This window comes from Pseudomonas sp. (assembly GCF_002796985.1).
GTDB lineage: Bacteria > Pseudomonadota > Gammaproteobacteria > Pseudomonadales > Pseudomonadaceae > Pseudomonas.
The window spans coordinates 340,222-397,892 of sequence record NZ_PEKX01000002.1 but is presented as its reverse complement, the minus strand read 5'-3'; the positions used below and the strand labels follow the sequence as shown (position 1 = coordinate 397,892).

Genomic DNA, 57,671 nt, shown 5'->3' with positions numbered 1-57,671 from the left:
CCTGCCGCGCAAGCTGGCGCTGCGCTATGCGGTACTGCCGGTGGCCATCGAGGGCAACACCCTGGTCCTGGCCAGCGAGCAGCAGATCAGCCAGGTCTCCCTCGGCGCCATCAGCCGCCACCTCAAGCGCCCGGTGCGCGGCCGCCTGGCGCCCCAGGGACGGGTGACCATCGGCCTGCGCCACTGGTATGGCGGCCGGCACCCGAATGAGGAGACCCGAACCATTCTCGATGTGCTGCAACAGCATCAGGGCGATGAGGCCCTGATGGAGCGAATCTGCAGCCACCTGGTGCTGTTCGGCACCCTGCTGCAGGTCCGCGGGATGGTCCCGCCGAGCCTGTTCAACCAGGCCCTGATCGACTTCGACCCGGAGCAGGACTCCCTCGGCGAGCACCTGATCAAGCGCGGCATCATCACCCGGCAGATACTCGAGGAAGCCCTCAAGGAACAGGCCAGCGAACAGCACGAGGCCTATCGCATTGCCCGGGAGGCCGTGTGAAACCGCAACAACCCCTGCTTTACGGCCTGATCCTGGCGAGCATCGCCGCCCCATTGGCGCAGGCCGCCGATGACCAGCTCACGGAGTTCCAGCGCTTCCGCAGCTTCCCCTACCTCGACAAGGGCTACAAGGAAGCGAAGAAGAACAACTGGGCGGAAGTCGAACGCCTGATGCGCCACCTGCTTACCCGCGTGCCGAACAACACCGAAGCTCGTGCCCTGTTGATCCAGTCACTGGCCAAGCAGAAACGCTTCGCCGACGCCGAGCAGGAAGCCCAGGCCCTGACCGGCACCGAAGCGGGCGCCAAGGCGCTCACCAACCTGCGTCTGGACATGATCGAGAGCGGCCCACCGCCGGAAGCACAGGTCAACCTGTGGCTGGCCCATACCAGCAATGCCAACGAGCGCGTACGACTGTGGCGGGCTTACAGCCTCAAGCTCGGTCAGACCCAGGGCGCCGCCAAGGCGCTGGACTGGCTCGGCACCCTGCCGCCGCGCAACGACGACCGCGTGCTGCGCGAAGCCCGCGCCAACTGGGCCGAACAATTGCGCGACTGGGACACCACCATCGCCCAACTCGCCCCGCTGGCCGCCGCCCACCAGCTCTCCGCCGCCGACTGGCGGCGCCTGGCCAATGCTTACGCCCAGCGCCTGGAGGAGAAACCACTGGAGCAGTTGATCCAGCAGGCGCCGGACGCCAACGCGGCACGCCAGGCCCGGCTGGCGATCATCGATCGCGCTATCGCCGTCGAGCAGACCGAAGTCGCCAAGCGCTGGCTGCTCACCCTGCCGGAGCAGGACCGCCGCGATCCAACGCGCCAGGCGCAATTACTCGAAGTCGCCCGCGCTAGCGCCGACGCGCCGCTGGTGACAAAACTCAGCAACGAGCAGAACCGCCCCTGCCTGGAAACCGCCGAATGGCTGTCACGCCACGACCAGGCGGCGGCACTGGCGAAGCTGCAGCAGTGCAAGCCCGGAGACGACCCGAAGACCTGGCTGGTGCTGGCCCAGCGCCTGGGGGCCACCGACCTGCTGGAAAACACTCGCCTGCCCGAACCCTGGGACAGCGCCCGGCGCGACCAATTGGTAGACGCCTGGCGACGCCAGGGGCGCACCGACCTGGCGCTGGCCTGGCTGTCGCGCCAACCGCAAACGCCCGACACCGTGCGCCAACGCGCGGAGCTGCTGCAGGCCCATGGCCGCACCGGCGAAGCGGCGGCGCTGTGGGAGCAGCGCTACCGCCAGACCGGCGACCTCAAGGCGCTGGACCAGGCCAGCTACCTCGCCCTCAACGCCGGACGCACAGAGCGCGCCAAGCAACTGCTGGAGAGCGCTTACGACCGGCGCGGCGGCAACCTGCCGCCCGCTCTGCTGCAACGCCTCGCCGGCATCCATGCGCGCAGCGACACGCCGCTGGACGTCGCCCGTATCGAAGCCCTGCTGCCCAAGGCCGACCCGCTCTCGCGCGGTTATCTGCTCGGCCGCCTGGCCGAAGCCGGGCGCTGCGACGCCCTGCAACGCTACCTGAGCCCGGACTCCAACACCCCCGGCGAACTACGCGCCCTCGGCCGCTGCGCCATGCCCGCGCGCCCCGGCGAAGCGGTGGTCTACTACCAGGCCGCCATCGCCCACGGCGACAAGCAGAGCCAACTGCCGCTGGCCTATGCACTGGAGGCCGCCGGCGACCCGGCCGGCGCACTGCGAATCTTCAACAACCTGCCGGCCAGCGAACTCAATGACAACGCCCGCCTCACCGCCAGCCGCGCCGCGCTGCTCACCAATGACAACGCCACCGCCGAGCGCTACTGGCAGCCGGTGCAAAAAGACAGCGCGGACGACTGGGCGCTGGGCGCCAACATCGCCGATGCCCGAGGCGATTATCCCGAAGCGCTTTCCCGGCAGCGCCAGGCGCTACAACACCAACCCAACGGCCAGCACTTCTACAACGCCGCCGGCAGCGCGCAGAAGGCCGGTGATAAACAGCAGAGCAAACTCTGGCTGGCCGAAGCGGTTCGCCGCGAACCGGACAACCCACGCTTGCGCGCCGAATACGGCATGCATCTGGCCGGCACGGATACGCCGGAAGAGCGCCGCACCGCCATCCCGTATCTGGAGCGCGCCACCCGCGATTACCCCGAGGACATCCACCTGGGCGAAACCCTGGCCTGGCGTTATGACGAAACCCAGGACAGCTTTGCTGCCCGCCGCGAGCTGCGCCGGGTGATCGACCTTGAGCAAGACCCGGTCGCCGCCGACGACGAGTACGGCAGCCTCGAAGCCCGCCGCTTCCGCCAGCGCCGCGCGCATCAGGTGCTGTCCCAGCGCGACAACCTGACCCTCGCCAGCACCTGGTCGCCGGCCGGCGTCACCACGGTGCCGATCCTCAATGGCGACAGGCAGACCGGCAACCGCCGCCGCGCCCAGTCTCAGAACCTGCAGACCTTCATCTGGGACCACGCGCTGGGCGAGGAGCCGACCCGCAACGGCAGCACCCTCTCGGTGTATGGCCGGGCGATCGCCGGCAACGAAGGCCGCAAGGAGTACACCCAAACCCTCGCCGCCGGCTTCGGCCTGCGCTACAAGCCCTTCGGTGACTACAACCTCAACCTCTACAGCGAGCTGTACAAGCAGAATCAGGTGAAGGACGACGGCGACCCCGACGACGCCTTCGAAGGCCTGCGCTGGCACGAGATCGGCACGCCAGAAAAGTTCGAGCGCTACATCCGCCAGCGCGACAAATACGGCCAGACCTCCACCGACTTCCTGCTGCGCGCCACCGCTTCGTTCCTCGACCAGGGCGAGTACCGCAACGACTGGCGCGTGGACGAGAGTGACTGGGACGAGCGCTCCCTCTACACCGACTTCGCCTGGTGGACCCACGCCGGCGATCACCAGTGGGTCTCGCGCTACCAGCAGGGCCACACCTGGAAACTGCCGGTGGACTCGCCGCAGACGATCATGCCGTACGGCTTTGCCGAGTTCTCCGCGCAGGACCCGAGCAACGACTGGCGCCAGGACCTGCGCAGCGGCGTCGGCCTGCGCTGGCAGTACTGGTACGGCGAGGACCGCTACAACGCCTACCGCGCCCACGTCACCGTGCGCACCGAGTACCAACTGGGCATGGCGGGCAATCTCTATGAACAGGCCAACGGCTGGCTGGTGGGACTCGAGGTGAACTTCTGATGCGCCGCCTGATGTTCGTCCTCGCCCTGCTCCTCTGCGCGACTGCGGCGCACGCCGATGACCGCCTGTTCTACCAACCGTTGAACGTCGACGCTTCGCTGAGCGATGCGCAATGGCAACAGATCTGGCGCGCCAGCGCGACCCAGGGCGCGAAGACCCTGATCGTGCAATGGACCGCCTACGGCGACTCCGACTTCGGTGGCGCCAACGGCTGGCTCGCGCGTTCGCTGAAAAGCGCCCATGACAACGGCCTGCAACTGGTGCTCGGCCTGTACATGGACCCGGCCTACTACCAGCGCCAGAGCGAGCTGGACACTCCCGGCCTGGAGGCTTACTGGCGCCACCAGCTCGGCCGCTCGCTGGTGCAGCGGCGGCAAGTCAGCGATCAGTGGAAGCTGCCGGTCGCCGCCTGGTACCTGCCGCTGGAGCTGGATGACTGGCACTTCCAGGCGGTCGAGCGTCGCCAGGCCCTGCAACGCCAGCTCAAGGACTTCGCCGGCCAGTTGAAAGCGCCACTGCAACTGAGCGCCTTCTCCGGCGGCAAGCTGGCGCCGCAGGTGTACGGCGACTGGCTGGGCCAGATCGCCGGGCTGGGCGTGCAGGTCTGGTGGCAGGATGGCGCCGGCACCGACGCGCTGCCCGAGCGGGTGCGTGACGCCTACGCTGCCGCGCTGCCCTGTTCGGTCGGCATCGTCCGCGAAGCCTTCCGCCAGACCAGTGCCGCCGGCCAGCCCTTCCATGCAGAACCTTCCGCGCCTTCCAGCACGTCCGTCGGCTGCCACGCCAGTGCCGTGTTCGAAGTGCGCTACCGGCCCTGGGGCAAGGTATTGCTGGATAACCAGCGCGCGCATTCCAGCGCCTCTACAACGCCCTAAACATCCCCTTCTTGAAGCGCCACGCCCGCTTGCACCGGGAGCTTCAGGTTCGGATCTTCGCGCGCGATCCCACCGTCGCACAGGTCGGTTCATGTTCAAGACCATTGAGTCCGAAGTACTCCAGCAAAGCGTTCCGGCCGGGATCAGGGCCGAATTCCTCCAGCACGATTTCGAACGACTCCACCGATTCTGTCTGCTGGTCTACGCCGTCAGCATTGCCATGTGGCTGCTCTTCGACCTTATCGTCAGCTTCCAGGCCGGCCAGGGCTTCACCTATGTCTCGGTGATCTTCCTCGGCGTGTTCTTCCTCATTACTGCGGCCACGGTCTTCGTGCGCAAGGCGGTGCTGTTCTACTGGCTCAACCTGGCCTTCGTCATCACCTTCAGCCTCGGCGCGCGCCTGGTGATCGATGGCATTCCCGAAGCCGTGCGCCAGACCTGGCTGGTGATCGCCGCCGCAACGGTGCTCTACAGCGCCACCGCGATGCCACTGAACAACGCGGGCTTCTATTCGGTGCTGGTGGTGACGTGGATCTTCCTCAACCCACTGCTGGGCGACGTGCCGGCCTTCGACGCGCGGCGCAGCATGTTGGTCTGCTACCCGCTGTTCATCAGCGCCCTGTCGATCTACATCTTCAATCACCTGAGCAAGGCCAAGCTGTACAACTACGCCATGGCCCGCCTGCTGCTAGACCAGGCCTACCTCGACGTGCTCACCGGCATCCCCAACCGCCGCTCCTTCATGACTCGCGTCGGCCAGCGCCTGGGGGGTGATGGCGAGCAACGCTACCTGGCGATGATCGACATCGACCATTTCAAGCGGGTCAACGACACCTATGGGCATGACGTCGGCGATGAAGTGCTGACCCGCGTCGCGCGCGCCATCAAGGAGCAGATGCAGGACTTCGAATTCGCCCGCCTGGGCGGCGAGGAGTTCGGCCTGTACCTGTGGGGCATCAGCGTGGAGGACGCACAGTCGCGCGTCGAACAATTGCGCCGCGTCACTGCCGCGCTGCCCGGAACCCCAAGCGTTACCATCAGCCTGGGCCTCGCCCATCTCACCGCCGACGGCACCCTGAGCCAGGCCCTGATCAAGGCCGACCAGGCGCTCTACGACGCCAAGCACAACGGCCGCAACCGCATGAGCTATTCACCTTGACGCCAGCCAGAAACGAAAAAGGCCCGCAAATGCGGGCCTTGGCGTGCTGGTGTCCCGGAGTGGGCTCGAACCACCAACCTTCCCCTTAGGAGGGGGACGCTCTATCCAATTGAGCTACCGGGACAATCGGGTCGGCATGTTAACCACCGATGGGCGATTTGTCATGCCGCTGCCACCCGCCCGGTCCATAATTTTGCCGCCAACCGGAGAAAGACCATGACCTTGGACGACACTGCCCTGCCTGACTCCCCTTTCGCCACCTTCGACGTGCGCATCGCCACGCCCGAGGATGCGGCGGCCCTCGCCCCACTGCTGCAACAATTGGGAGCCCGAGATCCGCTGCCGGATACCGCCTTGCTTGCCCTGGCGCTGGGCAACCAGCAGCCATCACGGGTAACCCTGATCGCCGAGCGCAACAGCGATCTGCTGGGCACCTGCACCCTGCACCTGATTGAGCACATCGCCCACGGCTTCGCTCGCTCGGCGATCCTCGAGGACATGGTGGTCGACAGCCGAGCTCGTGGCCAAGGCATCGGCCAGGCACTGATCGGCCGGGCGGTGGAATGGGCCAGAGACTGGAAATGCTACAAGCTGGCGCTCTCCAGTCACCAGGACCGGGAAATGGCGCACCGCTTCTATGCGGCCATGGGCTTCGCACCCCACGGTGTCAGCCTGTCGCTGACACTGGACTGACCTCAGCTGGCCTGCGCGTCCGGCGGGGCGAGCAGCTCCAGTAGATGGCCGACCGTGACATCCAGCGCCACCGAGTTGTCCAGCTCCACCAGTGGCCCGGGCAGGCCGTCGGCAAAGTGCGCGTTGCGCGCCAGGCGCTCCTCGATCTCCGTCAGCGTCTCGCGTCCGCGCTTGAGCAAGCGCTGGCGCAGCACTTCGGGCCGGACCTTCAGCAAGACTGCAATCAACTGTGGATAACGACGACGAGCCTCGGGCAGGTACTTGCGCGAGCCGTTGACCAGCACATCGTGGCCTGCAGCGAGCCAATCATCGATTTCGCGGGGAATCCCGTAGTGCAGGCCATTGGCGCGCCAGCTCATGGCAAAGGCACCGGAAAGTTCCAGGCGGCTGAACTCTTCGACGCTCACCGAATGCGCCGCCTCCCCTCGCGCCTCGGCGGAACGGGTGATGACGCGCCGGACGATCCGGCAATCCAGCGCCGCCAGGGGGGCGCTGGCAGCCTGCAATACGCTGTCCTTGCCGGAGCCCGACGGGCCCATCAGGAAAATCAGTCTGCCTGGGGTCATAAGACTCTCGGTGCGCCGGCGGCTCGGCGCTACTTCAATTCTGATCCGCGGGGCGGATAATACTCCGCACCTTGTGTGATATCAGTGAAACCTAAGGTCGAGACTCTTTATACCCCGCCTCCCCTGCCTCGCTGCCAGATACCGTGCCATCATGGACATCCGCGACGAAGTGCCCTTATCAGGGAGCTCAACGGCAGGCAGGCGCCCAGCACATATCGACTACGCTGACGGGAACGGGCACATCGCCAGCTTTTCTTTCCGAAGCAACTTTCTCCATTTCGAGAACGTCCCATCCCAAGAAGGTCTGCCTAGACGGTCTCATTTCGGACGATTGGTGCTGGCATTTAGCCTTCACCCAAGACACAATATGCCGAAGGTTTGACGTCAAGTTATTGGATGAATTTTCAAAAGCTTTGACGACGCGCTGAACGGCCATTGGAAATCGCTGTCAAAGGGCCTGAACGAACGCTGACCCATGGCATCGGCCTCCCTGACTTACAGGTTTAAAGTATGCGCCCATTGAAACAGGCAACCCCCTCCTACTCCAGCCGCACTGCTGACAAATTCGTCGTACGTCTGCCCGAAGGCATGCGTGAGCGGATCGCCGAAGTCGCCCGCAGCCACCACCGCAGCATGAACTCCGAGATCATTGCGCGTCTCGAGCAGAGCCTGCTTCAGGAAGGCGCTCTGCAGGACAACCTGGGCATTCGCCTGGACAGCCCGGAGCTCAGCCTGCACGAACGCGAACTGCTGCAGCGCTTCCGCCAGCTGACCCACCGCCAGCAGAACGCCCTGATCGCGCTGATCGCGCACGATGCCGAGATGGCACAGAACGACGCCTGACTCGTTCGCGACATCCGAAACAGCCGGCCTTGAGCCGGCTTTTTCATGCCTGCGTTTTCCTGCCTTCCTGATCAGCAGTTCGAACCAATAAAAAAGCCAGGCAATTGCCTGGCTTTCTCAGTGGAGCTGGATTTACATCAGGAACAACGTGGCCAGCCCGAGGAAGATGAAGAAGCCACCACTGTCGGTCATGGCGGTGATCATCACGCTGGAGCCCATGGCCGGGTCACGCCCCAGGCGCAGCAACGTCATGGGGATCAAGACCCCCATCATCGCGGCGAGCAGCAGGTTCAGCGTCATCGCGCCGGTCATCACCGCACCCAGTTCCCAGTTGCCGTACAGGTAGAAGGCCACCAGGCCGATCACCCCACCCCACACCAGGCCATTCACCAACGCCACGCCCAGCTCCTTGCGCAGCAGGCGGTTGGCGCTGCTGGACTGGATCTGGTCCAGGGCCATGGCGCGGACGATCATGGTGATGGTCTGATTGCCGGAATTGCCGCCGATGCCGGCCACGATAGGCATCAGCGCAGCCAGCGCCACCAGCTTCTCGATGGAGCCCTCGAACAGGCCGATCACCCGCGAGGCAATAAAGGCCGTGACCAGGTTGGTCGCCAGCCAAGCCCAGCGGTTGCGCACCGACCGCCATACCGAGGCGAAGATATCTTCCTCCTCGCGCAGACCGGCCATGTTCAGCACTTCGCTTTCGCTTTCCTCACGGATCAGGTCGACCATCTCGTCGATGGTCAGACGGCCGATCAGCTTGCCGTTCTTGTCCACCACAGGGGCGGAAATCAGGTCGTAACGCTCGAACGCCTGGGCGGCGTCGTAGCCGTCCTCGTCGGGGCTGAAGGTCACCGGATCGGTGGCCATGACTTCCGCCACGTCCTTGTCCGGGTCGTTCACCAGCAGGCGCTTGATCGGCAGCACGCCCTTGAGCACACCGTCGTAGTCGACCACGAAGAGCTTGTCGGTATGGCCCGGCAGATCCTTCAGGCGACGCAGGTAGCGCAGCACTACTTCCAGGCTGACGTCATCGCGGATGGTGACCATCTCGAAGTCCATCAGGGCGCCGACCTGGTCTTCCTCGTAGGACAGAGCCGAGCGCACACGCTCGCGCTGTTGTCCGTCGAGGGTTTCCATCAGTTCGTGGACGACGTCGCGCGGCAGTTCCGGGGCGAGATCCGCGAGTTCGTCGGCATCCATCTCGCGAGCTGCCGCGAGGATCTCATGATCGTCCATGTCGGCGATCAGGGTTTCCCGCACGGAGTCCGAGACTTCGAGGAGGATGTCGCCGTCGCGCTCGGCCTTGACCAATTGCCAGACCGTCAGGCGGTCATCCAGCGGCAGCGATTCGAGGATGTGGGCAATGTCGGCCGGGTGCAGTTCATCCAGCTTGCGTTGGAGTTCCGCAAGGTTCTGGCGATGGACCAGGTTCTCGACGCGATCATGATGCTGGCCTTCCTGACGGTGCGTCAGGTCTTCCACCAGCTTGTGCTTGTGCAGCAGGTCGACCACCTGGTTGAGGCGGTCCTGCAGGCTTTCCTGCGGCTTCTTGGCTTCTACTTCGGTCATAGCACGCTCCACCCCCAGTGGCAGAACGGGCCAGAGGGGATCAATACATCAGGTCGTGTGTACGCAATCGGGGTTCTGAGTAACTACTGGGTAAGTCCATGGTGGTGTCCCATGCGCCCATCGAGGGCAGATGCGGGAAATGATAACACTCCGGGGTGTATTAGGCGTTACAAAATGGCGGCCAGAACAATCGCTTGCGGGCGAAAGTTCACTGCTGAATCACCGCTTGGTTCGACGCCCGAAAGCTCCCACAGGACACCCGGCCCCGACTGACAAACTCCACTCCTACGCTGCAGGCAGGCCCACCATCACGGAGCGAACCATGCGCCTTCCTGCCCTGCTCTATTCACTCCTGACGTTATGGGTACCCACCAGCGAAGCGGCCACGGTGTTCCGCTGCACCGCAGCCGATGGCAGCGTGCTGTTCAGTCAGTATGGCTGCCCCACGGAGCGGCAGCAGGAAATACAGGAGGCGAGCAACTCAACACCGGGCAGCGGAGTGCCGGTGCCACTGGCCACCGTGAAGGAATCAGCATCGCCGAAGCCACTCGGAGCACGAGGAAAGCGCAATGAAGAGAGCGCTGAGGGCCAGGCCTTCGTCGTCGTTGGCGAGCAGCAGAACGGCTGTGGCAATCGCGTTACCGGTAGCGCACGACGCAAGGCGATCATTGAAGGCAGAGTGCGTACCGGAATGACCCGCAACGATGTGGAGAGCGCACTAGGAAGACCGGACAGAATCAGCCAGAACAACGAGACGTTGCGCTATCACTATGAAGCAGACAAGAAGCACGGCGCGCGCACGGTGAACTTCGACGAGGACGGTTGTGTGATAGGCAAGGCAAAACGCTGATTGTGTTTATCCCTGTACAACTTTTTTCAAGCGCAAAGAAAAAGGGCCTGCATTGCTGCAGGCCCTTTCGGTATATGGCGCACTCAGGAGGATTCGAACCTCCGACCGCTCGGTTCGTAGCCGAGTACTCTATCCAGCTGAGCTATGAGTGCGTCGTTGGCAAAGTTTAACCAGATTTACCAACTGGTTGCAGCTTAAGGCTTTTTAGCCTTTCGCCACTGAAGCCCCGCTCTCGCGTTGCCTCATGTATGGCGCACTCAGGAGGATTCGAACCTCCGACCGCTCGGTTCGTAGCCGAGTACTCTATCCAGCTGAGCTATGAGTGCGCTGATGAGGGCGCAAATTCTAGTGCGATTCTTCTGACCTGTCAACAAGATTTTTCAATCTTTTCAGTCACTTACGTAACCGGACAACCCATCACACCAGGAGATGCAATGGCGGAGAGGGGGGGATTCGAACCCCCGACACCCTTTTGAGATGTACTCCCTTAGCAGGGGAGCGCCTTCGGCCACTCGGCCACCTCTCCGCAACACGGGGCGCATGATATCCAGGTTTTCCCCGTTTGCAAAGAAAAATTTTAGAAAAATTAATGGTTTGGTTCTTGGTCTTTCTCTTTCTGGATGCGCTGGTAGATTTCCTCACGGTGCACGGCAACTTCCTTCGGAGCATTCACACCGATACGCACCTGATTACCTTTTACGCCCAGCACAGTCACGGTGACGTCGTCACCGACCATCAGGGTCTCTCCGACCCGGCGAGTCAGAATCAGCATTCCTTTCTCCTTACGTGTTACGGGATAAGCAGTCTGCAAATAAAGAAATGGTGGCAGATTCGCATAGTTCAAGGGCACGAATCCTTCACCTAAGTATTGACCAGTCCTGCCGGAATGAAAGTTCCTGTCAGACGGTCAAAAACGACAAAAGGCGCGGGGTCGCCGCGCCTTTCGGTATAACTCGCCTTACTCGCCCTGTCGGGCGGGGGCATCGAGTTCAAAAGCGGTGTGCAGAGCACGGACCGCCAACTCGAGGTACTTCTCTTCGATGACCACCGACACCTTGATTTCCGAAGTGGAGATCATCTGAATGTTGATGGTTTCCTTGGCCAGGGCTTCGAACATACGGCTGGCGACACCGGCGTGGGAACGCATGCCGACACCGACGATGGAAACCTTGGCAATGTTGGTGTCGCCAGTGGCTTCGCGCGCGCCGATGGCGACAGCGGTCTGCTTGAGGATTTCCAGGGCGGCCTGGTAGTCGTTGCGGTGCACGGTGAAGGTGAAGTCGGTGGTGTTATCGTGCGCGACGTTCTGCACGATCATGTCAACTTCTACATTGGCGGCACTGATCGGGCCGAGAATCTTGAAAGCAACGCCGGGGGTATCCGGTACGCCACGGATGGTCAGCTTGGCTTCGTCGCGGTTGAAGGCGATGCCGGAGATGATCGGCTGTTCCATGGATTCCTCTTCATCAAGGGTAATGAGGGTGCCCGGACCCTCCTGGAAGCTGTGCAGCACGCGCAGCGGGACGTTGTACTTGCCGGCGAATTCCACCGAACGGATCTGCAGCACCTTGGAGCCGAGGCTGGCCATTTCCAGCATCTCTTCGAAGGTGATCTTGTCCAGGCGGCGCGCCTGCGGCACGACGCGCGGATCGGTGGTGTAGACGCCATCGACGTCGGTGTAGATCTGGCACTCGTCGGCCTTCAGTGCCGCCGCCAGGGCCACGCCGGTGGTATCGGAGCCACCACGGCCCAGGGTGGTGATGTTGCCGTGCTCATCGACGCCCTGGAAGCCTGCGACCACAACGACGCGACCGGCTTTCAGATCTGCGCGGATGTTAACGTCGTCGATGCTCAGGATACGCGCCTTGTTGTGCGAGCTGTCAGTCAGGATACGAACCTGGTTGCCGGTATAGGATACCGCTGGCACGCCACGCTTCATCAGCGCCATGCTCAGCAGGGCAATGGTCACCTGCTCGCCGGTGGAGACCATCACATCCAGCTCGCGCGGAACCGGCTGATCCATGATCTGTTTCGCCAGACCAATCAGGCGGTTGGTCTCGCCGCTCATGGCGGACACCACCACGACGATGTCATCGCCCGCTTCACGGAATTTCTTCACCTTCTCGGCTACCTGCTCGATTCTCTCGACGGTGCCGACGGAGGTCCCTCCAAACTTCTGTACGATCAAAGCCATTTCAAAAGCCGCCTGATTCCTGAAGGGCGCCCATTAAACATGCATCACCGCATGCTGCCAAGGCCCGCCGGACGCGCTGCGGGCCCCGTATTTCAGGGCCTTTAGAGGCCCTGCTCGACAAACTTGACTGCCAGCGCCAGAGCTTCGTCCAGCTTGCCGGCATCGACGCCACCGCCCTGGGCCATGTCCGGGCGACCACCGCCCTTCCCGCCCACGGCCGCAGCAGCCTGCTTCATCAGATCGCCCGCTTTCAGCTTGGCGCTCAGGTCCTGGGTCACGCCGGCAACCAGCACGACCTTCTCTTCGAACACGCCGCCCAGCAGGATCACGCCGCTGCCCAGCTTGTTCTTCAGTTGGTCGACCAGCGCCAGCAGCGCCTTGCCGTCCAGACCGTCGAGGCGGGAAGACAGCACTTTCACCCCGCCGACTTCCACGGCGGAGCCCGCCATGTCATCGCCGGCTGCGCTGGCAGCCTTGGCCTTGAGCTGTTCCAGCTCCTTTTCCAACTGACGGTTGCGTTCGATCAGGCCGGAGAGCTTGTCCAGCAGGTTGTCACGGCTGCCCTTGACCAGGCCGGCCGCTTCCTTGAGCTGCTCTTCGGCGCCATTGAGGTAGGCCAGCGCAGCGCTACCGGTGACCGCTTCGATACGGCGCACGCCGGAAGCCACACCGCCTTCGCTGGTGATCTTGAACAGACCGATGTCGCCGGTACGGGACACGTGAGTACCGCCGCACAGCTCGACGGAGAACTTGCCGCCCATGCTCAGCACGCGCACCTGATCACCGTACTTCTCGCCGAACAGCGCCATGGCGCCCTTGTTCTTGGCGGATTCAATATCAGTCTCTTCGGTCTCGACCTCGGAGTTCTTGCGGATTTCGCTGTTGACGATGTCTTCCAGCTGCTTCAGCTGTTCGGGCTTGATCGCCTCGAAGTGGCTGAAGTCGAAGCGCAGGCGCTGGCTATCGACCAGCGAGCCCTTCTGCTGGACGTGATCGCCCAGTACCTGACGCAGTGCAGCATGCAGCAGGTGGGTAGCGGAGTGGTTCAGTGCGGTGGCCTGGCGCACGCCAGGCGCGACCTCGGCCTTCACGGCGGCGCCGACTCTCAGGCTGCCCTGGGCAACCACACCGTGGTGCAGGTGAGCGCCGCCAGCCTTGGTGGTGTCGCGCACGTCGAAGCGCACACCGGCACCGGCAAGGTAGCCGCTGTCGCCAACCTGGCCGCCGGACTCGGCGTAGAACGGAGTCTGGTCGAGGACGACCACGCCCTCCTCGCCTTCGCCCAACTGCTCGACGGCCTTGCCGTCCTTGAACAGGGCGATGATCTGGCCGGCGCCGGAGACACCCTGGTAACCGAGGAAGCGGGTGTCGCCATCCACTTTCACCAGGCTGTTGTAGTCCATGCCGAAGGCGCTGGCGGAGCGGGCACGCTCACGCTGGGCTTCCATCTCGCGCTCGAAGCCTTCCTCGTCGAGGGTCAGGCTGCGCTCGCGGGCGATATCGTTGGTCAGGTCGACCGGGAAGCCGTAGGTGTCGTACAGCTTGAACACCACGTTGCCGGGGATGACGCTGCCCTTGAGCTCTGACAGGTCCTGCTCGAGGATCTTCAGGCCCTGCTCCAGGGTCTTGGCGAACTGCTCTTCCTCGGTCTTCAGCACGCGCTCGATGTGCGCCTGCTGCTGCTTGAGCTCGACGAAGGCTTCGCCCATCTCGCCCACCAGGGCGGAGACGATCTTGTGGAAGAAGGTGCCCTTGGCGCCCAGCTTGTTTCCGTGGCGGCAGGCACGACGGATGATGCGGCGCAGCACGTAGCCGCGGCCTTCGTTGGACGGCAGCACGCCGTCGGCAATCAGGAAGCCGCAGGAACGGATGTGGTCGGCGACCACTTTCAGCGACGGTGCGTCGTCGTTGGCGCACCCGATGGCGTCGGCCGAAGCCTTCAGCAGGCTCTGGAACAGGTCGATCTCGTAGTTCGAGTGGACGTGCTGCAGCACGGCGCTGATGCGCTCAAGACCCATGCCGGTGTCCACGCTCGGCGCCGGCAGCGGGTGCATCACGCCGTCCGCAGTGCGGTTGAACTGCATGAAGACGTTGTTCCAGATCTCGATGTAGCGGTCGCCGTCTTCTTCCGGCGAGCCGGGCGGGCCGCCCCAGATGTCGGCGCCGTGGTCGAAGAAGATCTCGGTGCACGGGCCGCACGGGCCGGTATCGCCCATCGCCCAGAAGTTGTCCGAAGCGTAGGGAGCGCCCTTGTTGTCGCCGATGCGGACCATGCGCTCGGCCGGAATGCCGACTTCCTGGGTCCAGATGTCGTAGGCCTCGTCATCGCTGGCGTAGACGGTGACCCAGAGCTTTTCCTTGGGCAGGTTCAGCCACTTGTCCGAGGTGAGGAATTCCCAGGCGTAGGTGATGGCGTCGCGCTTGAAGTAGTCGCCGAAGCTGAAGTTGCCCAGCATTTCGAAGAAGGTGTGGTGGCGCGCGGTGTAGCCGACGTTTTCCAGGTCGTTGTGCTTGCCGCCGGCACGCACGCACTTCTGGCTGGTGGTGGCGCGGGTGTAGGCGCGCTTTTCCAGACCGAGGAAGCAGTCCTTGAACTGGTTCATGCCTGCGTTGGTGAACAGCAGGGTCGGATCGTTCGCGGGGATCAGCGAACTGGACGCTACGCGGGTGTGCCCCTTCTCTTCGAAGAAGCGGAGGAAGGCTTCACGGATTTCAGCGCTTTTCATAGGTTCTTCCACGGAAAAATGCGGCCACGAATCGCCGGCAAAGGGCCGCATTATATCGGCCCCGCATCAAGGTTGTAGTGTCTTTGCGCGATAGTTAACCCCTATCGCGCAATAATTTCTGTCAGGAACGACGAAAGGCGGCAAAAGCTTCGACGATGTGCGGAATATCAGCGCTTTTCACATCAAGGTGGGTGACCAGGCGCAAACGCGCCGCCGGGCTGACGCGAATGCCGCGCTTGGCCAGATGCTCGCCCAGGGCGCCGGCCTGCTCGCCAATGCCGACATACACCATGTTGGTCTGCACCGGTTCGATGCTGTAGCCCAACTCGGCAAGGCTACGGCCCAGCGCTTCGGCATTGGCATGGTCCTGGGCCAGGCGCTCGACCTGATGGTCCAGTGCATACAGCGCAGCTGCCGCGAGGCCGCCGGCCTGGCGCATGCCGCCGCCGACCATCTTGCGCAGACGGCGCGCGCGGCCGATCAGCTCGGCATCGCCGCAGAGCACCGAACCCACCGGCGCGCCGAGCCCCTTGGACAGGCACACCGAAACGGAGTCGAAGTGGCGGGTGATCTCACGGGCGTCCACGCCCAGCTTCACCGCCGCGTTGTACAGGCGCGCGCCGTCCAGGTGCAGCGCCAGGCCACGACGGCGGGTCATCTCGCGCGCAGCGGCGAGGTAGGTCAGCGGCAGGACCTTGCCCTGCATGGTGTTCTCCAGCGCCAGCAGGCGGGTGCGGGCGAAGTGAAAATCGTCCTGCTTGATCGCCGCCTCGACCTTGGCCAGGTCCAGCGAGCCGTCGGCTTCGCCATCGATGGGCTGCGGCTGGATGGAGCCCAGCACCGCGGCGCCACCGCCTTCATATTTATAGGTGTGCGCCTGCTGGCCGACGATGTACTCGTCGCCCCGACCGCAGTGGGCCATCAGGCCGAGCAGGTTGCTCATGGTGCCGGTGGGCACGAACAGCGCGGCGGCGAATCCCAGGCGCTCGGCCAGGGTCGCTTCCAGGCGATTCACCGTCGGGTCTTCGCCGTAGACGTCATCGCCCAGCTCGGCCCGCGCCATCGCCTCGCGCATACCGGCGGTGGGCAGGGTCACGGTGTCGCTGCGAAGGTCGATGATGGACATGGCAAGGCTCCTCGGGCATCAGGCGGAAAGGGCCGATGCTAAGCGCTCGCCAGTGGCGGAACAAGGGTTGGAACAACTGCAGGAGCGAGCTTGCTCGCGAACGCATTTCCGGCGGCAGCGTCGGGCGGTTCGCGAGCAAGCTCGCTCCTGCGAAGAGCAAAAAGCGCTCAGAGTTCGGTGGGAACCACCAGTATGCCGGCGCGCAAACCGTTCTTCACCCGCGGGTTGGGGAAGATGATCCGCGCGCCCTGCTCTTCGACGATCCAACGGGTGCCGCCGATGTCCTCCGCGAGCAGGAAGCCGTGGTCCAGTTCGGTGAAGTTGTCCACCGCATCGTCCAGGTGCAGGCGGAAGTGGTCGCTGTGCTTGATCACTTCGCGGGAGACCGCGAACAGCTGCAGGCCGTCGAGCTGCGCGCCGTCCGTTTCCTGCCCGCTGATCACGCCCTGCAGCATCGTTTCCAGGCGATCCAGGTTTACCGCCTGGTTCTGCCCGAACGGTCGGGCCTTGCCCAGCTCCAGAGTGAACGCCTCGGCGCCCAGGTGGCTGTAGGTATAAGCACTGAAGGTGATGCCCGGCTTGCTTTGCAGCAGCACCGCATCGATGCCGGCGCCGCGCAGGCGCGCCAGTTCCTCGCGGGAGTGCTCGCGGCCGCTAGCCCAGGGATAGAGCGCAAACTGCTCGATCTTCGAGCCACGGATGGCCGTGTGCAGGTCGTAGTGCAGGCGGGGTCGCCCTTCACGGGCGAAGAAGGCGGCCGCCAGGCGCTCCAGCTCCGCCGCGCGCAGGGCCTCGTTGCCGCTGCCCTCCTCGTGGCGACCGCAGAACAGGCGGTTGATGTCCTGCTCCAGGTAGCGCTCGCCCCGGCGCATGGCCTCGGGATTACCGAGCAGGAACAGCACACGCACCGATGGCTTCAACTCACCACGGGCGATGCTATGCACCAGGCGGTCGAGCAGTTCGATGGGCGCAGTCTCATTGCCATGGATGCCTGCCGAGAGCAGCAGATCGCGACCATTGTCGCGGGCCACCGGCGGAGTGATTTCAAGGGCGCCTTCAGCCAGCCAGTGCAGACGGGTGCCGTCCGCGGTGAGCTGAATCTTTTCCGTCGGCTCACGGCCGGCGAGGGTCAATTCGAGCAGTTTGCCCAGAGCTAGCATGCGGACGCCTCCATCATTCCCCGCAGCCGGAGCGGCCGCGGACTCCGCGATCAGTGGTGGTGGTCACATCCACAGTCTGGACCATGTTCGTGGACTTCGGCGGCTTCCAGCTCGAGGCTCAGGCCCAACTGGTTCACGGCCTGCGGGCGCACCACCAGCAGCGGGATCTCGGCGTCGTCCTCAGCGGAGTCGGCGTAGATCACCAGACCGCCCTTGCCGTCGGCCTCCAGCCACAGCTCGCGGCCTTCCAGGCGGATGGCCAGGCGCGCGGTGTGGGTCTCGCGGCGCTCGCCCTTGTTGTCTTCGAGAATCAGCGGGAGGCTTTCGGTCATGTCAGTTACTCAAATCTGCTGGAAGGGATAAACCGAGCCCAGTTTAAGGATCTGGCTCAATTCATCCAACGCCGTCCGGCACTCGACCAGCAATTGCGGATCGGCCAGGTCGGTTTCGGCCAGGCGATCGCGGTAGTGCTTGTCGACCCAGGTGACCAGGGTGTCATGCAGGGTCGGGGTCATGATCACGCCCGGATTGACCGCCGCCAGCTCGGCGTCGTTCAGCGCCACGCGCAGGCGCAGGCAGGCGGGTCCGCCGCCGTTCTGCATGCTCTGTTTGAGGTCGAATACTTTCACCTCGCGGATCGGGCCCTCCTCGGCGGTCAGGCGCGACAGGTAGCTCCACACGCGCTCGTTCTTGCGGCACTCTTCCGGGACGATCAGCAGCAGGTTGCCGTCGGCACGGGTGAGCAACTGGCTGTTGAACAGGTAGGACTTCACCGCGTCCTCGACGGTGACCTGGTCGCGCGGCACGCACACGGCACGGAAGCGACCGCCACGGCGGCCCAGCTTGTCGTGCAGTTCGGCGAGCACGCGTTCGGTGTCGAGGAAGGCGTCTTCGTGATGGAACAGCACTTCGCCGTTGCCGACCGCGATCACATCGTTGTGGAACACGCCCTGGTCGATCACTGCCGGGTTCTGCTGCGCGTAGACCACGCCGTCATCGCTCAGCCCGTGCAGGCGGGCGACCGCCTGGCAGGCTTCCAGGGTCTGCCGCGCCGGGTAGCGCTGCGGTGCCGGGAAACGGCTGTCGAAGGCGCTGCGGCCGAACACGAAGAACTCGACGCCGGCTTCGCCATAGGACTTGCAGAAGCGCGTGTGGTTGGCCGCGCCCTCGTCGCCGAACTGGGCGACTGCCGGCAGAGCGGCGTGGTGGGCGAAGTGCTGCTCGTCGTTGAACATCGCCGCGAGGATGCGACTGGTCTGCGGATGTTCGATGGAGCGATGGAACTTGCAGTTCAGGTTGGCGGCAGTGAAGTGCACGCGGTTATCCGCGGTGTCTGCGCTGGGGCTGACGGTGGCGGCGTTGGCGGTCCACATGCAGGACGCCGAGCTGACGGCAGCGAGCAGTGGCATGGCCTCTTTCGCAGCCTTGGCGATCACTTCGGCGTCGGAGCCGGAGAAGCCCAGGGCGCGCAACGAAGCGATGGCCGGGCGTTCCTGCGGGGCGAACACACCCTGCTTGAAGCCCATTTCCATCAGCGCCTTCATCTTCGACAGGCCCTGCTTCGCCGCTTCACGCGGATTGGACGCCGCCTGGCTGTTGCTCTGCGAGGCGACGTTGCCGTAGGACAGCCCACCGTAGTTGTGGGTCGGCCCGACCAGCCCGTCAAAGTTCATCTCATAGGCGGTCATTACAGGCTCACTCCCGGAGTCAGGGTTGCAGGCAGGCTCAGGCTGTCGCTTTCCAGCGAGGCGACCGGGTACGCGCAGTAGTCAGCGGCGTAATAGGCGCTCGGGCGGTGGTTGCCGGAGGCGCCGATGCCGCCGAACGGCGCGCTGCTGGCGGCACCGGTCAGTTGCTTGTTCCAGTTGACGATGCCGGCGCGGCTCTCGATGAGGAAGTCCTCATAGCGCTCGCGGGAGTCCGACAGCAGGCCGGCGGCGAGGCCGTACTGGGTGGCGTTGGCTTCACGCACGGCAGCGTCGAAGCCTGAGTAGCGGATCACCTGCAGCAACGGGCCGAAGAACTCTTCGTCCGGGCGCTCGCTGACAGCGGTCACGTCGAGGATGCCGGGGGTCAGCAACGCAGCGCTGGCCAGCGGCTGGGTCATCGCCAGCAGCGGCTTGGCGCCCTTGGCCAGCAGTTGCTCCTGGGCCTTGATCAGGTGCTGCGCGGCGGCCAGCGAGATCACCGAGCCCATGAAGGGCGACGGTTGTTCGTCGAAACGGCCGACCTTGATGGTCGAAGCCACGGCCACCAGGCGCTCGATCAGCGCATCGCCCCAGGCGCCCTGCGGCACCAGCAGGCGGCGAGCGCAGGTGCAGCGCTGGCCGGCGGAAATGAAGGCGGACTGGATGATGGTGTAGACGGCAGCATCCACATCCTTCACTTCATCGACGACCAGCGGGTTATTGCCGCCCATTTCCAGCGCCAGGATCTTCTGCGGACGACCGCCGAACTGGCTGTGCAGCAGGTTGCCGGTGCGGCTGGAGCCGGTGAAGAACAGGCCATCGATATCGTCGTTGCCAGCCAGTGCCATGCCGGTATCACGGGCGCCCTGCACCAGGTTGATCACGCCGGCGGGAATGCCCGCCTCGATCCAGGCCTGCAGGGTCAGCTCGGCGACCTTCGGGGTCAGCTCGCTGGGCTTGAACACCACGGCGTTGCCCGCCAACAACGCTGGCACTATGTGGCCGTTGGGCAGGTGGCCGGGGAAGTTGTACGGGCCGAACACGGCGACTACACCATGGGGTTTGTGGCGCAGCACGGCGGTGGCGTCGGCCAGCGGGCCGCTCTTCTCGCCAGTGCGCTCACGGAAGGCCTGAACCGAGATGGCGACCTTGTTGACCATGCTGGTCACTTCGGTGGCGGCTTCCCACAGCGGCTTGCCGGTTTCCTCGCCGATGGCGCGGGCCAGTTCCTCGGAGCGGCCCTTGAGGGCAGCCGCGAAGCTTTCCAGCACGGCGATGCGCTCTTCCACCGGGCGACGGGCCCAGGCCGGGAAGGCATAGCGTGCGGCGGCGACGGCGGCGGCGACCTGCTCGGCCGAAGCCGCGCGGCCGGACCAGACCACGGCCTGGCTGACCGGGCAGAGCGATTCCAGCGGCTCGCCTTCGCCCGCCAGCCACTGGCCGGCAATGTAGTGGGTATTCATCATCAGGCTCCCCTGACGCCGGGCGGCGTCAGTTGCGTTTTCCGGAGAGGGGCACCGCGCGGACCGAAGCCCCGGCGGACAGGCGCAGGCGCTTGGCGGTCTGCGCATCGACCACCAGCGAGCCGGCGGCCACGCGCGCCGGCGCCGCGGTGATGCGGCACTCCTCGCGCTTGCGGTTGTGAATCAGGTAGGGCTCGGCGTCGTCGCCCGGCGTGCCGATGGCCAGCACCAGCGTCTGACTGTCGGCGATGGCGCGAATCTTCTCGGTCGGCGCCTCGATGGCCGGGCCTGCGTCGAAGATGTCGACGTAGCCCTGGTAGCTGAAGCCCTCGGCCTTAAGCATGGCCAGCGCCGGTTCGGTGTGCGGATGCACACGCCCGATCACCTCGCGCGCATCTTCGGAGAGGAAGCAGGAATAGAGCGGGAACTTGGGCATCAACTCGGCAATGAAGGCCTTGTTGCCCACACCGGTCAGGTAGTCAGCCTGGCTGAACTCCATCTTGAAGAAGTGCCGACCCAGGCTTTCCCAGAATGGCGAGCGGCCGTCTTCATCGGACATGCCGCGCATCTCGGCGATCACCTTGTCGCCGAACAGCTCGCGGAATTCGGCGATGAACAGGAAGCGCGCCTTGGACACCAGCCGACCGTTCAGGCCGGTGCGGTGGTCGGCATGCAGGAACAGCGAGCACAGCTCAGACTGCCCGGTAAGGTCGTTGGCCAGGAACAGCGTGGGAATCTCGCGATGGATGCCCAGCTCCTGGGAGGCGCTGACAGTCAGGCCGACGCGGTAGTTGTACCAGGGCTCGCGCAGGCCGACGGCGCCGGCCACGGCGGAGATGCCGACGACCTTGCCTTCGTCGTTCTCCAGCACGAACAGGTAGTCGGCGTCAGCGCGCTCGGCTTCGCCACGGAAGGCCTTCTCGGCCCAGTTCACGCGGTGCTGCAGGCGCTGCTCATTGGCTGGCAGCGTGGTCAGGCCGGTGCCGGTGCTGCGCGCCAGGTCAAAGAGAGCCGGCAGGTCGGCGCTGGTTACGGGACGGACGATCATGCTCTCTCCCCTCAGATCGCAACCAGGCGCACGCTGGCGCCCTCGCCGATGCCCAGGGCTTCGGCGGTTTCCTGGTTCAGGGTGACGGGCTTGCCCGGTACCCAATCGAGTTCCGCGACGATGGCGCGGAAGTCCTGCAGTTGGCCGTTGGTGACCAGGTAGCCGCGGTTGCCCTTGCCGCCCTCGCCAATGCGCACCGGCACCTGCCGGCTCTGCGCAATGGAACGAATGCTGCTGGTGCGCGCGTGCAGCGCCGGGCCACCATCGAAAATGTCGACGTAGTTGTCGGACTCGAAGCCGTCGCGCATCAGAATGTCGAAGGTGATCTGCGCACGCGGATGCACCTGGCCCATGGCCTCCTGGGCATCGTCCGGCAGCAGCGGCACGTAGATCGGGTAATGCGGCATCAGCTCGGCGAGGAAGGTACGGCTCTTCAGGCCCGAGAGCTTCTCGGCCGCGCTGTAATCGAGGTCGAAGAAGTTGCGCCCGATGGCGTTCCAGAACGGCGACTCGCCCTGCTCGTCGCTGTAGCCGACGATCTCCACCACCACCGCGTCGGCGAAGCGCTCCGGGTGGCTGGCCATGAACAGCAGGCGACCACGGGAATTCAGCTCGGCGATCGGCGTGTTCACCAGGTCGCGCTCGACGTAGAAGCTGGTCAGCAGGCTGTTGCCGGTGAGGTCATGGCACAGCGAGAGGACGTGAATCTTGTTGTGGATCTTCAGCTCGCGGGAAGCGTGCACGAAGGTCTCGTTGCGGAAGCTGTAGAACGGTTCGGAGAAGCCGGCCGAAGCGACGATGGCCGAGCAGCCGACGAGGCGGCCGGTCTCACTGTCTTCGAGCACGAAGAAATAGCTTTCCTCACCGTTGAAGCTCACTTCGGCGGCGAACGAGGCCTCCGAGGCGAGAATCTTATCCCGCAGGCGTTCCGCGTCGTCCGGCAGCGACGTGACGCCGACCGGGCTATCCGCGGCGAGACGCTGCACTTGCTGCAGGTCGGCCACTTGGGCGGGGCGCATCACCAGCATGGCGTCACTCCTCTAACCAGACAAAAGTTCGTGATTCTTGATTCATGGGCGCGACACAGCCGTGCCGCACACATCAGGGCAATTCGAAGAACTGGCCGGGACAATCCGGCCGGTCAGACGGCGAGGCACGGGCCTCGCCGGTTCAGCGTAGCCGGGGGATCAGCCGCGGGTCAGCTTGGCGATGGCGCGCTCGAGACGGTCCAGACCTTCATCGATGTCCGCGTCCGGGATCACCAGGCTGGGGGCGAAGCGCACCACGTCCGGGCCGGCCTGCAGGATCATCACGCCCTCCTTTTCGGCGGCGTTGAGCACGTCCTTGGCCTTGCCCTTGAAGGCATCGTTGAGCACCGCACCGATCAGCATGCCCATGCCGCGAACCTGGGTGAAGATGCCGTACTCGGCGGCGAGCTTCTCCAGGCGCACCTTGAAGCGCTCGTGCTTGGCTTTCACGCCTTCGAGCACTTCTGGGGTGTTGATCACGTCGAAGGCCGCACCGGCAACGGCGCACGCCAGCGGGTTGCCACCGTAGGTGGTGCCGTGGGTGCCGACGACCAGGTGTTCGGCGATCTTCGCGGTGGTCAGCATGGCGCCGATCGGGAAGCCGCCGCCCAGGCCCTTGGCGCTGGAGAGGATGTCCGGGTTCACGCCGTAGTACTGGTGGGCGTAGAGGTAGCCGATGCGACCGAAGCCGCTCTGCACTTCATCGAAGATCAGCAGCGCGTTGTTCTCGTCGCACAGCTTGCGCACGCCTTCCAGGTACGCCTGATCGGCCGGCAGAACACCGCTCTCGCCCTGCACCGGCTCGATGATCACCGCGCAGGTCTTGTCGGAGATGGCCGCCTTCAGGGCTTCCAGGTCGTTGAACGGGATGTGGGTGATGCCTTCGACCTTCGGGCCGAAACCATCGGAATACTTGGCCTGGCCACCGACGTTGACGGTGAACAGGGTGCGGCCGTGGAAGCTGTTGACCATCGAGATGATCTCGAACTTCTCGGGGCCGTAGACGTCATGGGCGTAGCGGCGCGCCAGCTTCAGCGCGGCCTCGTTGGCCTCGGCGCCGGAGTTGGCGAAGAACACGCGCTCGGCGAAGGTGGCGTCGATCAACTTCTTGGCCAGGCGCAGGGCCGGCTCATTGGTGAAGACGTTGGAGACGTGCCAGATCTTGCCGGCCTGCTCGGTCAGCGCCTGCATCAATGCCGGATGACCATGCCCCAGGGAGCTCACCGCGATGCCGCCGGCGAAGTCCACTAGCTCTCGGCCGCTCTGATCCCAGACTCGCGAGCCTTCGCCACGCACCGGAATGAACGCTGCCGGCGAATAGTTGGGAACCATGACCTGGTCGAAGTCGGAGCGTTGGACCTGAGCTTGCGGAGCGGACATCGGTGTTCTCCTGCCTGGTTGAGGCGGCTATCGATGAATGGATTGTAGGGACGAACAGCGGGCCGTCATTGCCGCCATGCGACAACTTGTTATAGCGCCAACCCGCGAATTGCCGAGGCTTACGAAAATGCGACAGAAAGCGTCGGGAAGGCGCAGTGTAAGGCCTGCGGTCTGCTGCGGGTACACGCGAGCGTGGAATTTGTTCGCTCGGCGAACGGGGGAAAAAGGAATAAGGCAGGAAGGGCATTCGCTGTAGGAGCGAGCTTGCTCGCGAACCGCTTTACACCGGCACATTCGGCAAGATCGTTCGCGAGCAAGCTCGCTCCTACAAAGGACAGTGCAGTAGGGCGCATAACGCGCCAGCGTTATCCGCCCTACCCGCATCGGCGGATAACCTGTTCCAGGTTATTCGCCCTACGGGGCATTCTCGGCTGGATCAGCCGCGCTCGGCGACCACCGGGGCAGCCTCGGCGACGCTCTGGCCGCGGCGCTGGTTGCGATCTTCGCGCGGGGTCACGCCGAAGAAGTTGCGGTAGGCGCTGGAGAAGTGCGGACCGCTGGAGAAGCCGCAGGACAGGCCGATCTGGATGATCGACTTGCTGGTCTGCATGAGCATCTGCCGCGCGCGGTTCAGGCGCAGCTCCAGGTAGTACTGGCTGGGCACGCGGGTCAGGTACTGCTTGAAGATGCGCTCCAGCTGGCGGCGCGAGACGCACACGTGCTGGGCGATTTCGTCGGTGGTCAGCGGCTCCTCGATGTTCGCCTCCATCAGCAGCACCGCCTGGGTGAGCTTCGGATGGCTGGAACCGAGGCGGTTCTTCAGCGGAATGCGCTGGCGCTCGGAGCCTTCGCGGATGCGTTCGACCACCAGCTCTTCGGATACCGCGCCCGCCAGTTCCGCGCCATGGTCGCGGGACAGCACGGCCAGCAGCAGATCGAGCACGGCCATGCCGCCGCAGGCGCTGAGGCGATCACGATCCCACTCGAACAGGTGATTGGTGGCGATGACCTTGGGGTAACGCTCGGTGAAGTCGTCATGCCAGCGCCAGTGCACGGCGGCGCGGTAGCCGTCGAGCAGGCCCAGCTGCGCCAGCGGGTAGATGCCAGCAGACAATGCGCCGATGCTTACGCCACTGCGCGACAGTTGCTTGAGCACGGCAGCCAGCGGCGCGGGCACCGTCTGCGGAATCTCGTCGGCGACCAGGAAGATGCGCTGGCACTGCTCCAGCACGCCGTTCCAGGCCTGCCCAGGCAGACGCCAGCCCTCCGCCTCAGCGACCGTCTCGGCGCTCATGAACACCGGTTCGTAGAGCGCTTCGGGGTGCAACCGGCGGGCGGCCCGCAGGGCCTCCTCGGCCAGCGCGAGGGTCAGCGCCCGCGTGTGCGGCCAGAGGAGGAATCCGATGCGTTGTGCGGTCATGCGGCTAGATCACCAGGCGACGGTAACAGACAGCTTACTTCAAGCTGCCGGAAAGGAACTGCTTGAGGCGGTCCGATTGCGGATTGGCCAGGACTTCCTTCGGGCAGCCCGCCTCTTCCACCAGGCCCTTGTGCAGAAACACCAGCTGATTGGAGACCTCGCGGGCGAAGCCCATCTCGTGGGTCACCACCACCATGGTGCGGCCTTCCTGGGCCAGGTCCTGCATCACCCGCAGGACTTCGCCGACCAGCTCGGGGTCGAGCGCCGAGGTCGGTTCGTCGAACAGCATGACTTCCGGCTCGACCGCCAGCGCACGGGCGATGGCCACGCGCTGCTGCTCACCACCGGACATGTGCGCGGGGTAGGCGTCCTTGCGGTGCGCCACGCCGACTTTCGCCAGGTAGTGCTCAGCCTTTTCCAGCGCCTCTTTCTTCGACACGCCCAGCACGTGGACTGGCGCTTCGATGACGTTTTCCAGGGCGCTCATGTGCGACCACAGGTTGAAGTGCTGGAACACCATCGACAGGCGCGAGCGCATGCGCTGCAGCTGCTTGGCGTCGGCAGCCTTGAGCGCGCCGTCCTTGTTCGGCACCAGCTTGAGCTCTTCGCCGTTGAGCAGGATCTTGCCGGCGTGGGGCTGCTCCAGCAGGTTGATGCAGCGCAGGAAGGTGCTCTTGCCCGAGCCGGAGGAGCCGATGATGCTGATCACGTCGCCCGCTTTCGCCGCCAGGGAGACGCCCTTGAGCACCTCATGGGTGCCGTAGCGCTTGTGCAGGTCCTGGATTTCCAGTTTGTACATGGTGTCGGTTCTCGAATTCAGTCGTTGATCAGCCGGCCCTTGCGGAACGGCTCACGCCCGGCCACCTTGGCCAGCCAAAGCCCCGGCTGGGCGTAGCGCCCACGCTCGATGGCGAACAGCACACCGGATGTCCCGGCGCGAACGGTGCTGACCTGGTCGTTCAGCGGGTCGACCACCTCGAACAGTGCATCGCCCTTCTCTACCCACTCCCCCGCCTTGCGCAGGAAACTCACCACGCCAACGTGGGGTGCATAGAGGTATTCGGTGCCTTCGAAGGGCATGCCTTCGCAGCAGTCGGCCGGGGCGGCCGGCCAGTCGCCGGCGATCAGGCCCTGCTCGGCGAGGAAGCCGAGGATGGCTTCGGCGTTGGCCTGCGCCTGATCGACGCGGGTATCGCCCACACCGCCCAGCTCGACGGTGGTCGCCAGGCACGCCAGCGGAATCGCCGCCTGCGGGAAGGCCTGCGCCAGGCGCAGCCAGGGCAGCGAACAGGATTCGTCGAAGGAACTGCCGCCGGAATCTTCGGCAAGCAGAGCGACGCCAGCTTTCAGACGCGCTGCCAGCGACTTCCAGCGCGGCCAGTGCTGCGGGATCGCGTAGACGTGGATGGCGGCGTCGAAGTCGCAGTGCAGGTCGAGCACCACTTCGGCGTCGCAGGCGTGGCGCAGCAGGATGCGCTGCATGCCCTGCAGCTCGGACGAGGCCGGCGGCAGCGCGTCGAGGCCATCACGCATGGCCTGGCGGATCAGCGCGACGTTGGCGGCTTCGTCGGCACCCAGCTTGTCGCCGACACGCTCGGCAACCAGAGCGCTGAGCTCAACGAACTCGCGATTGAAGTTCTTCCCGCTGCCGAACTCGAAACGGCCCAGGTGGCTGGCCTGCAGGGTCTGGCCCAGGCCGATGGGGTTGGCCACCGGCACCAGTTCGACGACGCAATTCAGTTGCCCGCGCGATTCCAGGTCTGCCAGGCGCTGCTTGAGCTCCCAGGCGGTGCGCATGCCCGGCAGCTCGTCGGCGTGCAGGCTGGACTGGATGTAGACCTTGCGCGAGCCCTTGCCATAGCGGAATACGCTGAGGCGGCGTTCGCTACCCAGGCTGCTCCACGGCAGCAGATGATCGATACGTTCCACGGTCTTTTCCTCAGTGCTTGCGCGGCGCGAGATAGGCCAGCCAGCGGCGCTCGGCCAACTTGAACAGGCGCACCAGGGTGAAGGTCATGATCAGGTAGAAGATGCCGGCGGTAATGAAAGCCTCGAACGGCAGGTAGTACTGCGAGTACACCGTGCGCGCGGCGCCGGTGATGTCCACCAGGGTGACGATGGACGCAAGGCTGGTGGTCTGCAGCATCATGATCACTTCGTTGCTGTACTGCGGCAGCGCCCGGCGCAGGGCCGAAGGCAGCAGGATGCGGCGGTACATCTTCAGGCGCGACATGCCCATGGCCTTGGCCGCTTCGATCTCGCCATGCGGCGTGGCGCGAATGCTGCCGGCGAGAATCTCGGCGGTATAGGCACTGGTATTGATGGCAAAGGCGGCGCAGGCGCAGAAGGTGGCGTTGGACAGCAACGGCCACATCGCACTTTCACGCACTGCCTCGAACTGCGCCAGGCCGTAATAGATGAGGAACAGCTGCACCAGCATCGGCGTGCCGCGGATGACGTAGGTGTACAGCCACGCCGGCAGGTTCACCGCGGGGTTCTTCGAGCAGCGCATCAGCGCCAGCGGCACCGCCGCGAGCAGGCCGAAGAACAGCGAGATCGCCAGCAGCTTGAGGGTCACCAGCAGGCCGCTGAAGTAGAGCGGCAGGCTGTCCCAGATGACGGAGTAATCAAAGATCATGCGAGGGCTCCCTGACTCAAAGCTCGGCGACTTTCACGCCGACCGAATAGCGGCGTTCGAGCAGGCGCAGCAACACCAGGGAAACGCTGGTGACCACCAGGTACAGCGCTGCCACGGCAAGGAAATAGGTGAAGGGTTCGCGGGTCGCGTCCGAGGCCTGCTTGGCCTTGAACATCATGTCCTGCAGGCCGACCACGGAGATCAGCGCAGTCGCCTTGACCAGCACCAGCCAGTTGTTGGTGAAACCGGGAATGGCCAGGCGGATCATCTGCGGCACCTGGATGCGGAAGAACACCTGCAGCGGGCTCATGCCGTAGGCGAAGCCAGCCTCGCCCTGACCCTTCGGGATCGCCATGAAGGCGCCACGGAAGGTCTCGGACAGGTAGGCGCCGAAGATGAAGCCCAGGGTGCCGACGCCAGAGGCGAAGGGATTGAGATCGATGTAGTCGTCATAGCCGACCATCGGCGCAACCCAGTTCACCGCGGCCTGGCCGCCGTAGAAGATCAGCAGGATCAACACCAGGTCCGGTACGCCGCGGATCACGGTGGAATAGAGGTCACCGCACCAGGCCAACCATTTCACCGGCGACAGGCGGATGGCCGCGCCGAGCAGACCCAGCGCGATCGCCAGAGCCATCGACAGCAAGGACAGCTGAAGCGTCAGCCAGGCACCATCGACGATGGTGGCTCCGTAGCCATTGAACATAGTTTCGCACCTCTAGACCGGACGCCGCCCGCAACCACACGGACGCTGCAGGGCGAGCACGGAGTCGCGCCTCAGCCCCAATAAAAAAGTGGCACAAACTTCAGGAACAGGCCCGGGTTTGCGCCACTTCTGGACGTGGATCAGTTCTCGCCGTAGACGTCGAACTTGAAGTACTTGTCCTGTACTGCCTTGTACTTGCCGTTGGCGCGAATACCGGCGATGGCCGCGTTGAATTTCTCGGCCAGGGCGGTATCGCCCTTGCGCACGGCGATGCCGGCGCCACCACCGAAGTACTTCGGATCGTTGTATTCCGGGCCTACGAAGGCATAGCCCTTGCCGGCGTCGGTTTTCAGGAAGCCGTCGTCGAGGTTGACCGAGTCAGCCATGGTCGCGTCGATGCGGCCGGAAACCAGGTCCATGTTGGCTTCGTTCTGCGAGTTGTAGCGCACGACTTCGATGCCGGCCGGGGCCAGGACGTCAGTGGCGTAACGGTCGTGAGTCGAGGCGCGCAGGACGCCAACCTTCTTGCCCTTGAGGTCGACCAGCGGGTCGTTCAGGGTCACGCCTTCCTTCATCACGAAGCGCGCAGGGGTGTGGTAGTACTTGTTGGTGAAGTCGACGGACTTCTTGCGCTCGTCGGTGATGGTCATGGACGAGAGGATGGCGTCGATCTTGCGAACTTTCAGCGCCGGGATCAGGCCGTCGAATTCCTGCTCGACCCAGGTGCACTTGACCTTCATTTCTTCGCACAGGGCGTTGCCGATATCGACGTCGAAACCGGCGAGCTTGCCGTCGGGAGTCTTGAAGGAGAAAGGCGGATAACCGGCTTCGATACCGATGCGAACCGGCTTGTCGTCAGCATGGGCAACCAGGGAAAGCGCGGACAGGGCCAGCGCACCGAGAAGTGCAAACTTCTTCATCAGTAACTCCTTCGAGGGTAGGTCTTCGATGGCAGGAGAAAGGGGTTGGCCCAGGCTGCCCGTGCAGAAGTGAAGGTTATTGTTCGTCTGCGCATTGCCGGTGTGATTCTTGTGAAAAGCACACCTACCGGGGTGAGCGGCATTCTAGCGACAGCCCCGGAGCGGTTATTTCTTCAATGCGACAAGTAATTATAGAAGCGCTGGAGACAAGGCTCCGGCGGCTTGACGGCGCGGATTTTACGTGATTCGAAAGCAGGTAGTAAAACCCAATTTACTTGCAGTAATTGGGCCACAAATATCAGCCCCCAGCCTCCGCGCGGGGTGCGCGATATTGACTCATTCCGAGGGGACAGAAAAGACGCACCAAAGCTGTGCGAATTGTTTCCTGTCGCCTCATTTTGTCGCAGGGAAATGTTACCGGTGGGCAGGAAGCACACTGTAGGAGGACGTTGTCCGCGACCCACCGGCAGGGCCGGCGTCTGCTTTGACTCCGGTGTTGGCTTGTTGCTTCGAGTTGAGGGTTTCTGCACCGCTTTGGCGTGCACGCGAGCTTCGTGTTTCGCCCCCTCGGGCGAGTTACTTTCTCAAACGCCAGAAAGTAACCAAAGGGCTTGCCCCTGCCATCCGGCTTTTCGCTTCGCGAAAAGTACCCTCGGTTCTTCGGCCTCCTGAAAGGGGCACTCGGCGCGTGCGGATGCTTCTCTGGAAGACCTCAAGAGCTGAAACCGAAGACAGAGCAGCGCAGCATGGCTTTGGGCTTTGTGCTTTTCGTAGGAGCGAGCTTGCTCGCGAACCGCATCCTGCCGTTGCCGGGATCGATGGGTATCGCTGCGCTCCACGCCATCCTACGTTCGTGCTCCGCCTGCACTTCGGGATGGGCAGGCCATCGGCATAAAACTAAAAACACAAAATGAAAAACGCCCCGGCAAGCGGGGCGTTTTTCATCGAGCGGCGAATCAGGCCGCGCGCATGGCCTGGTGCGTGTCGATCAGGTGCTGCACCACACCCGGATCGGCCAGGGTGGAGATGTCACCCAGGGTGTCGTACTCGGCCGTGGCGATCTTGCGCAGGATGCGGCGCATGATCTTGCCCGAGCGGGTCTTCGGCAGGCCGGGCGCCCACTGGATCACGTCGGGGGTGGCGATCGGGCCGATTTCCTTGCGCACCCAGGCACGCAGTTCCTGGCGCAGTTGCTCGTTGCTTTCCTCACCGGCATTCAGGGTGACGTAGACGTAGATGCCCTGCCCCTTGATGTCGTGCGGCACACCCACCACCGCGGCCTCGGCCACTTTCGGGTGGGCGACCAGGGCGCTCTCGATTTCGGCGGTGCCCATGCGGTGGCCGGAGACGTTGAGCACGTCATCCACGCGACCGGTGATCCAGTAGTAGCCGTCCTCGTCGCGACGGGCGCCGTCGCCGGTGAAGTACATGCCCTTGAAGGTCTTGAAGTAGGTGTCCACGTAGCGGTCGTGATCGCCGTACAAGGTGCGTGCCTGACCCGGCCAGGAGTCGAGGATCACCAGGTTGCCCTCGGTGGCCCCTTCCAGGATGTTGCCCAGGTTGTCCACCAGCGCCGGCACCACGCCGAAGAACGGCTTGGCGGCGGAGCCCGGCTTCAGGCCGTGAGCACCCGGCAGCGGGGACATCAGGCAGGCGCCGGTTTCGGTCTGCCACCAGGTGTCGACGATCGGGCAGCGCGACTGGCCGACGGTCTCGTAGTACCACTGCCAGGCTTCCGGGTTGATCGGTTCGCCCACCGAACCCAGCAGGCGCAGGCTGGAACCGTCGGCGCCTTCGACGGCAGCCTTGCCCTCGGCCATCATGGCGCGGATGGCGGTCGGTGCGGTGTAGAGGATGTTGACCTTGTGCTTGTCGACGATCTTCGCGACGCGGGAGATGTCCGGGTAGTTCGGCACGCCCTCGAACAGCACGGTGGTGGCGCCGTTGGCCAGCGGGCCGTAGACGACATAGGTGTGGCCGGTGACCCAGCCGATGTCGGCGGTGCACCAGAAGACTTCGCCCGGACGGTAGTCGAACACGCGCTCATGGGTCAGCGAGGCGTAGACCAGGTAGCCGCCGGTGGTGTGCAGCACGCCTTTGGGTTTGCCGGTGGAGCCGGAGGTGTAGAGGATGAACAGCGGGTCCTCGGCACCCATTTCCTTCGGCGCGCAGGTGGAGCCTGCGACCTTCATCAGGTCCTCGAACCACACGTCGCGGTGCTGGTTCCACTTGATGTCAGAACCGGTGCGCTTGCAGACGATGATCTTCTGCACGCTGCTGGTTTCGGGGTTGGTCAGCGCGTCGTCGACGTTGGCTTTGAGCGGGGTCTTCTTGCCGCCGCGCAAGCCTTCGTCGGCGGTGATCACGACCTTGGAGCGGCAGTCGATGATGCGGCCCGCCAGGGCTTCGGGGGAGAAGCCACCGAACACCACGGAGTGGATCGCACCGATGCGGGCGCAGGCCAGCATGGCGACCACGGCTTCGGGGATCATCGGCATGTAGATGGTCACCACGTCGCCACGGTGCACGTCCTGGCCGCGCAGGGCGTTGGCGAACTTGCAGACCTGCTCGTGCAGTTCGCGGTAGGTGATTTCCTTGTGCTCGGAAGGATCGTCGCCTTCCCAGATGATGGCGAGCTGATCACCGCGCTCGGCCAGGTGGCGGTCGAGGCAGTTGTAGGAGAGGTTCAGGGTGCCATCGGCGAACCACTTGATGTCGACGTGGTGGTCGTCGAAGGAGGTCTGCTTGACCTTGGTGAAAGGCTTGATCCAGTCGATGCGCTGGGCCTGTTCGCGCCAGAAGCCGTCGGGGTTGACCACCGACTGCTGATACAGCTTCTTGTAGGTGGCCTCGTCGGTCAGAGTGGTCGCGGCCACTTCGGGGCGCACGGGGTACACGGATGCCGCTGTCATGGCGCTTTACCTCGGTGAAGAGTGTTGTTTTTGTTGCCCTAAGTTGTAACGGCGACACCCTCCCCCGGGCCATACGACCATGGTCTTACCAATCCTTAGTCGTAGTGATAGGCCCCATAAGCCCTACAGCCATGGGGCCGCGACAACCTGTCACATGCCCAGAGCGTGGGGCAGCGCCAGCGAGATGTAAGGCACGTAGGTCACCAGGATCAGGAACAGCAGCAGGATCATCAGCCACGGCAGCGCCGCGCGGATGGTTGCGCCCAGCGGCAAGCCGGTGACCGCCGAGGTGACGAAGAGATTGAGGCCCACCGGCGGATGCACCAGGCCGATCTCCATGTTCACCACCATGACGATCCCCAGGTGGATCGGATCGATCCCCAGGCGCATGGCGATGGGGAAGAAGATCGGCGCCAGGATCAGTACGATCGCCGAAGGCTCCATGAAGCTGCCGGCGATCAGCAGCACCACGTTGACCATCAGCAGGAAGCCCAGTGGCGTCAGCCCTTCCTGCATCACCCACTCGGTGATCTGCTGAGGAATCTGCTCGGTGGTCAGCACATGGGCGAAGAGCATGGCGTTGGCGATGATGAACATCAGCATGATGCTCAGCCGCCCGGAATCCACCAGCACCTTGGGGCAGTCACGCAGGCGCATGTCCTTGTACACGAACAGCGCGACGAAGGCCGAGTAGACCGCCGCCACCGCCGCTGCCTCGGTCGGCGTGAACAGCCCGGAGTAAATGCCGCCAAGGATAATCACCAGCAGCAACAGGCCCCAGATGGCACGCCGCGCGGCGGACAGCCATTCGCGCAGGCTGGCGCGCGGTTGCGCCGGCAGCTTCTTCACCCGCGCGACGATGTAGATCACCACCATCAGGATCACGCCCAGCAGCAGGCCCGGCACCACGCCGGCAACGAACAACTTGCCGACCGAGGTTTCGGTGGCGGCGGAGTACACCACCATGACGATCGACGGCGGAATCAGGATGCCCAGGGTCCCGGCGTTGCAGATGATCCCGGCACCGAACTCGCGCGGGTAGCCCGAGCGCACCATACCGGCCACGGCAATGGAGCCCACCGCCGCCACCGTCGCGGGCGAGGAACCTGACAGGGCGGCGAACAGCATGCAGGCCAGCACCGCGGCGATCGCCAGGCCACCACGGATGTGCCCGACGCAGGCGTTGGCGAAATCGATCAGCCGGCGAGCCACGCCGCCAGTGGTCATGAACGCGCCGGAGAGCAGGAAGAAGGGGATCGCCAGCAGCGTGTAGGCCTCGGAGGTCTCGAACAGCTTGATCGCCAGCGAGCGCACCGAGTCCGGGCTGAACAGCAGGATCGTCAGCGCACCGGAGAGCCCCAGGGAGATCGCGATGGGCACGCCAATGAACATGAAGACGAACAGCAGGAGGAACAGGATCATCACAGTCATGGACGGTTCTCCGCGGCTTCTTCGCCGGCCAGCTTCGAGGCTTCCGCAGCCTCGTCGGCGAGGCCCAGCCCGAGCTGACGACCGCGCAACAGGTTGACGAGGATCTCCAGGTAGCGCAGCAGCACCAGGCCGAAGCCGATGGGCACGATCACCGCGATGTAGGCCTGGAGGATGCCGAAGTGGTCGAGGTCTTCCGCGCCGATGCCGGCGACGAACAGGGTCTTCACCCAGTCGAAGCTGGCGACCATGAACAGCCCGGCGTACCCCAGGCAGCAGAGACAGGCGAGCACGCCGATGCAGCGCTGCAGCGGGCGCGGCGCCAGCCGCACCAGCGCATCCACGCCCAGGTGGCCGGCGGTGCGCACGCCATAGGCGATGCCGAAGAAGATCAGCCAACCGAACAGCGCCTTGGTCAGCGCATTGCTCCAGGACATGTCCTGGGCGACACCGAGAATCGCATCGCCGATGGCGTAGAAGGTTGCCTGCAGCGCCGGCAGGCGGTCTCCCAGGTCATAGAACAGGGTGAAGACGTTGGTCATCACCACGTAAACGAAGGTCACCAGCGTCATGGCCGCCAGCAGGAAGGCGATGGCGCCCTCCTCGAAGTGGTTCCAGACGCACACGAGTCGTTTCATCGCAAGTTCTCCACAGCGAAAATTCTCCACAACAAATGATCGCCACGACGCCCCGCCAGCCGGCGGAGCCGGACGGATCAATGGGGACGGTTGGAGGCTTCGGCGGCCTGGAGGAAATCGGCGCCGACGTTATCGCGGAATTTCTGCCACACCGGCTGCATCGCCGCACGCCAGTCGGCGCGCTGCTGCGCGGTGAGCGAATGAATCTCGCTGGTGCCACTGGCGAGGATGCGCTGGCGGGCGTCGCGGTTCAGGCGCTCGGCTTCCAGGTTCACCTGCACGGTGACCTCGGCCATGATCTTTGCCAGTTCGGTGCGCAGATCCGGCGGCAGGCCATTCCAGAACTTCGCGTTGGTGATCACCATGTAGTCCACCAGACCGTGGTTGGACTCGGTGAAGTACTTCTGCACCTCGTTGACCTTCTGGCTCTCGTAGTTCGACCAAGTGTTCTCGGTGCCATTCACCACGCCGGTCTGCAGGCCCTGGTAGACCTCGGCGAAGGACATCTTGCGGGAGATCGCACGCAGCTCGCGGAATTGCTCGTTGAGCACGTCGGAAGCCTGTACGCGGAACTTCAGCCCGCGCGCATCGCCAGGCTCGAGCAGCAGGCGGTTGGCCGACAGCTGCTTCATCCCGTTGTGCCAGTAGGCCAGGCCGAGGATGCCCTTGCCCTGCATGCTGCTCAGCAGGCTCTGCCCCTGCGGGCTGCGCTGGAAGTTGTCGACGGCCTGGATGTCGTCGAAGAGGAACGGCAGGTCAAAGATCTGCACCTTCCTGGTGTACTGCTCGAACTTGGCCAGGGATGGCGCGAGCATCTGCACGTCGCCCAGCAGCAGCGCTTCCATCTCCTTGCCGTCACCGAACAGCGAGGAGTTCGGGTAGACCTCCACGCGCACCCGGCCCGGCAGGCGCTCTTCGGCCAGGCGCTTGAACATCAGCGCGCCCTGCCCCTTGGGCGTATTCTCCGCAACCACATGGGCAAACTTGATCACCACCGGTTCATCGGCGGCCTGTGTGGCAGAGGCGCAGGCCAGCGCCAGAACGGCGAGCAACGCCCGCCCCGTCGATCCAAATACCGATCCAAACATCGCGTCACCCTCAATTTGTTCTTGTGCTTGCGAGGTGAGCCTGACGGCAGGCTCGCGGTGAGACTGACGCAAATGTTGGCGTTCGGAGAATTCGTCTTTTCCCAAAGCCGCGTTCGACAGATCGGAACGCCAGGCGCAAAAAAACACCCGGCGGATGCCGGGTGCGGGGAAGCTCAGGGGTTCAATGCCGCCGGACAGCGGCGCCAATCACACAGAATGGCGAGACAGTTCGATCACTGCGTGCGGTATTGCAGCATCATCCGCTCGTGCTCTTCGAGCATGCCGGGCACGCAGTCACGGAGGAACTCCACCCAGGTGCGGATCTTCGCGTCGAGGTACTGGCGCGACGGATACAGCGCATAGACATTGAGGTGGAACAGGCTGTAATCCGGCAGCACGCGCACCAGACTGCCGTCCTTCAGGCCCTGCACGGCGGAGTACACCGGCAGCGCGCCAATGCCCATGCCGGCGCGCACCGCTTCGGTCATCGCGTCAGCGGTGTTGACCTGGAAATGGGTCTGGTTGATGCCAACCATCTCCTGCCCAGCCGGACCGTCGAACAGCCACTTGTCCAGCGACATCACCGAGTTCACCAGACGCAGGCAGCGGTGCTCGGTGAGCTCACCGAGCTGCTGGGGCATGCCATGCCGCGCCACGTACTCGGGCGAGGCGCAGAGCACGCTGTAGGTCTTGCCGATGCGCTTGGAGACGAAGCCCGAATCCGGCAGCTCCTGGGCGATGACCACGGAGATGTCGTAGCCCTCGTCGAGGATGTCGGTGATGCGGTTGGCCAGGGTCAGGTCGAAGCTGACTTCGGGGTAGATCTCGCAGTACTGCGAGATCGCGCGGATCAGATAGTGCTGGCCGATGCCGGTCATGGCATGCACCTTCACCTTGCCGTGGGGCCTGGCGTGGGCGTCGCCCGCCTCGGCCTCGGCCTCCTCGATGTAGCCGAGGATCTGCTGGCAGCGCTGCAGGTAGCGCTGGCCGGCTTCGGTAAGCGCGATGCGGCGGGTGGTGCGGTGCAGCAAGCGGGTGCGCAGGTGCGCTTCAAGTTTGGCCACCGTCCGCGAGACGTACGCGGTGGTGAGGTCCATGCGCTGGGCGGCGGCGGTAAAGCTGCCGGTCTCGGCGACACAGACGAAAGCACGCATGTTGTGCAGCAGGTCCATCATTTCTCCTGAGAGCCTGTCCACGCCACGGCGGGCGGCCTCTGCAACGGCGCTCGAGGGAGCAACGCCTTGTTACAGATTCATGACAGGCGGCGAATTGTCGCACAGCTGTCGCGACGGGATTATTGCTCTTTCAGGCAACAATAATTCATCCAACCGTCAGCTTATCCTGCCCCCCGGCGCACTTCTAGAATCGCCCTCCCCAACGCGGCCCGCCGCGACACCCCAGGATTCGCACCCGTGCTCCGCCTTTCGTGCAACGTGCTTCCCGCCCTTCCGCGTCTCGAATTACAGGGTTATCAAAACCCGATCCCGTCCGACCACCGCCTGCCGAGATAAGCCCGATGAGCAGTTTGTCCGTGCGCCTGCCCAAGGCTGCCGCGGTGCGCTTCGCCCTGTCCGACTGGGCGCACACCGACGGCGTCACCTGGATGTTCATCCTCAAGACGCTGATCACCGCCTTCACCGCCCTGTGGCTGGCCTACCGCCTGGAGCTGCCGCAACCCAATACCGTGCTGGTGAGCGCTTTCATCGTGCTGCAGCCGCAGAGCGGGCAGGTGCTGGCGAAAAGTTTCTACCGCATCCTCGGCACCCTCGCCGGGCTCACGGTGATGGTCACCTTCATTGCCCTGTTCGCTCAGGAGCGCGTGCTGTTCCTGCTCTGCGTGGCGATCTGGGTCGGCCTGTGCACCGCCGGCGCGGCGCGCTACCGCGACTTCCGCGCCTACGCCTGCCTGCTCGCCGGCTATACGGCGGTGATGATCGGCATCCCTGCCACCCTGCACCCCGAAGGCGCCTTCATGCAGGCGTTGTGGCGGGTGATCGAGATCACCCTGGGCATCCTCTGCACCGGCGTGATCAGTGCCCTTGTCCTGCCACAGACCAGCACCGCGGCGTTGCGCAACGCACTGAACACCCGCTTCGGCGACTTCGCCGGCCTGGCCAGCGCTGGCCTCAACGGCACGCTGGAGCGCGAGCGCTTCGAGCAGGCCAGCGCGCGCATCGCCGCCGAGGTGGTGGGCCTGGAAAGCCTGCGCAACGTCACCGCCTTCGAGGACCCGCACATGCGCCTGCGTAGCGGTCGGCTGGCGCGCCTGAACAGCGAGTTCATGCAGTTGACCACGCGCTTCCATGCCCTGCAGCGCCTGCTCGATCGCCTGCGCGAGCGCCAGGCCAGCAACGTGCTGGAAGTGCTGATGCCGTGCCTGGTCGATGTCAGCGAACTGCTCGCCAGCTGGCACGGCCGGCCGCTCAGCGAAGCGGATGCCGAGCGCCTGAGCGTGCAACTCGAACTGTGCAAGCACCACCTGATGCCGCGCATCCGCGAAGCCCGCACCACCCTCACCCACACCTGCCCGCGGGAAGCCGATCAGCTGGATTTCGAGACCGCCGCCGAACTGCTCTACCGTTTCGTCGACGACATGCACAATTACGCCCAGACCCACGCCTCGCTGGCCGCACACAAGCACGAGCGCGAACAGTGGAAGGAGCGTTTCACGCCCAAGGCCAACGCCCTGGCGGCGGCGGTCGCCGGTTTCCGCTGCGCGTTGCTGGTGATAGTCGGCGGCGTATTCTGGATCGAGACTTCCTGGCTCAGCGGCGCCACCTTCGCGCTGACTTCGGTGCTGATCGCCGCACTCTCTTCCGCGTCGCCCAACCCCAAGCGACTCTCCCTGCAACTGACCCTCGGCACGCTGCTCGGCGCCACGCTCGGCTTCATCCTGACCTTCCGCGTGCTGCCACACATCGATGGCTTCCCGCTGCTGTGCTTCGTGCTCGCTCCGGTGTTCGCCCTGGGCGCGTTCCTGATCACCCGGCCCCAATGGAGTGGCTACGGCGTCGGCCTGCTGGTGTGGTTCTGCATCGCCTCGCTGCCGGCGAACCTCGCGCGCTACGACGCCTACACCTTCATCAACGAATACCTGGCGATGCTGCTGTCGATGGGCATGGCGGTGGTCGCGGCGATCGTCATCCTGCCGCCGAACCGGCCGTGGCTGTGGGAGCGCCTGGAAGCCGAGCTACGCCTGCGCGTAGTGCGGGTGATCAGCGATCCGCTGAAAGGCTTGTCGTCCAACTTCGAAAGCGGCACCCGTGACCTGCTGAACCAGGCTTACGGGTTATCCACAGGCCGCCCGGATGTGCAACGCCGGCTGTTGCGCTGGACCTTCCAGGTGCAGGAGATCGGCCTGTCGATCATCGAGCTGCGCCGTGAGCAGGAGGTGCTGCCGAAAGAGCCCTGGTACGCCGAGCGCATGCCCTGGCGCCGGGCGATCCGCGCCCTGGGCCGCGCGTTGATCCGTCTGTTCATCCAGCCCAGCGAGAGCAACCGCCAGCGGGCACTGGCGGCGGTGGAGCACGCGATCCACGCCACCCGTACTACCGACGACCGTCGCCCGCCGCACTTCGAGTCCTCGCCCCTGCGCCGGGTGTGCAGCTACCTGCACTTCATCCGCACGTCGCTGCTCGACCCGCAGTCGCCGCTGCGCGATTGAGATCGGCGGGTTCGCGAGCAAGCTCGCTCCTACAGCACAGAGACGCACCGTCGTGCTCTTCGTAGGAGCGAGCTTGCTCGCGAACCGCACGGCACGGCACGGCACGGCACGGCACGGCACGTTACGAAATTTCCAGTTGATCGTAGGAGCGGACTCCGTCCGCGATAGGTGCACGGCGCGGCGGGGACATCGCGGACAGAGTCCGCTCCTACGCCATTCCCCAGCTTCGCGAACCTGATCCAACCTGCGACAGCCCGCCGCAAGGCCACCCCTGCAACCCGCGTCACACCTGGATTATTGCCTCTGAGTACGAAGTCTTGTTGGCGCCTGGATATATGACTCAGGTCAGGCAAATCCTATTATTTCCGTGCTGTTACAGCGCGCGCCGCAACACCACCCAAGACCCGTAATTCATTTCCCCAACGCTTCCCGACGGAGCCCTCGCTCAACGTTACGGACGAGTCACGTCCGGACACCGGGAACAAGGCAGGTAAATTCATGAAAGCTGTAGTCATCCTGGCCATGCTGGGCTTCTCTTCGCTCGCCCTGGCCGAGCAGGCGAATGCCAGCGACCAGGCGCCAAGCGCGGCCGTGGAGCAGTACACCTACGACATGAAACTGGATGTCGCCCACGTGATCTCGACCACTGACGTCTCCGACCAGTGCGGCATCGTGCCGGCGCGCATGACCTACGAAGACTCCCAAGGCCTGCGCCACACCGTCGAATACCAGGTGTGGGGTAACGGCTGCTCCGGCGGCTAAGCGATGGGTGTGTTCCTGCCGGGGCCCACGCAGCCCCGGCGGGAATGCCAACCCTCCTCTCTGCTACAGCGACAGGCCGTCAGGGCTGCAAGGCCGCCTTCGCGATATTGCGACTGTGCGCGCCGAAGTGCCGGATCAATTGCAGAATCTGCTCGTCCAACGCCTCATCGTGACGGAACGGCTCCGGTGAGTTCCCCGCACTGAAATCCCCCGCCGGCGTCTTCTCGTTCTCCAGCCAATGACCAATGGCCGCATCGAATGCCGCCGCATGGGCATGCGATTCACTCGCCACCACTTCGCGCAGATACTCCGTCGAATACGGCGGATAGGCACCATCGGTGCTGACGTCGGCATAGGCCGCCAGCAACGGCGCCTGCCCGCCCTGGCGCAGCGTCTCGCGCAGCCAGTCCACCTGATAACGCTCCACACCCGTATGCCGGTCCGCCACGCGCTGGATCGCCGCCTGCTTGTCAGCGTCGAAGCCGGCGATGGACTTGCCCGCCGTCCACAGCATGCTGGCGGTGGTCTCGCCCGGCAGCGGCGTCGAGTGGTAGGGCTGGGTCATGTCCTGGATGTAGTGCATCGCCCAACCGAGGAAGCGGTAACCCCAGTACGGGTGCCCCTTGTCGAAGGCGAAACGCGCCAGGCCGTAGAACTGGTAGGCGCGCCATTCCGGCCAGTTTCGCTCCAGGTACGGCGCACCGGTGAAGATGATCGCGTCCTCGTGGTAGAAGCCCATGTGGAACGGCGCCTGGGAGCTGAACTCATAGCGCGGGTCACCGAACGGCTGGGGGCCGAAGCCATAGCGCTGGCCGGCTTCACCGGGGTTGTCACTGAACAGGTTGATGTCATGGCCGAAGTCCGGCTCATCGGCGGCGCTGGCCAGCACGTCCAACGCGGGAATCTTCTCCCCCGCCTGCAACTGCACGAAGCGCCACTGGTTCCAGCCGGAAAGGTTGCGAAAAACCAGTACGTCCGCGGGTTGCAGCGCGACATGCTTCTGCAATTCAGCGCTCGGCAGCTCACCGCCGGGCGGCGGCTGCACGGCGGTCGCCAGCTTGATCTCGGGGTTCAGGCGCAGCGCCATGAGGAACGCCTTGCGCAGGTCATCGCGGCCGTCCTCGCTCAGACGCAGGTCGTCCGGGCGTGGCGGGTACTGGCGGAAGTGTTCGCGGGCATAGGCCTCCTGCTCATCCAGCAACTTCACCAGGCCGGCACGCTGCTGGCTGACGAAGCTCTCCAGCGGCTCCACTTCGACCTCCGGGGCCTGGGCGACCGCCGGCAATTGCTGCAAGGAGAGGTAGCTACCCAAGGTGTGATTGGACCAGGCCCAGAGGCTTTGCGGCAGGGCCAGCAGGCCGGCCAGCAGGCAGGTGGAAAGTCGCTTCATCGGCTCTTCGCTCTTATTTGGCAGTGAAATACGGAAAATTCCGACGCAGCCTAACAACACCAAGCCACGCCGGCACTGTCGAAGCTTGCCAGCGCGAGTCACGGATAACGCCATCGCTGACCATCATCAATGGCACGAACCGTCCCAGCCACTACACTTGCCCGGCATGGAAAGGCACCGCGGCCACGCGTGTACCGACCACTCGAGATAAGGGCGTCCCCATGCTGCAGTCCGTTTCACCCAAGCAAGACCTCCCCCTCAAGCCCGATCCAGCCGAACCCCGCAGTGGCGCCCTCGCCCCCTTCAGCATCGCCGCCTTCCGCATCATCTGGATCTGCAACCTGTTCGCCAACCTGGGCACCTGGGCGCAATCGGTCGCCGCCGCCTGGGTGGTCACCGAAGCTCACGCCAGCCCCTTGATGGTGGCGATGATCCAGGTCGCCTCGGCGCTGCCGCTGGTGCTGCTGTCGATCATGTCCGGCGTGCTGGCCGACAACTACGACCGACGCAAGATCATGCTGGTGGGCCTGACTGTCGAGCTCTCCGGCGCGGCACTGGTGACGGTGCTGGCGTTCATGGGCTACCTCGACCCGTTGCTGCTGATCATGTCGATCCTCTGGCTGTCGCTGGGCAGCTCGATCACCATCCCTGCCTGGCAGGCGGCGGTGAACGAACAAGTGCCAGCGCGGATGCTCGGCGATGCGGTGCTGCTCAACAGCGTCAACTACAACGTCGCGCGCGCCGTCGGCCCGGCCATCGGCGGCCTGCTGCTGTCGGCCACCGGAGCCTCCTGGGTCTTCCTGTTCAACTGCATCTGCTACGCCTCGCTGATCTGGGCGATCTGGCAATGGCGCCGCGACGTGCCCAAGCGCACGCTGCCGCCGGAGCACATCTTCGAAGGCGTGATCGCGGCACTGCGCTTCACCCAGTACTCCAGCGTCACCCGCCTGGTGATGCTGCGCTCGGCGGTCTTCGGCCTGTCGGCCAGCGCTGTATGGGCATTGCTGCCGTTGCTGGCGCACCGCAACCCCGACGGCAGCGCGTCGGTGTATGGCTACATGCTCGGCGCTCTCGGCCTGGGCGCCATCGTCGCCAGTACCGTGGTCGGCAAGGCCCGCCATTGGCTGGGCAGCAGCCGGCTGATCAGCTTCGCGGCCGCCATCCTGGCCCTGGTCATGCTCACCCTGGGCTGGGTCGACAATCTCTGGGTGATCTTTCCCGCACTGGTGCTGGGCGGGGCGTGCTGGATCGCGGCGGTGGCCACCTACAACTCCGCCGTGCAGATTCTCGTACCCGACTGGGTCAAGGCGCGGGCCTTGGCGCTCTATCAGACCGCCATCTACGGCGGGCTGGCGGCGGGCTCCTTCCTCTGGGGCCACTTCGCCGAGACCATGGGCGTACAGGGCGCGCTGATCGCCGCCGGCTGCCTGCTACTGGTCTCAGTGGCGCTGCTGTACAACTCGCGGCTGCCGGAACTCGACTCGACCAGCATCGCCCGCGCACCGGGCGGTGTGCCGGGGCAGCCGACCTTCGTATTCAACCCCGAGCGCGGCTCGGTGCTGGTCTCCATCGAGTACCGGATTCCCGCCGAACGCACCCGCGACTTCGTCCGCTCCGCCAAGCCGCTGCGCCGCCTGCGCCTGCGCAACGGTGCGGAGCGCTGGGCGCTGTACCGCGACGTCAGCAACCCGGAGGTGTGGCAGGAACTGTTCCTGGTGGACAACTGGATCGGCCACCTGCGCATGCTCGACCGCATGACCCTGGAGGACAAGACGATCATCGACAACGTTACCAGCCTGCATGCAGGTGACGCGCCGCCGGTGATCCGCCACGGGGTGAGCTACGAGTCGGGCAGTTACGAGGCACCGCCGGAAACGCTGGGTTAGCGGCCCACAAACGAAAACGCCTCCCGGTCAGGGGAGGCGTTCGAGGTCACGCGAGAGGCTTATTCCGCTGCCGGCTTCTTGCGCTTGAGCGGCGCCAGGCCGTCCTGGCTCACGACCTTGGACGGACCGGCCTTGCGCTTGGCGGCGGGCTTCTTCTTCGCTGCCGCCTTGCCACCGGTCTTCTTCGCATCATCCTTTTTCTTCTTGGTACCGGCGGCCTTGCCGGATGCCTTGACCTTCTTCGGCCCCTTGTAGGTGGCCTTCAGCTCGTTGATGACGCGCAACTCGAAGCGCAGCTTGAGGTAGCGCTCGATGCTCGACATCAGGTTCCAGTCGCCATGGCCAACCAGCGAAATCGCCGCGCCCGAGGCGCCTGCGCGACCGGTGCGGCCGATGCGGTGCACGTACTCGTCACCCCGGCGCGGGATGTCGAAGTTGATCACCAGGTCCAGGCCGTCGACGTCCAGACCACGGGCAGCCACGTCGGTGGCCACCAGAATCTTCACCGCGCCCTGCTTCAGACGCTCGATGGCCAGCTTGCGGTCCTTCTGGTCCTTCTCGCCGTGCAGCACGAAGACCTTGTGCCCGGCGGCGATCAGCCGGCCGGTCAGGCGATCGGCCGCCACGCGGGTGTTGGTGAAGACAATGGCCTTCTCATAGGTTTCATTGGTCAGCAGCCACTGCAGCAGTTGCTCCTTGTGGCCGACGTGGTCGGTCAGGATCACCTGCTGGCTGACGTCCTCGTTCAGCTCGCTGACGCGGTTGAGTTGCAGAACCTCAGGCTCGCGCAGGACTTTCTCGACCATCTCATGCAGGCCGCTACCGCTGGTGGCGGAAAACAGCAGAGTCTGGCGCTGTTCCGGGCACTGCGCGGCGAGCTTGAGCACGTCTTCGGAGAAGCCCATGTCGAGCATGCGGTCGGCTTCATCGAGGATCAGCACTTCAACATCGCCCAGCGGCAGGTTGCCGGCATTGAACTGCTCGTTCAGGCGGCCCGGAGTGCCGATGATGATTTCCGGGTTCTTGCGCAGACGCGCGCCCTGCACCTTGAAATCTTCGCCGCCGGTAATCAGGCAGGCCTTGATGTAGGTGAACTGGGCGAAGCGCTCGACTTCCTTGAGGGTCTGCTGGGCCAGTTCGCGGGTCGGCAGCAGGATCAGCGCACGGGCGCCGGTCTTGGGCTTCTCCTCGGCGAGCAGGCGATGCAGCAGCGGCAGCAGGAAGGCAGCGGTCTTGCCGCTGCCGGTCTGCGCCGTCACCCGCAGGTCGCGTCCCTCCAGGGCCTTCGGAATGGCCGCAGCCTGGACCGGGGTCGGCTCGGTGAAGGACAACGAATCGAGCGCCTTGAGCAGGCGTTCGTGGAGGGCGAATTGGGAGAACAAGGCAGACCTCGATATCACGTAAAGACTAAATAGCTGCATAGCTTAATGTTTGCGGAGCCGGCGCGCTGGAAATATTGCCGATGGCGCAGGCACACGCCTGGACGCGTCAATAATCCGACAAACGCACCGGCGCCTTGCGAGCGCCGATGCCATGCTCTGATGGGCCCAACAAAGAAGGAGAATTGAGGTGCCATCGACTCTCATTTATTACGTAGCCGCCAGCCTCGACGGCTACATCGCCCGCCCCGACGGCAGCGTGGACTGGCTCGAAGGCTATGGCAGCGGGGCCGACGACCATGGCTACAACGCCTTCTATTCCAGCATCGACGGTCTGCTCATGGGACGAGCGACCTATCTGTTCTGCCTGGGCCAGGGCCAATGGCCCTACCCGGACAAGCCCGCGCTGGTCATGACCCGCTCCAATCATTTGTCCAGGGCCGCGCCCCAGGTGGAGCTCGAACACTACACGCCAGTGGATGCCCTCGCCTCGCTGGAGGCTCGCGGCTGCCAGCGCATCTGGCTGGTAGGTGGCGGCAGCCTGGCGGGCAACTTTCTCGCTGGGGGCTTGCTCGACGAAGTGATCGTCAGCATCATTCCGCACCTGCTCGGCGCCGGCATTCCCCTGTTCAGCATCGGGCTCGAGCAACGCCTGCAGTTACTTGAGCAGCGCAGCTTCCCCAGTGGCATCGTGCAGATGCGCTACCAGGTTCTGAAGGAAACGCCCTCGCCATGACCCTCGCCACCACCCTTCGTATCGCCGCCGCCTGCCTGCTGGATGACACCGGGCGTCTGCTGCTGGTGCGCAAGCGTGGCACCCAGGCCTTCATGCTGCCCGGCGGCAAGCACGAGCCCGGCGAGACTTCCATCCAGGCGCTGCTGCGTGAACTGGGCGAAGAACTCGACCTGCATCTATCACCCTCCGCCCTCATCCCGCTCGGCCAGTTCCAGGCCGAGGCCGCCAACGAGCCGGGCATGCGCGTGAATGCGCAGGTCTTCGTCGCCGCCCTGCCCCACACCGTCCATCCCGCCGCCGAACTGGAGGAACTGGCTTGGCTGGCTCCCGCTGGCGATTACCCGCAAAACCTCGCCCCACTGCTGCGCGAGCAGGTCCTTCCCGCTCTGCTGGCCCATCTGAGCTGATTCCTTCAGCTCAAATACCTGCATTTCGTCGGGTTTTTCCTTAAGACCCCCTGCCGATCTGGCTTTTCGCCAGCAATTCGCGCCCGGCCTTACCCTGCGCCGAAACGCCCGGTTTATAGGGCTTCCGGCTATAAGGTCAGGCCGTGACTGCTGCGTCCGAACACATGTCACGCAAAGTCCGGCAAGTCACAAGCACAACGGCAGAATCGACAAACGGTACGAACTGTCATGAAAAGTCGTTCAGAATGCGTGGAATTTTTGAGCGGACCAAAGGAAACCACGCCGACAAAAACGGCGATCCAGCGGAGTCTGGGCGACATCAACCAGCAAGAAGACATGCCGAATGCGAAGTACCCTTTTGACATGCCTTTCCATAGGCTTGGCGACCGTATTGGCCGCTACCGAGGCATCTGCCTCTTCCAAGATCACGCGCACCTATCAACCCGCTCCGGTCGATCTCCGCGTCCCGGTCCAGGGCAGCGCCCTGCTGACCTTCAATGCCAAGGCCGTCAAACCGGCCAAAAGCGAAGCGCACCAGGTGACCCAGCGCGCCTACAACATGATCGGCACGCCCTATCGCTGGGGCGGCACCTCGCCCAAGCGCGGCTTCGATTGCAGCGGTCTGGTCAATTACGTCTTCCAGAACATCGATGAAGTAGACCTGCCGCGTACCGCACGGGAAATCTTCAACATGCGCGGCAACTCGAAAGTCGCACGGGATGACCTGCTGCCCGGCGACCTGGTGTTCTTCCGCATCCACAACCGCCGTAATGTTGATCACGTCGGCATCTACGTTGGTGATAACCAGTTTGTCCACGCGCCTCGCCGCGGCCAGAAAGTCCGTGTTTCCGACCTCGATGGCGACTACTGGAAGCGTCACTACACCGCCGCACGCCGCATCCTGCCGGAAACCCTGGCCAAGGCCGACGTCGGCGGGAGCTTCGACTGACGCTGAGCGCTCTCGCCTCTCGGGAGAGCGCTTACCCCCGCTTACAAGCCGCGACGCGCCTGTCGGCGCAGCAGTCGCGCACTATCCCAACCGGTCAGTAGCACGGCGATCCAGATCGGCCCATAGGTCCAGATCTGCGCCGGATTGAAAGCCTCGCCCAGGAAAAGCACGGCGATGGCGAACAGCAGGACCGGCTCGACATAGCTCAGAATCCCGAACAGCCCCATAGGCAGCAACCGGCTGGCCGCCATCATCGCGCCGAACGCCAGCGCGCTGATCAGGCCCAGCAGCGGCAGCAGCGCCCACAGGCGCGGAACCTCTTCCAGCACCTTGCCGCTATCGGTTATCCACAGGGCCGCCAGAGCGAAGGGCAGCAACACGATCATCTCGAAGACGAAGCCAGACAGTGAATCCACCGCCATCTTGCGGCGCAGCATGAAGTACGGCGGATAGCCCAGTGCAGTAATCAGGGTGAACCAGGAGAACGCGCGGGTCAGCCATAGCTCATGCAGCACACCGGCCAGCGCAAAGGCGACGGCGATGCCCTGCAGCGTGGTCAGGCGCTCGCCGTAGAACACCCGGCCACAGAGCACCATGGTCAGCGGCAGCAGGAAGTAGCCCAGCGACAGCTCCAGCGTACGCCCGACCATGGGCGCCCAGATGAACACGCCCCACTGGACCAGCATCATCGCCGCCGTCAGCGGGAAGCACGCCAGCAGCCACGGCTCGCGCAGCAGGCGCCGGCCGGCATCGCGCAACACGCCGCCCTGACGTGTGAACAGCACCAGCAGCAGCACCATGGGGATCGACCAGAGTACCCGGTGGGCGATTACCTGAATGCTGGTCAGCGGCTCCAGCGAGTGGATGTAGCCCGGCAGGGTCACGAACAGCACGGAAGACGCCAGGGACAGCGCCACACCACGTCCGGAGATGTTCATGCAAAGCGCTCCTTGTGGCGACGCAGGCCGAAGCAGTTGACGCCCAGCGAGGCGACAATTACCGCACCACCCAGCGCCAGACGCGGCACATCGGCGGCCTCATTCCAGATCAACAGGTTGATCAGCAGTCCGACCGGAACATGCAGGTTGTTCATCACTGCCAGAGTACCGGCATCCACCATCGTGCCGCCCTTGTTCCACCAGAACTGCCCGAGCGCGGTGGCTAGCAGGCCCATCCACACCAGCACCCCCCATTGCACGTCGGTACTCGGCAGCTTCTGCGGATTGCCGAACAGCAGCCAGCCCGGCAGCGCAATCAGCAGCGCACCAACGAAGAAGTAGCCGAAGCGGCGGAACTGCGGGATGTCCGAAGGGTAGCGCTGCACCAGGTGCTTGTAGAAGACCTGCCCAGCCGCGAAGGTCGCGTTGGCCAGCTGCAACAACAGGAAGCCCTGGACGTAGTCACCGCTCACACCGTCGTAACGGATGATCCCGGCGCCCAGCACCGCCACGGCGGCCGCCAGTAGCGCCCAGGCATTGAATCGGCGATTCAGCGCGTCATCGATCAGCGCCACATGCAACGGGGTCAGCACGGTAAACAGCAGCACCTCCGGCACCGTCAGCACCCGGAAGCTCTGGTAAAGGCAGACGTAGGTGATACCGAACTGCAGCGCGCCCACCAGCATCACGCCGCCGATGAAGCGTGGGTCGACGCCGCGCCAGCGGGTCAGCGGCAGGAACACCAGGCCGGCCAGCACCACACGGGTCAGCACGGCAAAATAGCTGTCGACCTGCCCGGCGAGGTATTCGCCGATCAGGCTGAAGGAGAACGCCCAGAGGACGGTGACGAATAGCAGGTATGGCATGGGCAAGGCGACCGGGACGGGGCAAGCAACATAGCGCCAGACAGACAGCGGAGACAGCTTTGCGCGCCCGCCGCCTGTGAAGTGCAGAAACGAAAAAGGGCGACCGAAGTCGCCCTTTTTCTGGGATGAGGAATCAGGGATTAGCCCTGGTTCTCCATCTGAGCACGGATCAGATCACCGATGGTGGTCGGACCAGTGGCTTCTACGTCTTGCTTGTGGCGCAGTTCTTTCATCGCATCTTTCTCGTCATCAACGTCTTTCGACTTGATGGAGAGGGAGATGACGCGGCTCTTACGGTCGATACTGATGATCTTGGCTTCGACTTCTTCGCCTTCTTTCAGAACGTTGCGAGCGTCTTCAACGCGGTCACGGCTGATTTCGGAGGCTTTCAGGATGCCTTCGATTTCGCCGCCCAGGCTGATGACGGCGCCTTTGGCGTCGACTTCTTTCACGGTGCCGCGAACGATGGTGCCTTTCTCGTTGAGCGATGCGTAGTTGGAGAACGGATCGTCTTCCAGCTGCTTGATGCCCAGGGAGATGCGCTCACGCTCCGGATCAACGGAGAGGATGACGGTTTCCAGCTCGTCGCCCTTCTTGAAGCGGCGAACGGCTTCTTCGCCAACTTCGTTCCAGGAGATGTCGGACAGGTGAACCAGACCGTCGATGCCGCCTTCCAGGCCGATGAAGATACCGAAATCGGTGATCGACTTGATGGTGCCGGAGATCTTGTCGCCCTTGTTGAAGCGGCCAGAGAAGTCTTCCCACGGGTTGGACTTGCACTGCTTGATGCCCAGGGAGATACGACGACGCTCTTCGTCGATGTCCAGAACCTGAACTTCCACTTCGTCGCCAACCTGAACGACTTTCGACGGGTGGATGTTCTTGTTGGTCCAGTCCATTTCGGAGACGTGTACCAGGCCTTCCACACCCTCTTCCAGCTCGGCGAAGCAGCCGTAGTCGGTGAGGTTGGTGACGCGCGCGGTAACGCGGGTGCCTTCCGGGTAACGGGCTTTGATGGCAACCCATGGGTCTTCGCCCAGTTGCTTCAGGCCCAGGGATACGCGGTTGCGCTCGCGGTCGAACTTCAGAACCTTGACATCGATCTCGTCGCCAACGTTGACGATTTCCGACGGATGCTTGATACGCTTCCAGGCCATGTCGGTGATGTGCAGCAGACCATCGACGCCGCCCAGGTCAACGAACGCACCGTAGTCGGTGAGGTTCTTGACGATACCTTTGACCTGCTGGCCTTCCTGCAGGGATTCCAGCAGAGCTTCGCGCTCGGCGCTGTTCTCGGCTTCCAGCACGCTGCGGCGGGAAACGACAACGTTGTTGCGCTTCTGGTCCAGCTTGATGACCTTGAACTCGAGCTCTTTGCCTTCCAGGTGAGTGGTGTCGCGCACCGGACGCACGTCGACCAGCGAACCCGGCAGGAACGCGCGGATGCCGTTGACGTCGACGGTGAAGCCACCCTTGACCTTGCCGTTGATGACGCCTTTGACCACTTCGTCGGCAGAGAAAGCAGCTTCCAGAACAATCCAGCTCTCGGCACGCTTGGCTTTTTCGCGGGACAGCTTGGTTTCACCGAAGCCATCTTCTACCGCGTCCAGCGCAACGTGGACTTCGTCACCCACATTGATGGTCAGCTCGCCCTGTTCGTTATAGAACTGCTCGACCGGGATGACGCCCTCGGACTTGAGGCCGGCATGGACGGTGACCCAGTCACCATCGATGTCGACCACGATGCCGGTGATGATTGCACCCGGCTGCATGTCGAGGGATTTCAGACTTTCTTCAAAGAGTTCTGCGAAGCTTTCGCTCATGTCTATACCTGTAGTCAAAGGCTTGTAAGCCCGATTCCGCGCCACCAGCGAACACGGTCAAGTGATGAAAAAGAAGCCAGCAGGATCAAGACTGGTATCCCGCCGGCCCCCTGTTGCACCCGCCGAAACGGATGCTCCACATTCAGATTTTAAGGGAGTGCTTCGCTCAATATGGACGAAACCCTCCCGATATAAGGTCTGGAATGTTAGCAATGGAAGCTGGCCGCGTCAATCCGCAGCCCCGGCTTCCAAGGCCAATCGCGACTCCAGCCTCATCCCCGTATTTTCGTCCAACCTCGAGCAATGAGCGTCACCGCTCGTCAGAACCACCCTCGCCTGAAAAGAAAAATCCCCGGCATGACCGGGGATCTTCCTTGGCAGATCGACTAGTCAGCCAGCCCCAGGCGGGCAACTTCGGCAAGGATGCTGTCTACCACTTCATCGATGCTCATCGAGGTGGAATCCACCAGGATGGCGCCTTCGGCGGGCTTGAGCGGAGCGACGGCACGCTGACTGTCGCGCTCGTCGCGGGCGCTGATTTCTTCAGCCAGTTGCGCCTGGTTGCTATCGATACCCTTGCCCTTGAGCTGCAGGTAGCGGCGACGGGCGCGCTCCTCGGCCGAAGCGGTGAGGAATATCTTCAGCGGGGCACTGGGGAAGACCACGGTGCCCATGTCGCGACCGTCGGCCACCAGACCCGGCGCTTCGAGGAAAGCCCGCTGACGCTGCAGCAGTGCATCGCGCACCGCCGGCAATGCGGCGACCTGCGAGGCACCGGCGCCGACCTGCTCGGTACGGATCACGTCGGTGACGTCGTCACCTTCGAGGATGATGTGCTGGCCCTGCCCGCCCTTGGCGTGGGTGAACTGCACGTCCAGGTGAGCAGCCAGGACCTTGAGGGCCTCCTCATTGGTCAGGTCGATGCCGTGGTTACCGGCGGCGAACGCCAGCAGGCGATACAGCGCGCCGGAATCCAGCAGGTTCCAGCCCAGGCGCTTGGCCAGCAAGCCGGCGACGGTGCCCTTGCCGGAGCCGCTGGGGCCGTCGATGGCGAGGACCGGCCATTCGCCGTTCATCAGTTGTTCTCCTCGGCGACACGGATGCCCGCACCGGACGCCAGCCCTAGGAAGTTCGGGAAGGAAGTCGCGACGTTGGCGCAGTCATGAATGCGGATCGGCGCGCCGGCGCGCAGGGAAGCCACGCTGAAGGACATGGCGATACGGTGGTCGCCATGGCTCCAGACTTCGCCGCCGCCGTAGCTGCCGCCGTCGATGATGATGCCGTCCGGGGTCGGCTCGCACTTCACGCCCAGGGCCAGCAGGCCGTCGGCCATGACCTGGATGCGGTCGGATTCTTTCACCCGTAGCTCTTCCGCGCCGCGCAGGACGGTGCGGCCAGTGGCGTTGGCGGCAGCGACGAAGAGCACCGGGAACTCGTCGATGGCCAGCGGCACCAGGTCTTCGGGGATGTCGATGCCTTTCAACTGGGCCGAGCGCACGCGAATGTCGGCAACCGGCTCGCCACCCACTTCACGCTGGTTCTCCAGGGTGATGTCGGCGCCCATGAGCTTGAGGATGTCGATGACGCCGGTGCGGGTCGGGTTGATGCCGACGTGCTCCAGGGTCAGGTCGGAACCTTCGGCGATGCTCGCGGCGACCAGGAAGAACGCGGCAGAGGAAATATCAGCCGGGACTTCGATCGAGGTAGCGGTGAGTTTGTGGCCGGACTCGACACGGGCGGTGGCGCCTTCGACGTCGACCGGGTAGCCGAAGCCGCGCAGCATGCGCTCGGTGTGGTCGCGGGTCGGTGCCGGCTCGGTGGTGGACGTTTCACCGGCGGCATAGAGGCCGGCGAGCAACAGGCAGGATTTCACCTGGGCGCTGGCCATGGGCATGTCGTAGTGCATGCCCATGAGTTTCTGGCCACCACGGATGGTCAGCGGCGGACGGCCTTCAGGGCCGGTCTCGATCACCGCGCCCATCTCGCGCAGCGGCTTGGCGACACGGTTCATCGGACGCTTGGACAGCGAGGCGTCACCGGTCAGGGTGGTGTCGAACGACTGGGCGGCGAGCAGGCCGCTGAGCAAGCGCATCGAAGTGCCGGAGTTACCCAGGTAGATCGGGCCGGGCGGAGTCTTCAGGCCATACAGGCCGACACCATGCACGGTCACGCGACCGTGATGCGGGCCTTCGATGACCACGCCCATGTCGCGGAACGCCTGGATGGTGGCGAGGGCGTCTTCACCCTCGAGGAAGCCCTGCACCTCGGTCGTGCCTTCGGCGAGGGAGCCGAGCATGATCGAGCGGTGGGAAATGGACTTGTCGCCCGGTACGCGAACGCGTCCGGAGAGGCGGCCACCCGGCTGGGCCAGGAAAATCAGGTCATTGTTGTGCATGGCGTCCACATAGGCCCGGCGGGCCAGGATTTTGCTGAAATGCTCGCGGGCAACACGGGCGCGGGTGAAGACGCCCATCAGTTGTTGCCCGTCCCCTTTATCAACGGCCTCGCGCAGATCATCGAGGTCGTCACGGAATACGTCGAGGATGCGCAGCACCGCCTCGCGGTTGGCGAGGAAGATGTCGTGCCACATCACCGGGTCGCTGCCGGCAATCCGCGTGAAGTCGCGGAAGCCGCCAGCGGCGTAGCGGAAGATTTCCAGATTCTCGCTGCGTTTGGCCAGCGAGTCGACCAGCGTGAAAGCCAGCAGATGCGGCAGGTGGCTGGTGGCGGCAAGGACTTCGTCGTGGTGTTCGACGGCCATCTGCTCCACATCCGCACCCAGCTCGCGCCAGAGGCTCTCGACGCACTGGATGGCGTCCGCGTCGGCATTATCCAGCGGCGTGAGGATGACTTTATGACGGCGGAACAGTTTCGCGTTGGCTGCTTCCACCCCACTCTGCTCGGAACCGGCGATGGGATGGCCGGGCACGAAGCGCGCCGGCATACCGCCGAACACCGCTTTGGCGGCGCGTACCACATTGCCCTTGGCGCTGCCCACGTCAGTGAGGATAGCGTTGCCCAGATCGAGAATGGCGAGCTCGCCGAGGACCTTTTCCATGGCCAGGATCGGCACGGCGAGCTGGATCACGTCGGCGTCACGGCAGCCGGCGGCGAGGCTCTCCTCGCAGCGATCGACCACGCCCAGCTCCACCGCCAGACGGCGGGTCTGCGGGTCTCGGTCGACTCCGACCACTTCCTCGAACAAGCCCTTCTCGCGGATGCCCTTGGCGAAGGAACCGCCGATCAGACCGAGCCCCACCACCACCAGGCGGCGCAGCTTGTGCGGCTGGACATCAGGCACGAGCGAGCACCTTGGCCAGCGCTACGAGGAAGCGGGCGTTCTCCGCCGGCAGGCCGATGGAGATGCGCAGGTGCTGCGGCATGCCGTAGCCGCCGACTGGACGAACAATCACGCCCTCGGCGAGCAGGGCCTGGTAGACCGGGCCGGCATCGCGCTTGAGGTCCACGGCAATGAAGTTGCCCTTGGAGGGAATCCACTGCAAGTCCAGCGCGCGCAGGCCGCTTTCCAGCTGGGCCATGCCTTCATCGTTGATGCGCTTGCCTTCGGCCAGGTACTGCGCGTCATCCAGGGCGGCGCAGGCAGCGGCCAGGGCCAGGCTGTTGACGTTGAACGGCTGGCGCACGCGATTGAGCACGTCGGCGACCTGCGCCGAGGAGATCGCGTAGCCAACGCGCAGTGACGCCAGGCCGTAGGCCTTGGAGAAGGTGCGCGAGACCAGCAGGTTCGGGTAGCGGGCCAGGTATTTCAGGCCATCCGGCAGCTCTTCGCCCTCGGCGTACTCGATGTAGGCCTCATCGAGCACCACCAGGACGCTCTCCGGAACCTGCGACAGGAAGCGCTCCAGCGCGTCCGGGCCGAACCAGGTCCCGGTGGGATTGTTCGGGTTGGCGATGAAGACCACGCGGGTGTTGGCGTCGATGGCCGCCAGCATGGCTTCCAGATCATGCCCCCAGTCTTTCGCCGGCACGACCTTGCCCTGGGCGCCGACGGCCTGGGTGGAGATCGGGTAGACAGCGAAGGCGTACTGGCTGAACACGGCGTTCAGGCCGGGTGCCAGATAAGCACGGGCGACCAGGTCGAGGATGTCGTTGGAGCCGTTGCCGAGGGTGACCTGCGTGGTCTCGACGCCGCAACGGGCGGCCAGTCGGCTCTTCAGCTCGAAGCCGTTGCCGTCGGGGTAGCGGGTCAGCTCGGCCAGTTCGGCGCGAATGGCTTCGAGGACCTTCGGGCTAGGGCCCAGCGGGTTCTCGTTGCTGGCCAGCTTGACGATACCGGCGGGATCGAGCTTCAGCTCGCGGGCCAGTTCATCGACCGGCTTGCCGGGCACGTAGGGGGAAAGCTTCTGCACGCCCGGCTGGGCCAGGGCAAGGAAATCACAGCTCATGGACATCTCTCTCGAGTGGGGCCGCTCAGAATGAGTCGATGTAGCCGGCGGCCGCCATGTAATTGCAGATGCGGTCGACGGCTTCCTCGACCGACAGCGTGGAGGTATCAATGGTCAGTTCGGCAGCCCGCGGTACCTCGAACGGCGAATCGATACCGGTGAACTCCTTGAGCTCGCCGGCTCGCGCCTTGCGGTAGAGCCCTTTGGGATCACGCTCCTCGCACACCTTCAGGGGGGTGGAAACGTGAACTTCGACGAAGCGCTCGGGCAACAGCTCGCGAACCCTGTCGCGATCCGCGCGAAACGGCGAGATGAGCGCAGCGATGGTGAGCAGACCTGCATCCACCATGAGCGCGGACACCTCGCCAACCCGGCGGATATTCTCGCTGCGGTCCTCGGCAGCGAACCCCAGATCCCGGCTCAGGCCGTGGCGAAGGTTATCGCCATCGAGCAGGTAGGTATGTCGACCGGCCGCGTGCAGCCTCTGCTCCAGAGCATCGGCCAGCGTCGACTTGCCGGAACCGCTCAGACCCGTCAGCCAGACCAGACCGGGCCGCTGGGCCTTGAGCCCCGCGCGGCCTGCGCAATCGACGGTCAGGGACCGCCAACGGGCATCGCGCTGCATGTCAAAGCACAGCCTTCGGGTACGAGCCCAGCACCTTCAGGGCAACGGCTTCGCTGTTGATCTTTTCCAGCACGTCCTTGATCAGCGGGTCCTTGTGGTGGCCGACGAAGTCGATGAAGAACACGTAGGTCCACTTGCCGCTGCGCGACGGGCGGGTCTCGATGCGGGTCAGGTCGATGCCGTTGTTATGGAACGGCACCAGCAGCTCGTGCAGCGCGCCCGGCTTGTTGCGCATGGAGACGATGATGGAAGTCTTGTCATCGCCGGTGGGCGGCACTTCCTGGTTGCCGATCATGAGGAAGCGCGTGGAGTTGTCCGGGCGGTCCTCGATCTTCTCGTGCAGCTTGTCCAGGCCGTACAGGCTGGCCGCCATGTCGCCGGCGATAGCCGCGCTGTTCCACTCGCTCTTCACCCGCTTGGCGGCATCGGCGTTGCTCGAAACCGCCACGCGCTCGACATTCGGGTAGTGCGCGTCCAGCCACTTGCGGCACTGGGCCAGGGACTGGGCGTGGGAATAGATGCGGGTGATGTTGTTGGTCTTGGTGTTCTCGCCCACCAGCAGGTGGTGGTGGATGCGCAGCTCGACCTCACCACAGATCACCATGTCGTGCTCGAGGAAGCTGTCGAGGGTGTGGTTGACCGCACCCTCGGTGGAGTTTTCCACCGGCACCACGCCGAAGTTCACCGCACCGGCAGCGACTTCGCGGAACACTTCGTCGATGGCGGCCATCGGCGTGCTGATCACCGCGTGACCGAAGTGCTTGAGCGCCGCCGCCTGGGTGAAGGTGCCTTCCGGGCCGAGATAGGCGATCTTGAGCGGCTGCTCCAGGGCCAGGCAGGAGGACATGATCTCGCGGAACAGACGCGCGACTTCCTCGTTGTCCAGCGGGCCCTTGTTCAGCTCCATGATGTGCTTGAGCACCCACGCCTCGCGCTCGGGCCGGTAGAACACCGGCTTCTCGCCTTCGGACAGGGCAGCCATTTTCACGCGCGCCACGTCGGTGGCGCACTGGGCACGTTCGCTGATCAGCTCGAGGATCTTCTCGTCGAGGCTGTCGATGCGTACGCGCAAAGCCTTGAGCTGGTCAGCGTCGCTCATCAGCCGTGCTCCTTCTCGAACTCGGCCATGTAGCCGACCAGCGCCTCGATGGCGTCCAGGCCCAGGGCGTTATAGATGGAGGCACGCATGCCGCCCACCGAACGGTGGCCTTTCAGGTTGAGCAGGCCGCGCGCGTCGGCGCCTTCGAGGAAGGCCTTGTCGAGCTTCTCGTCGGCCAGGCGGAACGGCACGTTCATCCAGGAACGGGCGCTGGGCTGGATCGGGTTGGTGTAGAAGTCGCTGTTGTCGATGAAGCCGTACAGCATGTCTTTCTTGGCGCGGTTGCGCTGCTCCATGGCATCGACGCCGCCCTGCTCCTTCAACCACTCGAAGACCAGGCCGGAGAGGTACCAGGAATAGGTCGCCGGAGTGTTGTACATGGAGCCGTTATCGGCCGCGACCTTGTAGTTGAGCATGGTCGGGCAGGAGCTGCGGGCGCGGCCCAGCAGGTCCTCACGAACGATGACGACCACCAGCCCCGACGGGCCGATGTTCTTCTGCGCGCCGGCGTAGATCAGGCCGAACTTCGACACGTCGGTCGGGCGAGAGAGGATGTCCGAAGACATGTCCACCACCAGCGGGACGTCGCCAACTTCAGGAGTCCAGTCGAACTCCAGGCCGCCGATGGTTTCGTTGGACGCGTAGTGCAGGTAGGCGGCGTCCTTGGACAGGTTCCACTCGTTCTGGCCGGGGATGGCGAAGTAGTCGTACTTGGATGCGCTGGCAACCACGTTGACGTTGCCGTAACGACGAGCCTCTTCGATGGCCTTCTTCGACCAGATGCCGGTTTCCACGTAGTCCGCCACACCGTCTTCGGGCAGCAGATTCAGCGGGATCTCGGCGAACTGCTGGCTGGCGCCGCCTTGCAGGAACAGCACCTTGTAGTTCGACGGCACGCTCATCAGGTCGCGCAGGTCCTGCTCGGCCTTCTCGGCA

48 protein-coding genes and 4 tRNA genes (2 of these 52 only partly in view) are annotated in these 57,671 nt (G+C 64.3%); 13 read left to right on the top strand and 39 right to left on the bottom strand.

Going from position 1 to position 57,671, the window contains the following annotated elements; all coding sequences use genetic code 11:
• From nrfB to CTR55_RS02210, 4 genes are all read left to right on the top strand, one after another.
• A protein-coding gene (gene nrfB / locus CTR55_RS02225) for a cyclic di-3',5'-guanylate-activated glycosyltransferase NrfB (RefSeq protein ID WP_296283906.1) crosses the window boundary here: on the top strand, positions 1-499 show its end. The gene continues 1,676 nt to the left of window position 1, outside the view; the window shows 499 of its 2,175 coding nt (coding positions 1,677-2,175); its start codon lies off the left edge, out of view; the stop codon is at positions 497-499.
• Positions 496-3,681: a phage receptor gene (locus CTR55_RS02220; RefSeq protein ID WP_296283905.1), complete on the top strand. Its 3,186-nt coding sequence runs from the start codon at positions 496-498 to the stop codon at positions 3,679-3,681. Before nrfB ends, CTR55_RS02220 begins: the two co-directional genes overlap by 4 nt.
• Entirely contained in the window at positions 3,681-4,556 is an 876-nt protein-coding gene (locus CTR55_RS02215; protein ID WP_296283904.1) for a DUF4434 family protein, read from the top strand. Before CTR55_RS02220 ends, CTR55_RS02215 begins: the two co-directional genes overlap by 1 nt.
• Before the next feature lie 91 nt (positions 4,557-4,647).
• Complete coding sequence (locus CTR55_RS02210; protein ID WP_296283903.1) at positions 4,648-5,715, top strand: GGDEF domain-containing protein; 1,068 nt, start codon at positions 4,648-4,650, stop codon at positions 5,713-5,715.
• Positions 5,716-5,762: 47 nt separating this feature from the next.
• Here CTR55_RS02210 and CTR55_RS02205 read toward each other — a convergent pair.
• Positions 5,763-5,839: transfer RNA gene (locus CTR55_RS02205), tRNA-Arg, on the bottom strand.
• A 92-nt stretch (positions 5,840-5,931) separates the two neighbouring features.
• Between CTR55_RS02205 and CTR55_RS02200 the strand changes: the two genes are divergently transcribed.
• On the top strand, positions 5,932-6,408 hold the full coding sequence (locus CTR55_RS02200; RefSeq protein WP_296283902.1) for a GNAT family N-acetyltransferase: 477 nt from the start codon (positions 5,932-5,934) through the stop codon (positions 6,406-6,408).
• 2 nt (positions 6,409-6,410) lie between these two features.
• Here the strand turns inward: CTR55_RS02200 and phnN are convergent, their stop codons facing one another.
• Entirely contained in the window at positions 6,411-6,974 is a 564-nt protein-coding gene (gene phnN / locus CTR55_RS02195; protein WP_296283901.1) for a phosphonate metabolism protein/1,5-bisphosphokinase (PRPP-forming) PhnN, read from the bottom strand.
• A 510-nt stretch (positions 6,975-7,484) separates the two neighbouring features.
• Between phnN and amrZ the strand changes: the two genes are divergently transcribed.
• A complete protein-coding gene (gene amrZ, locus CTR55_RS02190) occupies positions 7,485-7,817 on the top strand; it encodes a transcriptional regulator AmrZ (RefSeq protein WP_296283900.1) in 333 nt (110 codons plus the stop codon).
• Between the two features lie 132 nt (positions 7,818-7,949).
• Here the strand turns inward: amrZ and mgtE are convergent, their stop codons facing one another.
• Positions 7,950-9,392, bottom strand: coding sequence for a magnesium transporter (mgtE, locus tag CTR55_RS02185; protein ID WP_296283899.1), 1,443 nt, complete (start codon positions 9,390-9,392; stop codon positions 7,950-7,952).
• Positions 9,393-9,714: 322 nt separating this feature from the next.
• On the opposite strand from mgtE, the gene CTR55_RS02180 reads away from it, so the two are divergent.
• Positions 9,715-10,242: a DUF4124 domain-containing protein gene (locus CTR55_RS02180; RefSeq protein WP_296283898.1), complete on the top strand. Its 528-nt coding sequence runs from the start codon at positions 9,715-9,717 to the stop codon at positions 10,240-10,242.
• Between the two features lie 75 nt (positions 10,243-10,317).
• Here the strand turns inward: CTR55_RS02180 and CTR55_RS02175 are convergent.
• The 25 genes from CTR55_RS02175 to CTR55_RS02055 all read right to left on the bottom strand — a co-directional run bounded on the left by CTR55_RS02175 (position 10,318) and on the right by CTR55_RS02055 (position 36,977).
• Positions 10,318-10,394, bottom strand: a tRNA-Arg gene (locus CTR55_RS02175).
• A 97-nt stretch (positions 10,395-10,491) separates the two neighbouring features.
• Positions 10,492-10,568: transfer RNA gene (locus CTR55_RS02170), tRNA-Arg, on the bottom strand.
• 109 nt (positions 10,569-10,677) lie between these two features.
• Positions 10,678-10,768, bottom strand: a tRNA-Ser gene (locus tag CTR55_RS02165).
• Positions 10,769-10,828: 60 nt separating this feature from the next.
• Positions 10,829-11,014: a carbon storage regulator CsrA gene (csrA, locus tag CTR55_RS02160; protein ID WP_003085981.1), complete on the bottom strand. Its 186-nt coding sequence runs from the start codon at positions 11,012-11,014 to the stop codon at positions 10,829-10,831.
• A gap of 186 nt (positions 11,015-11,200) precedes the next feature.
• The gene (locus tag CTR55_RS02155; RefSeq protein ID WP_296283897.1) at positions 11,201-12,436 is read right to left on the bottom strand and encodes an aspartate kinase; all 1,236 of its coding nucleotides are present in this window, start codon (positions 12,434-12,436) and stop codon (positions 11,201-11,203) included.
• A 101-nt stretch (positions 12,437-12,537) separates the two neighbouring features.
• Positions 12,538-15,162, bottom strand: a complete 2,625-nt coding sequence (gene alaS / locus CTR55_RS02150) for an alanine--tRNA ligase (RefSeq protein ID WP_296283896.1) — start codon at positions 15,160-15,162, stop codon at positions 12,538-12,540.
• A gap of 121 nt (positions 15,163-15,283) precedes the next feature.
• Entirely contained in the window at positions 15,284-16,288 is a 1,005-nt protein-coding gene (ltaE, locus tag CTR55_RS02145) for a low-specificity L-threonine aldolase (RefSeq protein ID WP_296283895.1), read from the bottom strand.
• A 167-nt stretch (positions 16,289-16,455) separates the two neighbouring features.
• Positions 16,456-17,448 carry a succinylglutamate desuccinylase gene (gene astE, locus CTR55_RS02140; RefSeq protein ID WP_296283894.1) on the bottom strand — a complete coding sequence of 331 codons (993 nt, stop codon included), beginning with the start codon at positions 17,446-17,448 and terminating at the stop codon, positions 16,456-16,458.
• Positions 17,449-17,498: 50 nt separating this feature from the next.
• Positions 17,499-17,780 (bottom strand): GTPase, encoded by a 282-nt coding sequence (locus CTR55_RS02135; RefSeq protein WP_296283893.1) that lies wholly within the window; start codon positions 17,778-17,780, stop codon positions 17,499-17,501.
• 9 nt (positions 17,781-17,789) lie between these two features.
• Entirely contained in the window at positions 17,790-19,136 is a 1,347-nt protein-coding gene (gene astB, locus CTR55_RS02130) for an N-succinylarginine dihydrolase (RefSeq protein WP_296283892.1), read from the bottom strand.
• A complete protein-coding gene (gene astD, locus CTR55_RS02125) occupies positions 19,136-20,602 on the bottom strand; it encodes a succinylglutamate-semialdehyde dehydrogenase (RefSeq protein ID WP_296283891.1) in 1,467 nt (488 codons plus the stop codon). Before astD ends, astB begins: the two co-directional genes overlap by 1 nt.
• 25 nt (positions 20,603-20,627) lie before the next feature.
• Positions 20,628-21,647: an arginine N-succinyltransferase gene (gene astA / locus CTR55_RS02120; protein ID WP_296283890.1), complete on the bottom strand. Its 1,020-nt coding sequence runs from the start codon at positions 21,645-21,647 to the stop codon at positions 20,628-20,630.
• An 11-nt stretch (positions 21,648-21,658) separates the two neighbouring features.
• Positions 21,659-22,675 carry an arginine/ornithine succinyltransferase subunit alpha gene (aruF, locus tag CTR55_RS02115; RefSeq protein ID WP_296283889.1) on the bottom strand — a complete coding sequence of 339 codons (1,017 nt, stop codon included), beginning with the start codon at positions 22,673-22,675 and terminating at the stop codon, positions 21,659-21,661.
• A gap of 159 nt (positions 22,676-22,834) precedes the next feature.
• Entirely contained in the window at positions 22,835-24,055 is a 1,221-nt protein-coding gene (locus CTR55_RS02110) for an aspartate aminotransferase family protein (RefSeq protein WP_296283888.1), read from the bottom strand.
• Between the two features lie 436 nt (positions 24,056-24,491).
• A complete protein-coding gene (gene argR, locus CTR55_RS02105) occupies positions 24,492-25,475 on the bottom strand; it encodes a transcriptional regulator ArgR (protein ID WP_296283887.1) in 984 nt (327 codons plus the stop codon).
• Between the two features lie 34 nt (positions 25,476-25,509).
• Entirely contained in the window at positions 25,510-26,274 is a 765-nt protein-coding gene (aotP, locus tag CTR55_RS02100) for an arginine/ornithine transport ATP-binding protein AotP (protein WP_017517948.1), read from the bottom strand.
• A gap of 17 nt (positions 26,275-26,291) precedes the next feature.
• A complete protein-coding gene (locus CTR55_RS02095; RefSeq protein WP_296283886.1) occupies positions 26,292-27,404 on the bottom strand; it encodes a succinylglutamate desuccinylase/aspartoacylase family protein in 1,113 nt (370 codons plus the stop codon).
• 10 nt (positions 27,405-27,414) lie between these two features.
• Entirely contained in the window at positions 27,415-28,113 is a 699-nt protein-coding gene (locus CTR55_RS02090) for an ABC transporter permease (RefSeq protein ID WP_296283885.1), read from the bottom strand.
• A 16-nt stretch (positions 28,114-28,129) separates the two neighbouring features.
• On the bottom strand, positions 28,130-28,819 hold the full coding sequence (locus CTR55_RS02085) for an ABC transporter permease (protein ID WP_296283884.1): 690 nt from the start codon (positions 28,817-28,819) through the stop codon (positions 28,130-28,132).
• Positions 28,820-28,959: 140 nt separating this feature from the next.
• Entirely contained in the window at positions 28,960-29,739 is a 780-nt protein-coding gene (locus CTR55_RS02080) for an ABC transporter substrate-binding protein (protein ID WP_296283883.1), read from the bottom strand.
• Positions 29,740-30,695: 956 nt separating this feature from the next.
• Positions 30,696-32,651: an acetate--CoA ligase gene (gene acs, locus CTR55_RS02075; protein WP_296283882.1), complete on the bottom strand. Its 1,956-nt coding sequence runs from the start codon at positions 32,649-32,651 to the stop codon at positions 30,696-30,698.
• A gap of 150 nt (positions 32,652-32,801) precedes the next feature.
• Positions 32,802-34,082, bottom strand: coding sequence for a C4-dicarboxylate TRAP transporter large permease protein DctM (dctM, locus tag CTR55_RS02070; protein ID WP_296283881.1), 1,281 nt, complete (start codon positions 34,080-34,082; stop codon positions 32,802-32,804).
• On the bottom strand, positions 34,079-34,717 hold the full coding sequence (locus CTR55_RS02065; RefSeq protein WP_296283880.1) for a TRAP transporter small permease: 639 nt from the start codon (positions 34,715-34,717) through the stop codon (positions 34,079-34,081). Before CTR55_RS02065 ends, dctM begins: the two co-directional genes overlap by 4 nt.
• 77 nt (positions 34,718-34,794) lie before the next feature.
• Positions 34,795-35,805 carry a TRAP transporter substrate-binding protein gene (locus CTR55_RS02060; protein ID WP_296283879.1) on the bottom strand — a complete coding sequence of 337 codons (1,011 nt, stop codon included), beginning with the start codon at positions 35,803-35,805 and terminating at the stop codon, positions 34,795-34,797.
• A 233-nt stretch (positions 35,806-36,038) separates the two neighbouring features.
• Entirely contained in the window at positions 36,039-36,977 is a 939-nt protein-coding gene (locus tag CTR55_RS02055; protein ID WP_296283878.1) for a LysR family transcriptional regulator, read from the bottom strand.
• Between the two features lie 344 nt (positions 36,978-37,321).
• On the opposite strand from CTR55_RS02055, the gene CTR55_RS02050 reads away from it, so the two are divergent.
• Both CTR55_RS02050 and CTR55_RS02045 read left to right on the top strand, forming a co-directional pair.
• A complete protein-coding gene (locus tag CTR55_RS02050) occupies positions 37,322-39,469 on the top strand; it encodes an FUSC family protein (RefSeq protein WP_296283877.1) in 2,148 nt (715 codons plus the stop codon).
• Between the two features lie 498 nt (positions 39,470-39,967).
• Positions 39,968-40,231 (top strand): DUF2790 domain-containing protein, encoded by a 264-nt coding sequence (locus CTR55_RS02045; RefSeq protein ID WP_296283876.1) that lies wholly within the window; start codon positions 39,968-39,970, stop codon positions 40,229-40,231.
• A gap of 79 nt (positions 40,232-40,310) precedes the next feature.
• Here CTR55_RS02045 and CTR55_RS02040 read toward each other — a convergent pair whose 3' ends face one another.
• Positions 40,311-41,621 (bottom strand): phospholipase, encoded by a 1,311-nt coding sequence (locus tag CTR55_RS02040; protein WP_296283875.1) that lies wholly within the window; start codon positions 41,619-41,621, stop codon positions 40,311-40,313.
• Positions 41,622-41,842: 221 nt separating this feature from the next.
• Here CTR55_RS02040 and CTR55_RS02035 point away from each other — a divergent pair, with 221 nt between their 5' ends.
• Complete coding sequence (locus tag CTR55_RS02035) at positions 41,843-43,507, top strand: MFS transporter (protein WP_296283874.1); 1,665 nt, start codon at positions 41,843-41,845, stop codon at positions 43,505-43,507.
• A gap of 59 nt (positions 43,508-43,566) precedes the next feature.
• Here the strand turns inward: CTR55_RS02035 and CTR55_RS02030 are convergent, their stop codons facing one another.
• The gene (locus CTR55_RS02030; RefSeq protein ID WP_296283965.1) at positions 43,567-44,904 is read right to left on the bottom strand and encodes a DEAD/DEAH box helicase; all 1,338 of its coding nucleotides are present in this window, start codon (positions 44,902-44,904) and stop codon (positions 43,567-43,569) included.
• A gap of 172 nt (positions 44,905-45,076) precedes the next feature.
• Here CTR55_RS02030 and CTR55_RS02025 point away from each other — a divergent pair, with 172 nt between their 5' ends.
• The 3 genes from CTR55_RS02025 (at position 45,077) to CTR55_RS02015 (ending at position 46,978) form a co-directional block, all read left to right on the top strand.
• Positions 45,077-45,622 carry a dihydrofolate reductase family protein gene (locus CTR55_RS02025; RefSeq protein WP_296283873.1) on the top strand — a complete coding sequence of 182 codons (546 nt, stop codon included), beginning with the start codon at positions 45,077-45,079 and terminating at the stop codon, positions 45,620-45,622.
• Entirely contained in the window at positions 45,619-46,029 is a 411-nt protein-coding gene (locus CTR55_RS02020; protein ID WP_296283872.1) for an NUDIX domain-containing protein, read from the top strand. The genes CTR55_RS02025 and CTR55_RS02020 overlap by 4 nt, the downstream gene beginning before the upstream one ends.
• A 343-nt stretch (positions 46,030-46,372) precedes the next feature.
• Positions 46,373-46,978, top strand: coding sequence for a C40 family peptidase (locus CTR55_RS02015; protein WP_296283871.1), 606 nt, complete (start codon positions 46,373-46,375; stop codon positions 46,976-46,978).
• 41 nt (positions 46,979-47,019) lie between these two features.
• On the opposite strand, the gene rarD is transcribed toward CTR55_RS02015, so the two are convergent.
• From rarD to serC, 9 genes are all read right to left on the bottom strand, one after another.
• A complete protein-coding gene (rarD, locus tag CTR55_RS02010; RefSeq protein WP_296283870.1) occupies positions 47,020-47,916 on the bottom strand; it encodes an EamA family transporter RarD in 897 nt (298 codons plus the stop codon).
• On the bottom strand, positions 47,913-48,782 hold the full coding sequence (locus CTR55_RS02005) for a carboxylate/amino acid/amine transporter (RefSeq protein ID WP_296283869.1): 870 nt from the start codon (positions 48,780-48,782) through the stop codon (positions 47,913-47,915). The genes rarD and CTR55_RS02005 overlap by 4 nt, the downstream gene beginning before the upstream one ends.
• A gap of 140 nt (positions 48,783-48,922) precedes the next feature.
• Positions 48,923-50,605, bottom strand: a complete 1,683-nt coding sequence (gene rpsA / locus CTR55_RS02000) for a 30S ribosomal protein S1 (protein ID WP_296283868.1) — start codon at positions 50,603-50,605, stop codon at positions 48,923-48,925.
• Between the two features lie 386 nt (positions 50,606-50,991).
• Positions 50,992-51,681: a (d)CMP kinase gene (gene cmk / locus CTR55_RS01995; protein WP_296283867.1), complete on the bottom strand. Its 690-nt coding sequence runs from the start codon at positions 51,679-51,681 to the stop codon at positions 50,992-50,994.
• Positions 51,681-53,906: a bifunctional prephenate dehydrogenase/3-phosphoshikimate 1-carboxyvinyltransferase gene (locus CTR55_RS01990; protein ID WP_296283866.1), complete on the bottom strand. Its 2,226-nt coding sequence runs from the start codon at positions 53,904-53,906 to the stop codon at positions 51,681-51,683. Before CTR55_RS01990 ends, cmk begins: the two co-directional genes overlap by 1 nt.
• A complete protein-coding gene (gene hisC, locus CTR55_RS01985; RefSeq protein ID WP_296283865.1) occupies positions 53,899-55,011 on the bottom strand; it encodes a histidinol-phosphate transaminase in 1,113 nt (370 codons plus the stop codon). The genes CTR55_RS01990 and hisC overlap by 8 nt, the downstream gene beginning before the upstream one ends.
• A gap of 25 nt (positions 55,012-55,036) precedes the next feature.
• Complete coding sequence (gene cysC, locus CTR55_RS01980) at positions 55,037-55,636, bottom strand: adenylyl-sulfate kinase (protein WP_296283864.1); 600 nt, start codon at positions 55,634-55,636, stop codon at positions 55,037-55,039.
• A 1-nt stretch (position 55,637) separates the two neighbouring features.
• On the bottom strand, positions 55,638-56,735 hold the full coding sequence (pheA, locus tag CTR55_RS01975) for a prephenate dehydratase (protein WP_296283863.1): 1,098 nt from the start codon (positions 56,733-56,735) through the stop codon (positions 55,638-55,640).
• Positions 56,735-57,671, bottom strand: the 3' portion of a protein-coding gene (serC, locus tag CTR55_RS01970) for a 3-phosphoserine/phosphohydroxythreonine transaminase (protein ID WP_296283862.1). Its footprint extends 149 nt past the window's final position; 937 of the gene's 1,086 nt are visible here — the last part of the coding sequence; its start codon lies off the right edge, out of view; its stop codon occupies positions 56,735-56,737. The genes pheA and serC overlap by 1 nt, the downstream gene beginning before the upstream one ends.

Excerpts from the sequence above, each read along its gene's own strand:
- CTR55_RS02110 (WP_296283888.1), bottom strand. The coding sequence starts at position 24,055 with ATGTCCGCTCCGCAAGCTCAGGTCCAACGCTCCGACTTCGACCAGGTC.
- CTR55_RS02180 (WP_296283898.1), top strand. The coding sequence starts at position 9,715 with ATGCGCCTTCCTGCCCTGCTCTATTCACTCCTGACGTTATGGGTACCC.
- astD (WP_296283891.1), bottom strand. The coding sequence starts at position 20,602 with ATGATGAATACCCACTACATTGCCGGCCAGTGGCTGGCGGGCGAAGGC.
- CTR55_RS02200 (WP_296283902.1), top strand. The coding sequence starts at position 5,932 with ATGACCTTGGACGACACTGCCCTGCCTGACTCCCCTTTCGCCACCTTC.
- aotP (WP_017517948.1), bottom strand. The coding sequence starts at position 26,274 with ATGTACAAACTGGAAATCCAGGACCTGCACAAGCGCTACGGCACCCAT.
- astE (WP_296283894.1), bottom strand. The coding sequence starts at position 17,448 with ATGCTAGCTCTGGGCAAACTGCTCGAATTGACCCTCGCCGGCCGTGAG.
- CTR55_RS02005 (WP_296283869.1), bottom strand. The coding sequence starts at position 48,782 with ATGCCATACCTGCTATTCGTCACCGTCCTCTGGGCGTTCTCCTTCAGC.
- rpsA (WP_296283868.1), bottom strand. The coding sequence starts at position 50,605 with ATGAGCGAAAGCTTCGCAGAACTCTTTGAAGAAAGTCTGAAATCCCTC.
- CTR55_RS02135 (WP_296283893.1), bottom strand. The coding sequence starts at position 17,780 with ATGACCGAAAGCCTCCCGCTGATTCTCGAAGACAACAAGGGCGAGCGC.
- CTR55_RS02060 (WP_296283879.1), bottom strand. The coding sequence starts at position 35,805 with ATGTTTGGATCGGTATTTGGATCGACGGGGCGGGCGTTGCTCGCCGTT.
- alaS (WP_296283896.1), bottom strand. The coding sequence starts at position 15,162 with ATGAAAAGCGCTGAAATCCGTGAAGCCTTCCTCCGCTTCTTCGAAGAG.
- CTR55_RS02035 (WP_296283874.1), top strand. The coding sequence starts at position 41,843 with ATGCTGCAGTCCGTTTCACCCAAGCAAGACCTCCCCCTCAAGCCCGAT.
- mgtE (WP_296283899.1), bottom strand. The coding sequence starts at position 9,392 with ATGACCGAAGTAGAAGCCAAGAAGCCGCAGGAAAGCCTGCAGGACCGC.
- CTR55_RS02015 (WP_296283871.1), top strand. The coding sequence starts at position 46,373 with ATGCGAAGTACCCTTTTGACATGCCTTTCCATAGGCTTGGCGACCGTA.
- CTR55_RS02210 (WP_296283903.1), top strand. The coding sequence starts at position 4,648 with ATGTTCAAGACCATTGAGTCCGAAGTACTCCAGCAAAGCGTTCCGGCC.
- cmk (WP_296283867.1), bottom strand. The coding sequence starts at position 51,681 with ATGAACGGCGAATGGCCGGTCCTCGCCATCGACGGCCCCAGCGGCTCC.
- ltaE (WP_296283895.1), bottom strand. The coding sequence starts at position 16,288 with ATGTCCATCATCGACCTTCGCAGCGACACCGTGACCCTGCCCACCGCC.
- cysC (WP_296283864.1), bottom strand. The coding sequence starts at position 55,636 with ATGCAGCGCGATGCCCGTTGGCGGTCCCTGACCGTCGATTGCGCAGGC.
- argR (WP_296283887.1), bottom strand. The coding sequence starts at position 25,475 with ATGACCGCACAACGCATCGGATTCCTCCTCTGGCCGCACACGCGGGCG.
- astA (WP_296283890.1), bottom strand. The coding sequence starts at position 21,647 with ATGATCGTCCGTCCCGTAACCAGCGCCGACCTGCCGGCTCTCTTTGAC.
- aruF (WP_296283889.1), bottom strand. The coding sequence starts at position 22,675 with ATGCTGGTGATGCGCCCCGCCCAAGTGGCCGACCTGCAGCAAGTGCAG.
- CTR55_RS02155 (WP_296283897.1), bottom strand. The coding sequence starts at position 12,436 with ATGGCTTTGATCGTACAGAAGTTTGGAGGGACCTCCGTCGGCACCGTC.
- CTR55_RS02040 (WP_296283875.1), bottom strand. The coding sequence starts at position 41,621 with ATGAAGCGACTTTCCACCTGCCTGCTGGCCGGCCTGCTGGCCCTGCCG.
- dctM (WP_296283881.1), bottom strand. The coding sequence starts at position 34,082 with ATGACTGTGATGATCCTGTTCCTCCTGCTGTTCGTCTTCATGTTCATT.
- CTR55_RS02215 (WP_296283904.1), top strand. The coding sequence starts at position 3,681 with ATGCGCCGCCTGATGTTCGTCCTCGCCCTGCTCCTCTGCGCGACTGCG.
- CTR55_RS02045 (WP_296283876.1), top strand. The coding sequence starts at position 39,968 with ATGAAAGCTGTAGTCATCCTGGCCATGCTGGGCTTCTCTTCGCTCGCC.
- acs (WP_296283882.1), bottom strand. The coding sequence starts at position 32,651 with ATGACAGCGGCATCCGTGTACCCCGTGCGCCCCGAAGTGGCCGCGACC.
- CTR55_RS02065 (WP_296283880.1), bottom strand. The coding sequence starts at position 34,717 with ATGAAACGACTCGTGTGCGTCTGGAACCACTTCGAGGAGGGCGCCATC.
- pheA (WP_296283863.1), bottom strand. The coding sequence starts at position 56,735 with ATGAGCGACGCTGACCAGCTCAAGGCTTTGCGCGTACGCATCGACAGC.
- rarD (WP_296283870.1), bottom strand. The coding sequence starts at position 47,916 with ATGAACATCTCCGGACGTGGTGTGGCGCTGTCCCTGGCGTCTTCCGTG.
- astB (WP_296283892.1), bottom strand. The coding sequence starts at position 19,136 with ATGACCGCCTATGAGATGAACTTTGACGGGCTGGTCGGGCCGACCCAC.
- hisC (WP_296283865.1), bottom strand. The coding sequence starts at position 55,011 with ATGAGCTGTGATTTCCTTGCCCTGGCCCAGCCGGGCGTGCAGAAGCTT.
- CTR55_RS02085 (WP_296283884.1), bottom strand. The coding sequence starts at position 28,819 with ATGTTCAATGGCTACGGAGCCACCATCGTCGATGGTGCCTGGCTGACG.
- CTR55_RS02050 (WP_296283877.1), top strand. The coding sequence starts at position 37,322 with ATGAGCAGTTTGTCCGTGCGCCTGCCCAAGGCTGCCGCGGTGCGCTTC.
- CTR55_RS02055 (WP_296283878.1), bottom strand. The coding sequence starts at position 36,977 with ATGGACCTGCTGCACAACATGCGTGCTTTCGTCTGTGTCGCCGAGACC.
- CTR55_RS02080 (WP_296283883.1), bottom strand. The coding sequence starts at position 29,739 with ATGAAGAAGTTTGCACTTCTCGGTGCGCTGGCCCTGTCCGCGCTTTCC.
- csrA (WP_003085981.1), bottom strand. The coding sequence starts at position 11,014 with ATGCTGATTCTGACTCGCCGGGTCGGAGAGACCCTGATGGTCGGTGAC.
- phnN (WP_296283901.1), bottom strand. The coding sequence starts at position 6,974 with ATGACCCCAGGCAGACTGATTTTCCTGATGGGCCCGTCGGGCTCCGGC.
- amrZ (WP_296283900.1), top strand. The coding sequence starts at position 7,485 with ATGCGCCCATTGAAACAGGCAACCCCCTCCTACTCCAGCCGCACTGCT.
- CTR55_RS02020 (WP_296283872.1), top strand. The coding sequence starts at position 45,619 with ATGACCCTCGCCACCACCCTTCGTATCGCCGCCGCCTGCCTGCTGGAT.
- CTR55_RS02090 (WP_296283885.1), bottom strand. The coding sequence starts at position 28,113 with ATGATCTTTGATTACTCCGTCATCTGGGACAGCCTGCCGCTCTACTTC.